The organism is Duganella lactea (genome assembly GCF_009857505.1).
Lineage (GTDB): Bacteria > Pseudomonadota > Gammaproteobacteria > Burkholderiales > Burkholderiaceae_D > Rugamonas > Rugamonas lactea.
Genome location: NZ_WWCP01000009.1, coordinates 1 through 57,287, shown reverse-complemented (window position 1 = coordinate 57,287; position 57,287 = coordinate 1). Strand labels below are relative to the sequence as shown.

Annotated in this window: 54 protein-coding genes (1 of these 54 running past the window's edge); 20 read left to right on the top strand and 34 right to left on the bottom strand. The window is 64.3% G+C overall.

The genetic code is table 11. The features are described from left to right. From GTP44_RS10050 to GTP44_RS10025, 6 genes are all read left to right on the top strand, one after another. Positions 1–484 carry the final stretch of a sensor histidine kinase gene (locus tag GTP44_RS10050; RefSeq protein ID WP_161019317.1) on the top strand. The gene continues 986 nt to the left of window position 1, outside the view, so 484 of the gene's 1,470 nt are visible here — the last part of the coding sequence; its start codon lies beyond the left edge, outside the window; its stop codon occupies positions 482–484. A gap of 82 nt (positions 485–566) precedes the next feature. After that, positions 567–908 carry a ribonuclease E inhibitor RraB gene (locus GTP44_RS10045; protein WP_161019316.1) on the top strand — a complete coding sequence of 114 codons (342 nt, stop codon included), beginning with the start codon at positions 567–569 and terminating at the stop codon, positions 906–908. Positions 909–1,005: 97 nt separating this feature from the next. Beyond that, complete coding sequence (locus GTP44_RS10040) at positions 1,006–2,436, top strand: sensor histidine kinase (protein WP_161019315.1); 1,431 nt, start codon at positions 1,006–1,008, stop codon at positions 2,434–2,436. Beyond that, positions 2,426–2,998 carry a hypothetical protein gene (locus GTP44_RS10035; RefSeq protein ID WP_161019314.1) on the top strand — a complete coding sequence of 191 codons (573 nt, stop codon included), beginning with the start codon at positions 2,426–2,428 and terminating at the stop codon, positions 2,996–2,998. Before GTP44_RS10040 ends, GTP44_RS10035 begins: the two co-directional genes overlap by 11 nt. Next, on the top strand, positions 2,995–4,398 hold the full coding sequence (locus tag GTP44_RS10030; RefSeq protein ID WP_160991589.1) for a sigma 54-interacting transcriptional regulator: 1,404 nt from the start codon (positions 2,995–2,997) through the stop codon (positions 4,396–4,398). The genes GTP44_RS10035 and GTP44_RS10030 overlap by 4 nt, the downstream gene beginning before the upstream one ends. Before the next feature lie 212 nt (positions 4,399–4,610). Beyond that, a complete protein-coding gene (locus tag GTP44_RS10025; protein WP_160991588.1) occupies positions 4,611–4,943 on the top strand; it encodes a BON domain-containing protein in 333 nt (110 codons plus the stop codon). Between the two features lie 227 nt (positions 4,944–5,170). Here GTP44_RS10025 and GTP44_RS10020 read toward each other — a convergent pair whose 3' ends face one another. Then, positions 5,171–6,493: a homoserine dehydrogenase gene (locus GTP44_RS10020; RefSeq protein ID WP_160991587.1), complete on the bottom strand. Its 1,323-nt coding sequence runs from the start codon at positions 6,491–6,493 to the stop codon at positions 5,171–5,173. Between the two features lie 22 nt (positions 6,494–6,515). After that, the gene (locus GTP44_RS10015) at positions 6,516–7,748 is read right to left on the bottom strand and encodes a pyridoxal phosphate-dependent aminotransferase (RefSeq protein ID WP_160991586.1); all 1,233 of its coding nucleotides are present in this window, start codon (positions 7,746–7,748) and stop codon (positions 6,516–6,518) included. 187 nt (positions 7,749–7,935) lie between these two features. On the opposite strand from GTP44_RS10015, the gene GTP44_RS10010 reads away from it, so the two are divergent. The 9 genes from GTP44_RS10010 to GTP44_RS09970 all read left to right on the top strand — a co-directional run bounded on the left by GTP44_RS10010 (position 7,936) and on the right by GTP44_RS09970 (position 17,903). Then, complete coding sequence (locus tag GTP44_RS10010; RefSeq protein ID WP_161019313.1) at positions 7,936–8,319, top strand: Mth938-like domain-containing protein; 384 nt, start codon at positions 7,936–7,938, stop codon at positions 8,317–8,319. Between the two features lie 19 nt (positions 8,320–8,338). Further along, complete coding sequence (locus tag GTP44_RS10005) at positions 8,339–10,000, top strand: glycosyltransferase family 39 protein (protein WP_161019312.1); 1,662 nt, start codon at positions 8,339–8,341, stop codon at positions 9,998–10,000. 266 nt (positions 10,001–10,266) lie between these two features. Then, a complete protein-coding gene (locus tag GTP44_RS10000) occupies positions 10,267–11,406 on the top strand; it encodes a DegT/DnrJ/EryC1/StrS family aminotransferase (protein ID WP_161019311.1) in 1,140 nt (379 codons plus the stop codon). Between the two features lie 11 nt (positions 11,407–11,417). Beyond that, entirely contained in the window at positions 11,418–12,413 is a 996-nt protein-coding gene (locus tag GTP44_RS09995; protein ID WP_161019376.1) for a glycosyltransferase, read from the top strand. Beyond that, the gene (locus GTP44_RS09990) at positions 12,406–13,329 is read left to right on the top strand and encodes a formyltransferase (RefSeq protein WP_161019310.1); all 924 of its coding nucleotides are present in this window, start codon (positions 12,406–12,408) and stop codon (positions 13,327–13,329) included. The genes GTP44_RS09995 and GTP44_RS09990 overlap by 8 nt, the downstream gene beginning before the upstream one ends. Before the next feature lie 19 nt (positions 13,330–13,348). Continuing rightward, positions 13,349–14,389, top strand: a complete 1,041-nt coding sequence (locus GTP44_RS09985; protein ID WP_161019309.1) for a bifunctional UDP-4-keto-pentose/UDP-xylose synthase — start codon at positions 13,349–13,351, stop codon at positions 14,387–14,389. A 22-nt stretch (positions 14,390–14,411) separates the two neighbouring features. Beyond that, complete coding sequence (locus tag GTP44_RS09980; protein WP_160991670.1) at positions 14,412–15,356, top strand: polysaccharide deacetylase family protein; 945 nt, start codon at positions 14,412–14,414, stop codon at positions 15,354–15,356. Positions 15,357–15,377: 21 nt separating this feature from the next. After that, complete coding sequence (locus tag GTP44_RS09975; protein WP_160991580.1) at positions 15,378–15,833, top strand: peroxiredoxin; 456 nt, start codon at positions 15,378–15,380, stop codon at positions 15,831–15,833. A 261-nt stretch (positions 15,834–16,094) separates the two neighbouring features. After that, positions 16,095–17,903, top strand: coding sequence for a PhoH family protein (locus tag GTP44_RS09970; RefSeq protein ID WP_161019308.1), 1,809 nt, complete (start codon positions 16,095–16,097; stop codon positions 17,901–17,903). 56 nt (positions 17,904–17,959) lie between these two features. On the opposite strand, the gene GTP44_RS28195 is transcribed toward GTP44_RS09970, so the two are convergent. Together GTP44_RS28195 and GTP44_RS09960 are read right to left on the bottom strand one after the other, a co-directional pair. Next, positions 17,960–19,945: a S9 family peptidase gene (locus GTP44_RS28195; RefSeq protein WP_161019307.1), complete on the bottom strand. Its 1,986-nt coding sequence runs from the start codon at positions 19,943–19,945 to the stop codon at positions 17,960–17,962. Between the two features lie 81 nt (positions 19,946–20,026). Then, on the bottom strand, positions 20,027–22,804 hold the full coding sequence (locus GTP44_RS09960) for a TonB-dependent receptor (RefSeq protein ID WP_161019306.1): 2,778 nt from the start codon (positions 22,802–22,804) through the stop codon (positions 20,027–20,029). Positions 22,805–23,146: 342 nt separating this feature from the next. Between GTP44_RS09960 and GTP44_RS09955 the strand changes: the two genes are divergently transcribed. Both GTP44_RS09955 and GTP44_RS09950 read left to right on the top strand, forming a co-directional pair. Then, positions 23,147–23,428 carry a type II toxin-antitoxin system HicB family antitoxin gene (locus tag GTP44_RS09955; protein ID WP_161019305.1) on the top strand — a complete coding sequence of 94 codons (282 nt, stop codon included), beginning with the start codon at positions 23,147–23,149 and terminating at the stop codon, positions 23,426–23,428. 72 nt (positions 23,429–23,500) lie between these two features. Further along, the gene (locus tag GTP44_RS09950; RefSeq protein WP_161019304.1) at positions 23,501–23,701 is read left to right on the top strand and encodes a heavy-metal-associated domain-containing protein; all 201 of its coding nucleotides are present in this window, start codon (positions 23,501–23,503) and stop codon (positions 23,699–23,701) included. A gap of 27 nt (positions 23,702–23,728) precedes the next feature. Here the strand turns inward: GTP44_RS09950 and cueR are convergent, their stop codons facing one another. Next, positions 23,729–24,115: a Cu(I)-responsive transcriptional regulator gene (gene cueR / locus GTP44_RS09945; protein ID WP_160991574.1), complete on the bottom strand. Its 387-nt coding sequence runs from the start codon at positions 24,113–24,115 to the stop codon at positions 23,729–23,731. After that, complete coding sequence (locus GTP44_RS09940) at positions 24,112–26,304, bottom strand: heavy metal translocating P-type ATPase (protein WP_308494333.1); 2,193 nt, start codon at positions 26,302–26,304, stop codon at positions 24,112–24,114. The genes cueR and GTP44_RS09940 overlap by 4 nt, the downstream gene beginning before the upstream one ends. Positions 26,305–26,498: 194 nt before the next feature. Between GTP44_RS09940 and GTP44_RS09935 the strand changes: the two genes are divergently transcribed. After that, on the top strand, positions 26,499–27,395 hold the full coding sequence (locus tag GTP44_RS09935) for an MBL fold metallo-hydrolase (protein WP_161019303.1): 897 nt from the start codon (positions 26,499–26,501) through the stop codon (positions 27,393–27,395). Here the strand turns inward: GTP44_RS09935 and GTP44_RS09930 are convergent. The 11 genes from GTP44_RS09930 to rpsF all read right to left on the bottom strand — a co-directional run bounded on the left by GTP44_RS09930 (position 27,392) and on the right by rpsF (position 34,601). Then, complete coding sequence (locus GTP44_RS09930; protein ID WP_160991572.1) at positions 27,392–27,940, bottom strand: hypothetical protein; 549 nt, start codon at positions 27,938–27,940, stop codon at positions 27,392–27,394. The genes GTP44_RS09935 and GTP44_RS09930 overlap by 4 nt on opposite strands. 70 nt (positions 27,941–28,010) lie before the next feature. Next, positions 28,011–28,472, bottom strand: a complete 462-nt coding sequence (locus tag GTP44_RS09925; protein ID WP_161019302.1) for a GNAT family N-acetyltransferase — start codon at positions 28,470–28,472, stop codon at positions 28,011–28,013. Positions 28,473–28,480: 8 nt separating this feature from the next. Continuing rightward, on the bottom strand, positions 28,481–29,332 hold the full coding sequence (locus GTP44_RS09920) for a metallophosphoesterase (RefSeq protein ID WP_161019301.1): 852 nt from the start codon (positions 29,330–29,332) through the stop codon (positions 28,481–28,483). 114 nt (positions 29,333–29,446) lie between these two features. Next, a complete protein-coding gene (locus tag GTP44_RS09915) occupies positions 29,447–29,827 on the bottom strand; it encodes a hypothetical protein (protein ID WP_161019300.1) in 381 nt (126 codons plus the stop codon). A 46-nt stretch (positions 29,828–29,873) separates the two neighbouring features. Next, positions 29,874–30,887, bottom strand: a complete 1,014-nt coding sequence (locus GTP44_RS09910; protein ID WP_160991568.1) for an inorganic phosphate transporter — start codon at positions 30,885–30,887, stop codon at positions 29,874–29,876. 21 nt (positions 30,888–30,908) lie between these two features. Then, on the bottom strand, positions 30,909–31,535 hold the full coding sequence (locus tag GTP44_RS09905; protein ID WP_090176199.1) for a DUF47 domain-containing protein: 627 nt from the start codon (positions 31,533–31,535) through the stop codon (positions 30,909–30,911). Positions 31,536–31,597: 62 nt separating this feature from the next. Beyond that, positions 31,598–32,983, bottom strand: a complete 1,386-nt coding sequence (locus GTP44_RS09900; RefSeq protein WP_160991567.1) for a replicative DNA helicase — start codon at positions 32,981–32,983, stop codon at positions 31,598–31,600. A gap of 120 nt (positions 32,984–33,103) precedes the next feature. Beyond that, positions 33,104–33,556 (bottom strand): 50S ribosomal protein L9, encoded by a 453-nt coding sequence (rplI, locus tag GTP44_RS09895; protein ID WP_160991566.1) that lies wholly within the window; start codon positions 33,554–33,556, stop codon positions 33,104–33,106. A 27-nt stretch (positions 33,557–33,583) separates the two neighbouring features. Further along, positions 33,584–33,874: a 30S ribosomal protein S18 gene (rpsR, locus tag GTP44_RS09890; RefSeq protein ID WP_090176193.1), complete on the bottom strand. Its 291-nt coding sequence runs from the start codon at positions 33,872–33,874 to the stop codon at positions 33,584–33,586. Positions 33,875–33,889: 15 nt separating this feature from the next. Beyond that, on the bottom strand, positions 33,890–34,195 hold the full coding sequence (gene priB / locus GTP44_RS09885) for a primosomal replication protein N (RefSeq protein WP_160991668.1): 306 nt from the start codon (positions 34,193–34,195) through the stop codon (positions 33,890–33,892). A gap of 22 nt (positions 34,196–34,217) precedes the next feature. Next, the gene (gene rpsF, locus GTP44_RS09880; RefSeq protein ID WP_160991565.1) at positions 34,218–34,601 is read right to left on the bottom strand and encodes a 30S ribosomal protein S6; all 384 of its coding nucleotides are present in this window, start codon (positions 34,599–34,601) and stop codon (positions 34,218–34,220) included. 150 nt (positions 34,602–34,751) lie between these two features. On the opposite strand from rpsF, the gene GTP44_RS09875 reads away from it, so the two are divergent. Both GTP44_RS09875 and lexA read left to right on the top strand, forming a co-directional pair. Next, complete coding sequence (locus GTP44_RS09875; protein ID WP_202424041.1) at positions 34,752–37,361, top strand: DUF5695 domain-containing protein; 2,610 nt, start codon at positions 34,752–34,754, stop codon at positions 37,359–37,361. Between the two features lie 91 nt (positions 37,362–37,452). Next, positions 37,453–38,091 (top strand): transcriptional repressor LexA, encoded by a 639-nt coding sequence (gene lexA, locus GTP44_RS09870; protein ID WP_160991564.1) that lies wholly within the window; start codon positions 37,453–37,455, stop codon positions 38,089–38,091. 15 nt (positions 38,092–38,106) lie between these two features. Here lexA and GTP44_RS09865 read toward each other — a convergent pair whose 3' ends face one another. The 17 genes from GTP44_RS09865 to GTP44_RS09785 all read right to left on the bottom strand — a co-directional run. Then, positions 38,107–39,351: a cystathionine gamma-synthase family protein gene (locus tag GTP44_RS09865; RefSeq protein ID WP_161019299.1), complete on the bottom strand. Its 1,245-nt coding sequence runs from the start codon at positions 39,349–39,351 to the stop codon at positions 38,107–38,109. A gap of 2 nt (positions 39,352–39,353) precedes the next feature. Beyond that, positions 39,354–40,880 carry an amidophosphoribosyltransferase gene (gene purF / locus GTP44_RS09860; protein ID WP_160991562.1) on the bottom strand — a complete coding sequence of 509 codons (1,527 nt, stop codon included), beginning with the start codon at positions 40,878–40,880 and terminating at the stop codon, positions 39,354–39,356. Positions 40,881–40,930: 50 nt separating this feature from the next. After that, positions 40,931–41,419: a CvpA family protein gene (locus tag GTP44_RS09855; RefSeq protein ID WP_161019298.1), complete on the bottom strand. Its 489-nt coding sequence runs from the start codon at positions 41,417–41,419 to the stop codon at positions 40,931–40,933. 1 nt (position 41,420) lies between these two features. After that, the gene (locus GTP44_RS09850; protein ID WP_161019297.1) at positions 41,421–42,416 is read right to left on the bottom strand and encodes an SPOR domain-containing protein; all 996 of its coding nucleotides are present in this window, start codon (positions 42,414–42,416) and stop codon (positions 41,421–41,423) included. A gap of 22 nt (positions 42,417–42,438) precedes the next feature. Next, positions 42,439–43,728 (bottom strand): bifunctional tetrahydrofolate synthase/dihydrofolate synthase, encoded by a 1,290-nt coding sequence (gene folC, locus GTP44_RS09845; protein ID WP_161019296.1) that lies wholly within the window; start codon positions 43,726–43,728, stop codon positions 42,439–42,441. 80 nt (positions 43,729–43,808) lie between these two features. Further along, positions 43,809–44,681, bottom strand: coding sequence for an acetyl-CoA carboxylase, carboxyltransferase subunit beta (gene accD / locus GTP44_RS09840; protein ID WP_160991558.1), 873 nt, complete (start codon positions 44,679–44,681; stop codon positions 43,809–43,811). 157 nt (positions 44,682–44,838) lie between these two features. Next, positions 44,839–45,636 (bottom strand): tryptophan synthase subunit alpha, encoded by a 798-nt coding sequence (gene trpA, locus GTP44_RS09835; RefSeq protein ID WP_161019295.1) that lies wholly within the window; start codon positions 45,634–45,636, stop codon positions 44,839–44,841. A gap of 11 nt (positions 45,637–45,647) precedes the next feature. Further along, entirely contained in the window at positions 45,648–46,874 is a 1,227-nt protein-coding gene (gene trpB, locus GTP44_RS09830) for a tryptophan synthase subunit beta (RefSeq protein ID WP_161019294.1), read from the bottom strand. Further along, positions 46,846–47,547: a phosphoribosylanthranilate isomerase gene (locus tag GTP44_RS09825; protein WP_161019293.1), complete on the bottom strand. Its 702-nt coding sequence runs from the start codon at positions 47,545–47,547 to the stop codon at positions 46,846–46,848. The genes trpB and GTP44_RS09825 overlap by 29 nt, the downstream gene beginning before the upstream one ends. Positions 47,548–47,559: 12 nt before the next feature. Continuing rightward, entirely contained in the window at positions 47,560–48,363 is an 804-nt protein-coding gene (gene truA / locus GTP44_RS09820; protein WP_161019292.1) for a tRNA pseudouridine(38-40) synthase TruA, read from the bottom strand. A gap of 52 nt (positions 48,364–48,415) precedes the next feature. Next, the gene (locus GTP44_RS09815) at positions 48,416–50,905 is read right to left on the bottom strand and encodes a motility hub landmark protein FimV (RefSeq protein WP_371867193.1); all 2,490 of its coding nucleotides are present in this window, start codon (positions 50,903–50,905) and stop codon (positions 48,416–48,418) included. Between the two features lie 206 nt (positions 50,906–51,111). Then, entirely contained in the window at positions 51,112–52,239 is a 1,128-nt protein-coding gene (gene asd / locus GTP44_RS09810) for an aspartate-semialdehyde dehydrogenase (RefSeq protein WP_161019290.1), read from the bottom strand. Positions 52,240–52,264: 25 nt separating this feature from the next. After that, the gene (gene leuB, locus GTP44_RS09805; protein WP_160991551.1) at positions 52,265–53,335 is read right to left on the bottom strand and encodes a 3-isopropylmalate dehydrogenase; all 1,071 of its coding nucleotides are present in this window, start codon (positions 53,333–53,335) and stop codon (positions 52,265–52,267) included. 12 nt (positions 53,336–53,347) lie between these two features. Further along, positions 53,348–53,995 (bottom strand): 3-isopropylmalate dehydratase small subunit, encoded by a 648-nt coding sequence (gene leuD, locus GTP44_RS09800; protein ID WP_160991550.1) that lies wholly within the window; start codon positions 53,993–53,995, stop codon positions 53,348–53,350. Positions 53,996–54,048: 53 nt separating this feature from the next. Continuing rightward, positions 54,049–54,171: an entericidin A/B family lipoprotein gene (locus tag GTP44_RS09795; RefSeq protein ID WP_160991549.1), complete on the bottom strand. Its 123-nt coding sequence runs from the start codon at positions 54,169–54,171 to the stop codon at positions 54,049–54,051. Positions 54,172–54,208: 37 nt separating this feature from the next. After that, on the bottom strand, positions 54,209–55,612 hold the full coding sequence (gene leuC / locus GTP44_RS09790) for a 3-isopropylmalate dehydratase large subunit (protein WP_160991667.1): 1,404 nt from the start codon (positions 55,610–55,612) through the stop codon (positions 54,209–54,211). 190 nt (positions 55,613–55,802) lie between these two features. Then, the coding region (locus tag GTP44_RS09785) for a chemotaxis protein CheA (RefSeq protein ID WP_161019289.1) at positions 55,803–57,287 on the bottom strand (1,485 nt) is incomplete at its 5' end.

Below are 57,287 nucleotides of genomic sequence, written 5' to 3'. Positions count from 1 at the left end.
CAGCGCCGACGGCGCCGACCACGCCGCGCCGGTGGCGTTGCGCGACATCGCGCGCCAGGTCGGGCTGGAGCTGGCCATGGCGGCGGTGGCCAGGCAGATCGACCTGTCGCTGGAGGCCGAACAGGAGGGCCGGGTCCACGGCCAGGCCTTCCTGCTGCATGAAATGCTGGCCAACCTGGTGGACAACGCGCTGCGCTACACGCCGGCCGGCGGCGCCGTGGCGCTACGGCTGACGCAGGACGCCGAACATGTGACGCTGGCGGTGGAGGACAATGGACCGGGCATCGCCGCCGCCGAGCGTGAGCGGGTGTTCGCGCCGTTCTACCGCGCCGCCGCCACGCTGGAGCGCAATCCGGGCGGCCACGGCCTCGGCCTGGCCATCGTGCGCGACATCGCCACGTTGCACGGCGCCACCATCACCCTGGACGACGGCGGCGGCGGCCAGGGCCTGCAAGTGCGCATCACCTTCAACGCGGTAAAATAGCGCGGCTTGGAACGACGACCGAATTACTGTCTCACATAGAACGCGCCGGTACACTTTTCTACCGGCGCCACAAGGAAGAATGATGATTAGCAAAGAAGAAATGGTCACGCTGTTTGCCGACATGAAGGCGAACGCACCATGGGATATCAGCAAGCCGCTGTTGTGGGGCTACTTTTTCGCCGACGCCGACAAGGCCAAGCTGGAAACCGCGCAGACCGCGCTGCAGGCCAAGGGTTACCAGATCGTCGGCATCTACGACTCCAAGCCGGACGGCGACAGCCCGGCGCTGTGGTGGCTGCATATCGAAAAGGTCGAAAAGCACACGGTCGATACGCTGCACGCGCGCAACCAGGAGTTCTACCAATTCGCCGAGGAACACCAGCTGGAATCCTACGACGGCATGGACGTCGGCCCCGCTTCCTGATCCCGCCCCCCCCAAAGGGCAGCGCGGGTCAATCGAACAGGCTATCGCAGCTGTTTGGCCATATCATGCAGTCAATATGGCCACCCTCTGACCCACCATGCTCTCGAAACTGTCGTTTCGCCAGCTGTTGTTGGGCGTCTTTTTGCTGATTGCCATGCTGCTGAGCGCCGCCTCGCTGCATGCCCTGTGGACGCTGGACCGCCTGGCCGCCCACAGCCGCGACAGCGGACGCCACGCGCTGGCGCTCACTGAAAACACCCAACAACTGGCCGAACGCAGCGTCGCCATGGCGCGCAGCGCGCGCCAGTACCTGGTGCTGGACGATCCGGCCTTCCGCCGTCGCTACGCCGACGCCTGGCGCGACGCCCGCGCCGCGCTGGACGCGGTGGCGGCCGCCCTGCCGCACACGCCGCCGGCGCTGTTCGAGCGCTGGCGCGAGACCGGCGAGCAGGCGTGGCACATCCTGCAGGCGCCGTCGCGCCCCGGCGCGCTGCGCAGCGCGCGCCAGCAGGCGCTGGAAAAGGCGCTGCTGCCGCTGCCCGGCCTCAACGAACAACTGGCCGCCGAGGTGCAACAGGAGGTCGAGCGCCGCAATGGCGCGCTGCTGGCCGAGCTGGACCGGCGCCGCGCCGTGCTCAAGGCGCAGGTGATGGCCTCGATCCTGATCGCCGCCGCGCTGGCGTCCGGCTTCGGCCTGTGGCTGTCGCGGCCGCTGGCGCAGATCGGCCAGGCCATCGACACACTGGGCGAGAACCGCTACGACCAGGTGATCGCCGTGCGCGGCCCGCGCGACCTGCAGCGCGTCGGCCAGCAGCTGAACTGGCTGCGCCAGCGCCTGGCCGACCTGGAGGCCGACAAGGCGCGCTTCCTGCGCCACATCTCGCACGAACTGAAGACGCCGCTGGCGGCGCTGCGCGAAGGCGTGGCGCTGCTGGAGGATGGCGTGGCGGGCGCGCTGTCGCCCGACCAGCGCGAGATCGCCGGCATCCTCAACCAGAACACGGCGGCGCTGCAGTCGCAGATCGAGGCGCTGCTGCGCTACAACGCCGCCACCTTCGACGCCCAGCACCTGCGGCGCCAGCCGGCCGACCTCGGCGCGCTGCTGGCACAGACCATCGACAGCCAGCGCCTGCAATGGCAGGCGGCGCGGCTGAGCGTGGTCAGCGAGGGCCGCGCCGCGCCGCTGGCGGTCGATGCCGACAAGCTGGTGATCGTCATCGGCAACCTGCTGTCGAACGCGGTGCGCTTCAGTCCGCCAGGTGGCCTGATCAGCTTCCGCCTCGGCGAACTGGACGGCAAGCTCGTGCTCGACTGCGTCGACCAGGGGCCGGGCGTGGCGGCCGAGGACGCGACGCGCATCTTCGAACCGTTTTATCAGGGACAACGCCAGCCGCCCGGCGCCCGGCGCGGCAACGGCATCGGCCTGTCGATCGTGCATGAATACGTGGCCGCGCATGGCGGCCTTCTGAAACTGATGCCCGCGCAGCGCGGCGCCCATTTCCGCATTGAACTACCTTATGAACACTAAGCTCCTTCTCCTGACGGCGTGCCTGGCCCTGTCGGCCTGCACGCTCAATTCACCGATGCCGGCGGCGCCGGCGGGGGGGCCACTTCAACCGCCGTCGCCGGCGCCGGTGGTCGAAGTGCTCACCCCGGCGGCGGCGGCGCCGGACGAGCTGACGCCGCTGCTCGGCTATCACCAGACGCTGCGCCGCATGAGCCAGGGCGAGCTGATGAAGGAACTCAGCGGGCTCGGCCAGCAGCCGCGCGGCCCGCGCGTGGCGGTCCAGATGGGCATGGCGCTGATGCTGACGCGCGGCAGCGGCGATCTGGCGCGCGCGCAGGCGCTGCTCGACAGCGTGGCCACCTCGGCCGACGTCGAGGCGGCGCCGTTCCGGCCGCTGGCGCAACTGCTGTCGAGCAACTGCGCCGAGACGCGCCGGCTGTCCGAGCACGCCGACAAACTGGCCGCGCAGCAAAAGGACAACCAGCGCCGCATCGAGCAATTGACCGACATGGTGGAGGGCCTGAAGGCCATCGAACGGACGTTGCCGGCGCGCCCGGCGCCAGCCTCGCAGGTGACCAAATGACGGCGCCGCTGCACGGCCAGGGCGCCCACCTGCTGCTGGTGGACGATGACGACGATCTGCTGCGCCTGCTGTCGATGCGGCTGACCGCCAACGGCTACCGCGTCACCGCGGTCGGCAGCGCCGAGGAGGCGCTGACGCGGCTGTCGATGGAGCTACCTCGTCTGGTAATCAGCGACATCCGTCTGCCGGAGCGCGACGGCATGTGGTTGTTCCAGCAGATCCGCCGCAGCTACCCGGCGCTGCCGGTGATCCTGCTGACCGCGCACGGCACCATTCCGGACGCGGTGGAGGCGACCACGCTGGGCGCCTACGCGTACTTGACCAAGCCGTTCGACGCCAAGGCGCTGCTGGAGCGCGTCGGCCAGGCGTTGAGCCTGGCCGCGCCGGTGGCCCGCGCCGACGAGGGCGACCAGGCATGGCGCGCCGACATCATCAGCCGCAGCCAGTGCATGGACGAGCTGCTGGCCGAGGCGCGCCTGGTGGCCGCGTCCGACGCCAGCATCCTGATCCGCGGCGAAAGCGGCACCGGCAAGGAAATGCTGGCGCAGGCGATCCACCGCGCCAGCCGGCGCGCCACGGCGCCGTTCATCGCCATCAATTGCGGCGCGATCCCGGAGGCGCTGCTGGAATCGGAACTATTCGGCCACGTCAAGGGCGCCTACACCGGCGCGGTGGGCGCGCGCGAAGGCCTGGTGCAGGCGGCCGACGGCGGCACGCTGTTCCTCGACGAGATCGGCGACATGCCGCTGCTGCTGCAGGTCAAGCTGCTGCGGGTGCTGCAGGAGCGCGTGGTGCGCCAGCTGGGCTCGGATGTGGCCCGGCCGGTCGACGTGCGCATCCTGTCGGCCACCCACCGCGACCTGGACGCCGCCATGCAGGAGGGCCAGTTCCGCGAGGACTTGTATTACCGGCTCAACGTCATCACGCTGACCTTGCCGCCGCTGGCGCAGCGGCGCGAGGACATCGTGCCCATGGCCAATCAGTTCCTGCAAATGCTGGCGGCCAAGTACGGCAAGACGGTGCGCGGCTTCGCGCCCGACGCGCTGGCGGCGCTGACCACCGCCGCCTGGCCGGGCAATGTGCGCCAGCTGTACAACGTGATCGAGCACGTGTGTGCATTGGCGACCGCACCGCTGATCCCGCTGTCGCTGGTGCAGCGCGCCTTGCGCGTGCCGTCGCTGGAGGTGCTGAGCTACACCGCGGCGCGCCAGCGCTTCGAGCACAACTATCTGGTCCAGCTGCTCAAACTCACGGATGGCAACGTCGCCGACGCCGCCCGCCTGGCCGAACGCAACCGCACCGAGTTTTATCGTCTGCTGCAAAAGCACAACCTGGACGCGAGCTTGTTCCGTGGCGATGTCGCCATTGAGCGACACGATGAAAACCTTAAAAATCAATGAGTTATAGAACACACTCCGGTGAACGTCGCCATTTCCCGACAAAATCACGGCAATCTGGACGAAAAATTCACGATGCTGCGATTTCCCATTAGAAATTTGGCCGCAAGCCATTGAAAATAAAGGGGAAATCAAAGCTGGCACAGGGTTTGCAAAGGAGTGGGTAACGTCACCGACGTTTTATCCTCAAACTCGATAAGTAAAGGAAGCAAATCATGATGACCAACAAACTGATCGCCCGCCTGATGGTAGCCGCCACCCTGACCGCCGCTGCCGCCACCGGAACCGCATTCGCCGCTGGCCAGCAAGATGCAGCCCTGGCGGGCGCCGCCAAAGCCGGCACCGCCACCAACGACGAGGCTATCACCAGCAAAATCAAGGCTTCCCTGGCCGATCAAAAACAGATCGGCGTGACCACCGCTGAAGGCGTCGTAACGCTGAGCGGCAGCGTCGCCAGCACCGACGAAGGCACCAAGGCCATTCAGGTGGCGTCGGCGGTACCCGGTGTGAAAGAAGTCAAAAGCGAACTGACCGTCGCCTCGAAGTAAACCGTCACGGCAAGCCCGCGATAGTAACGCTAGTAACAGCACCCTTTCCGGGACAGCGTGCGTAGACGCTGTCCCGGCTTTTTTTATTTTTCGCGCCGCTTGTCGGCCAGCATGGTGTCGGGCGGCGCGCCCAGTCGCGCAAGCGGGGCGGCGTCTGGCATCCGCCCAGCCTACGGCCGGATCGAACCCGGCCGTATTGAGGCAGTACGTATTGAGGCAGTACCAACCTAGCTGAGGTTTTCCAGGCGGATCTTGGTGACGCTGCCACCCACCGTCGACAGACTTTCCATCTTGGCGATGGCGGCGATGACGTTTTTCTCCTGCGTCTGGTGCGTCAGGAAGATGATGTCGGTCCGGGTTTCGCCCTCGGCCGGCTCCTTCTGCAGCATGGCGTCGATCGAGATGCCGGCGTCGGCCAGAATGCGCGTCAGGTCGGCCAGCACGCCCGGCTCGTCGCTGACGTTCATGCGCAGGTAGTAGCTGGTGGTCACTTCCGACATCGGCAGGATTTCGATGTTGGTCATCGCGTTCGGCTGGAACGCCAGGTGCGGCACGCGGTGCTCCGGATCGGCGGTGGCCAGGCGGGTGATGTCGACCAGGTCGGCGATCACGGCCGAGGCGGTCGGCTCCGCGCCGGCGCCCTTGCCGTAGTACAGCGTGGCGCCGACCGCGTCGCCCTGCACCAGCACCGCGTTCATCGCGCCTTCGACGTTGGCGATCAGGCGCCTCGATGGAATCAGGGTCGGGTGCACGCGCAGTTCCACGCCTTCCTTGCCGTTGACCTTGGCGCGCTTGGCGATGCCCAGCAGCTTGATGCGGTAGCCCAGTTGTTCGGCGTAGCGGATATCCACCGCGTTCAGCCTGGAGATGCCCTCCACGTGCGCCTTGTCGAACTGCACCGGAATGCCGAAGGCGATCGCCGACATGATGGTGGCCTTGTGCGCCGCGTCCACGCCTTCGATGTCGAAGGTCGGATCGGCCTCGGCGTAGCCCAGTGCCTGCGCCTGCTTCAGCACGGTGGCGAAGTCCAGGCCCTTGTCGCGCATTTCGGACAGGATGAAGTTGGTGGTGCCGTTGATGATGCCGGCGAACCAGTCGATGCGGTTGGCGGTCAGGCCCTCGCGCAGCGCCTTGATGATCGGGATGCCGCCGGCCACCGCCGCCTCGAACGCGACCATGACGCCCCGGTCCTGCGCGGCCTTGAAGATCTCGTTGCCATGCACCGCCAGCAGCGCCTTGTTGGCGGTGACCACGTGCTTGCCGTTGGCGATGGCCTGCAGCACCAGCGTGCGCGCCTCGTCATAGCCACCGATCAGCTCGACGACGATGTCGATTTCCGGATCGTTGACGATGTCGGCCGGGCTGGCCACCACCTTGACCTTGTCGCCGGTACGCGCCTTGGCGCGCTCCAGATTACGGGCCGAAACCGCCACGATTTCAATGCCGCGGCCGGCGCGGCGGCGGATTTCTTCCTGATTGCGCTCCAGCACATCGAACGTTCCACCGCCGACGTTGCCGACGCCTAACAAGCCTACTTTGATTGGTTTCATAATGTATTTCCAGAAATCTGACTTAAAAGCTGGCGCCGTGGCGCTTGCGGTAGCTTTCCATGAACTTGGCCATGCGGCCGAACGCTTCCACCATATCGTCCGAGTTCGGCAGGAACACGACGCGGAAGTGATCCGGCGCGATCCAGTTGAAGCCGCTGCCCTGGACGATCAGTACTTTGGTTTCGGCCAGCAGCTCGTAGGCGAACTGTTGGTCATCCGTGATCGGATAGATCTTCGGATCGAGCCGCGGGAACATGTACAGCGCCGCTTTCGGCTTGACACAAGTGACGCCCGGAATCTCGGTCAGCAGCTTGTAGGCCAGATCGCGTTGCTTCAACAGGCGCCCGCCCGGGCCCACCAGATCGTCGATCGACTGGTAGCCGCCGAGCGCAGTCTGGATCGCAAACTGTCCCGGCGCGTTGGCGCACAAGCGCATCGAGGCCAGCATGTTGAGGCCCTCGATATAATCTTTCGCGTGCGACTTCTCGCCCGACACCACCATCCAGCCGGAACGGTAGCCGCACGCGCGGTAATTCTTCGACAGGCCGTTGAAGGTCACGCACAGGATGTCATCGCACAGCGAGGCGATCGACACGTGCTGGGCGCCGTCGTACAGCACCTTGTCGTAGATTTCGTCGGCATAGATGATCAGGTCGTGCTGGCGCGCCAGCTCGATGATCTGCAGCAGCAGCTCGACCGGGTACAGCGCGCCGGTCGGATTGTTCGGGTTGATCACGACGATGGCGCGCGTGTTGGGCGTGATCTTGCGGCGCATGTCGTCGATGTCCGGATACCACTCCTGCTGCTCGTCGCACACATAGTGCACCGGCGTGCCGCCCGACAGCGACACCGCCGCCGTCCACAGCGGATAGTCCGGCGCCGGCACCAGCACCTCGTCGCCGTTGTTGAGCAGCGCGTTCATCGACATGACGATCAGCTCCGAGGCGCCGTTGCCGAGATAGATATCGTCGATCGCCACGCCGCGAATATTCTTGCCCTGGGTGTAATGCATCACCGCCTTGCGCGGCGCGAACATGCCCTTGGAATCGGTGTAGCCGGCGGCGTTGGACAGGTTGATCTTCATGTCCTGGACGATCTCGTCCGGCGGATCAAAGCCGAACACGGCCAAGTTGCCGATATTCAACTTCGTGATCTTGTGGCCTTCCTCCTCCATTTGCCGGGCTTTTTCCGGCACCGGGCCGCGGATCTCGTAGCAGACTTCCGCCAGTTTGTTCGATTTTTGAATCGGTCGCAAAATAAAATCCTGTGTATGTGAGGCAAACTTCTCTGACCTGCCAAACCGCCGGCGCCGGCCCGTGCTGCAATGCGAAAAGAACCATTCTGCCGAAAGCCTCCGATTTAATCAACCTTTCGGGCCGGGCCCACCCTGAAAACGCTACAATGGCGCTCCTTTTTGCCGTTTTTTACCTCCGCGTCCCGCCATGAAGCTCCATCAAAGCGATACCCAAAAATACCAGACCGTCACCGGCTACGACGCCAGCGGCGTCGAAATCAACGCCGAGCGCTACAACTACAGCCTGATCGTGCTGCCGGAAACCCCGCCGCGCCCGCTGGACGCGCCGACCTTCGAAGACCTGAGCGCCGCGCACTTCGACCTGATCGGCCAGGACAACCCGGACGTGGTGATCCTCGGCACCGGCGAGCGCCAGCGCTTCATCCATCCACGCCTGACCGCCGCGCTGACGCTGCGCCGCATCGGCGTCGAATGCATGGACAGCCAGGCCGCCTGCCGCACTTACAACATCCTGATGGGCGAGGGCCGCAAGGTGACGCTGGCCCTGATCATCCCGCCGGCCACCGCCTGACCCGATCGCGAAGCGCCCGATGAACGACCTGTATAACTCGAAGAAAGTGGTCTGGTCCCTGGTGGCCGTGTTTGCCCTGGTGTGGCTGTATGTACTGGGCATCCGCTCGCTGGTGCCGCCGGACGAGGGCCGTTACGCCGAAATGGCGCGCGAAATGTGGGCCAGCGGCGACTGGATCACCACCCGCCTGAACGGCATCAAGTATTTTGAAAAGCCGCCGCTGCAGACCTGGATGAACGCCCTCACCTTCAGCCTGTTCGGCCTGGGCGAATGGCAGGCGCGGCTGTGGACCGGCCTGTGCGGCCTGGGCGGCGTGCTGTTCACCGCCTACACGGCCAAGCGCGTGTTCGGCGCGCGCGCCGGCTTCTACGCCGGCCTGGTGCTGGGCTCCAGCCTGTTCTGGGTGGCCAGCGGCCAGATCAACTCGCTGGACATGGGCCTGAGCGGCATGATGACCATCGCCCTCGGCGCGCTGCTGATCGCCCAGCGCGACGACGCCACGCCCGCCGAGCGGCGCAACTGGATGCTGCTGTGCTGGGCCGGCATGGCGCTGGCGGTGCTGGCCAAGGGCCTGATCGGCCTGGTGCTGCCGGGCGCGGTGCTGGTACTTTACACCGCGCTGTCGCGCGACCTGGCCATCTGGCAGCGCCTGCACCTCGGCAAAGGCCTGCTGCTGTTTTGCGCCATCGCCGCGCCGTGGTTTGTGCTGGTGGCGCTGCGCAACCCGGAGCAGCCGCACTTCTTCTTCATCCACGAACACTGGGAACGCTTTTTACTCAAGACCCACCACCGCGAAGGTCCGTGGTACTACTTCCTGCTGCTGCTGATCCCCGGCGTGATGCCATGGCTGGGCCTGCTGCCGCAGGCACTGTGGCACGGCGCCCGGCGCGACCCGGGCGGCACGTTCCAGCCGCGCCTGCTGTTGCTGGTGTGGGCGGTGTTCATCACCTTCTTCTTCAGCGCCTCCAGCTCCAAGCTGCCGGGCTACATCCTGCCGGTGTATCCGGCGCTGGCGCTGCTGCTGGCGAGCTATCTGGAAGGCGCCGCGCGGCGGAGCCGCGTGACCGCCGCCGGCCTGGTGCTGCTGGCCGGCGTGGTGGGCATGGCCCTGCTGCCCTACATGGTCCAGAGCGGCGAGCGCCACCCGGACGAACGCCTGCTGCTGCAACTGTACCAGCCGTGGGTGCTGGCGGCCGCCATCGTGGCCGCCGCCGGCGGCGCGCTGGCGCTGCTGCATGCGCGCCAGCTGCGCCGCGACATGACCGTGCTGACCTTGGCGGTGGCCGGCTTTATTTCGGTGCAACTGCTGCTGGCCGGCTTCGAACACTATGGCCAGCTGCGCTCCGGCAAGGCGCTGGCGCTGGCGATGCGGGCCGAACTGCGGCCGGACATGCCGGTCTACTCGGTGCTGACCTACGAGCAGTCGATGACCTTCTACCTGGACCGCCCGGTCACGCTGGTGGAGTATTGGGACGAGTTCACCTTCGGCCTGCAGCAGCAGCCGGAACTGTCGATACCGACGCTGGACCAGTTCTACCAGCGCTGGCGCGCGCATACGGCCAACGGCAAGAAAGCCATGGCCATCGTCGGCCTCAACACGCTGCGTGTGATGCAAGGCCACGGTTTGCCGCTGCGCGTCGTCGCCCAGGACAGCCGGCGGGCCGTCATTACCAATCTGTAATGAATAAACCCATCAGTTGAGTTTTGCTCATTTTGGCGGCGGCGCGGCGCCCGCCGCCGCCGCCCCATCATGGCCGCGAGCCTGCGCGCGCGCTGCCCTGACTAGTCCAATGCTATTCTCGGCCGGGCCGGCGCGCACCGTGCTTCCCCGTTGTTCACACAACGAATCGGCGACGTAGTGATCCACGTAGGGGTTGCTTAACTGGCGCAGAGCTGCCGAACAATTTAGAATTGTAACCAGATCACCTATCAACCAGATTAATACCCATGAGCGCTGCGCTGCCCTTCCTGCCCTTTTCCCGGCCAACCATCGACGAGGCCACCATCACCGCCGTCGGCGAGGTACTGCGTTCGGGGTGGATCACTAGCGGACCGAAAGTGGCGGCGTTTGAAGCGCGGATGTCGGAATACTTCGGCGGCCGTCCGGTGCGCACCTTCAACTCCGGCACCTGCACCATGGAGATCGCGCTGCGCATCGCAGGCATCGGCCCCGGCGACGAGGTCATCACCACGCCGATCTCGTGGGTGGCCACCGCCAACGTCATCATCGAAGTCGGCGCCACGCCGGTGTTCGCCGACATCGACCCGCTGACCCGCAATATCGACCTCGACCAGGTGGAAGCGGCGATCACGCCACGCACCAAGGCCATCATTCCGGTCTACCTGTCCGGCCTGCCGGTGGACATGGACCGCCTGTACGCGATCGCCAACCAGCACGGGCTGCGCGTGGTGGAAGACGCGGCGCAGGCCTTCGGCGCGGAATGGCGCGGCCAGCGCATCGGCGCCTTCGGCGACTTCGTCTCGTTCAGCTTCCAGGCCAACAAGAACCTCACCACCGGCGAAGGCGGCGCGCTGGTGCTGAACAACCTGGAAGAGGCCAAACTGGCGGAAAAATACCGCCTGCAAGGCGTCACCCGCAGCGGCGTCGACGGCATCGATGTCGATGTCCTCGGCGGCAAATACAATATGAGCGACATCATGGCCGCCATCGGCCTGGGCCAGTTCGCCAACGTCGAGGCCATCACCGCCCACCGCCGCGCGCTGGCGCGCCGCTACTACGAGGCCTTCGGCCCGGCGTTCGAGGCGCAGAGCGGCGCCCAGCTGCCGCTGCAGGCGTTTGATTCGAGCAACTACCACCTGTTCCAGATCATCCTGCCGGACCGCGGTCCGACCACCCGCGCCGACTTCATGCGCGCCATGCAGGAGCGCTTCAACGTCGGCACCGGCTACCACTACGCGCCGATCCACCTGTTCTCCCTGTACCGCGCGCGCGGCTTCAAGGAAGGCATGTTCCCGGTCGCCGAAAAAGTCGGCCGCCTGACCGTGACGCTGCCGATGTTCTACGCCATGACCACCGCCGATGTCGACCGCGCCGTCGCCGCCGTGAAAGCGATCCTGATCCCATGAACGCACCGCTGATCAAACCCGAAATCTCCGTCGTCATCCCGGTCTACAACGAACAGGCCGGCTTGCCGACGCTGTTCGCGCGCCTGTATCCGGCGCTCGACAAGCTCGGCGCCCCCTACGAAATCGTGTTCGTCAACGACGGCAGCCGCGACAACTCGGTGTCGATCCTGGCCGAGCAGTTCCGCGTGCGCCCGGACGTCACCCGCGTGGTGCTGTTCAACGGCAACTACGGCCAGCACATGGCCATCCTGGCCGGCTTTGAGGCGGCGCGCGGCGAGATCATGGTCACGCTCGACGCCGATCTGCAAAATCCGCCGGAGGAAATCGGCAACCTGGTGGCCAAGATGCGCGAGGGCTACGATTACGTCGGCTCGATCCGCCGCAAGCGCCAGGACTCGGCCTGGCGCACCTACGCCTCCAAGGCGATGAACCGGCTGCGCGAGCGCATCACCAACATCAAGATCACCGACCAGGGCAATATGCTGCGCGCCTACGGCCGCAACGTGGTGGACCTGATGAACCAGTGCTGCGAAGTGAACACCTTCGTGCCGGCGCTGGCCTACCGCTTCGCCCGCAATCCGACGGAAATCGTGGTCGAGCACGAGGAACGGGCGGCCGGCGAATCGAAGTACTCGCTGTACAGCCTGATCCGCCTGAATTTCGACCTGGTCACCGGCTTCTCGCTGATCCCGCTGCAGTTCTACTCGATGCTGGGCATGGCGATGTCGTTCTTCTCGGCCATCATGGTGGTGCTGCTGCTGACGCGCCGCCTGTTCGTCGGTGTCGAGGCGGACGGCGTGTTCACGCTGTTCGCCATCGCCTTCTTCTTCATGGGCGTGATTCTGTTCGGCATCGGCTTGCTGGGCGAGTATGTCGGCCGCATCTTCCAGCAGGTGCGCGCGCGGCCGCGCTACGTGGTGCAGACCATCCTGCAGCAAGCGCAGGGCGAGCTGGCGCCGCGACCGGTCAGCCTTGAGAAACGCACGGTGGCGCGCCATCATGACTGAATTTGAAACGCCCAAGCGCGCCGTTGTCTTCGCCTACCACAACGTCGGCGTGCGCTGCCTCAAGGTGCTGCTGGCCGGCGGCGTCGACGTCGCGCTGGTGGTGACCCATGAAGACAGCGCCGGCGAAAACATCTGGTTCGAATCGGTGATCTCGCTGTGCCAGGCCGAGGGCATTCCCTACATCACGCCGGCCGACGCCAAGTCGCCGCAACTGCTGGCGCAAGTGCGGGCGGCCAAGCCGGACCTGATGTTCAGCTTCTACTACCGCCACATGCTGCCGGCGGCGCTGCTGGACGTGGCGCCCGCCTTCAATATGCACGGCTCGCTGCTGCCGGAATTCCGCGGCCGCGCGCCGGTCAACTGGGCGGTGCTGCATGGCGCCACCGTCACCGGCGCCAGTCTGCATGAGATGACCGTCAAGCCGGACGCCGGCGCCATCGTCGCGCAAATGGACGTGCCGATCCTGCCGGACGACACCGCCCACGAAGTCTTCGGCAAGGTGCAGGTGGCGGCCGAGCAGGCGCTGTGGCGCGTGCTGCCGTCGCTGCTGGCCGGCACGGCGCCGCGCCTGCGCAACGATCTGAGCAAGGGCGGCTATTTCGGCGGCCGCACCCCGGAAGACGGCCGCATCGACTGGCGCCAGCCAGCGCAGCAGGTCTACAATCTGCACCGGGCCGTGGCGCCGCCCTACCCCGGCGCCTTCACCGAACTGGACGGCGTGCGCTATGTGATTCAGCGCGCGCGCCTGGCCGGCAATGTCGTCGGCCTGAGTCTGCCGGCCGGCCTGGCCGTGGTCGACAATCGCATCTTCGGCGTGTGCGGCGATGGCCGCATGCTGACGATTTCCTCGCTGACCGCCGATGGCGTCGCCATCAGCGCAGCACAGTTGCAGTCGCGTTTGACTGCGGCGGCCTAATCATCACTGAGAATTCATCATGAAAAAAGTCCTCATCCTTGGCGTCAACGGCTTTATCGGCCACCACCTGTCGAAACGCATTCTGGCAACCACCGACTGGCATGTCTACGGCATGGACATGAACAGCGACCGCATTCCGGACCTGCTGGCGCACCCGCGCATGCACTTCTTCGAGGGCGACATCACCATCAACAAGGAATGGGTGGAATACCACGTCAAGAAGTGCGACGTGATTCTGCCGCTGGTGGCCATCGCCACGCCGTCGACCTACGTCAAGGCGCCGCTGCGCGTGTTTGAACTGGACTTCGAGGCCAATCTGCCGATCGTGCGCTCGGCCGCCAAGTACGGCAAGCACCTGGTGTTCCCATCGACGTCGGAAGTGTACGGCATGTGCCACGACGAGGAGTTCGATCCGGAGAACTCGGAGCTGATCTGCGGCCCGATCAACAAGCCGCGCTGGATCTACTCCAACGCCAAGCAGCTGATGGACCGCGTGATCTGGGGCTATGGCATGGAAGGCCTGAACTTCACGCTGTTCCGTCCATTCAACTGGATCGGCGCCGGCCTCGATTCGATCCACACGCCGAAGGAAGGCTCGTCGCGCGTGGTGACGCAGTTCTTCGGCCACATCGTGCGCGGCGAGAACATCTCGCTGGTCGACGGCGGCCACCAGAAGCGCGCCTTCACCGACATCGACGACGGCATCGACGCGCTGATGAAGATTATCGAGAACAAGAACGGCGCCGCCACCGGCAAGATCTACAACATCGGCAATCCGGTCAACAATTACTCGATCCGCGAACTGGCCGCCATGATGATGGAACTGGCCAAGCAGTATCCCGAATACGCCACCGGCGCCGCCAAGGTCAGGATCGTCGAAACCACCTCGGGCGCCTACTACGGCGCCGGCTACCAGGACGTGCAGAACCGCGTGCCGAAAATCACCAACACCTGCGAGGAACTGGACTGGAAGCCAAGCACCACCATGGCCGAGGCGCTGAAGAAAATCTTCGACGCCTACCGCAGCCAGGTCGCCGCCGCCCACGCGCTGATGGACTGACAGCTTGAGCGCCAAACCCCTGATGGTGTTGAAGATCGACGTCGACACCTACCGCGGCACCCGTGAAGGCGTTCCCCATCTGGTGCGCATGCTCAAAGCGCGCCAGGCCGGCGCCACCTTTTTGTTCTCGCTCGGCCCGGACCACACCGGCTGGGCGCTGCGCCGCGCGCTGCGGCCGGGTTTCTTCAGCAAAGTGTCGCGCACCTCGGTGGTCGAGCATTACGGCTTCAAGACGCTGATGTACGGTGTGCTGCTGCCCGGCCCGGACATCGGCAAGGACTGTGCGGCCGAGATGCGCGCGGTGCAGGACGCCGGCTTCGAATGCGGCATCCACACCTGGGACCACGTGCTGTGGCAGGACAACGTCGCTAAACGCGACGCCGCCTGGTCGACCGGCATGATGCGCAAGGCCGCCGCCCGCTTCACGCAAATCTTCGGCGTGGCACCACGCACCCACGGCGCCGCCGGCTGGCAGATGAACAATGGCGCCTTCCACGAACACGACGATGCCGGCTACGCCTACGCCTCCGACGGCCGCTGCGTGCTGAACCCCGACGGCACGCTGGCCAACCCGGCCGACGGCCCGCACCGCCTGGCCGACGGCGGGCGGGTGCTCAAGCACCTGCAGATGCCCACCACGCTGCCCACGCTGGACGAGCTGCTGGGTTGTGAAATCAACGGCGCCGTCATCACCACCGGCAATATCGCCGCGTTCCTGCTCCAATTGACCGAGGGCGCCACGCGCGACCACGTTTATACTTTGCATGCAGAGCTTGAAGGACAGAAACTCGCCCCCATATTTGAGCAGCTATTGGCAGGGTGGCAAGCGCAGGGATACCAATTGGCGTCCATGGCTGACTACTATCAGAAGATACGAACCCTGCCGATGCCGGTTTGCCCCATCACCTGGGGCGAACTGCCCGGACGCTCGGGCCAGCTGATCATTCAAGGCGCTGCCCAAGCTTAGTAACCCTCTCAGGAGACGCCTGTGGCTGATGTAGTAACCGATTTCTCCGCGCCGATGACCAGCGGCCAGACCTTCCAGTTGTCCGGCCGGCCGGCGCGTTATACCGTGCTGTTCTTCTACCCCAAGGACAACACCCCAGGCTGCACCACGGAAAACATGGCCTTCCGCGACCTGTATGAACAATTCCAGGCGGCCGGCACCGAAATCTACGGCATCAGCCGCGATTCGCTGCGCTCGCATGAGAACTTCCGCGCCAAACTGGGCCTGCCGTTCGAGCTGATTTCCGATCCGGAAGAGAAAGTCTGCGAGCAGTTCGGTGTCATGAAGATGAAGCAAATGTACGGTAAGACGGTGCGCGGCGTCGAGCGCAGTACGTTTGTGATTGACGCTAACGGCCAATTGGTGAAAGAATGGAGAGGCGTGAAGGTGGCGGGTCACGTCGATGAAGTGCTGGAATTTGTAGCGCATCAGGCTTGAGTTGTGCGGATGCGCGCTTCCAGTGTGCTTAAACCGTAGCGAGCGACACCACATTTTGAGTCAACACTGTAACTTTCCACCCTCCTCGGTGGCCAGCCGGCCACCTTGCGGTACCCATCGGGCAAGACCAATGCCCATCGGCAGTCTTTCACCGTTTTTCCCTAACGCATCCACCCCATCCGGTTTTACCGCTGCCGTCCGCCCGGCAGCACGCTGCATTGATGGGCGGATTCCTCCAGATATCTTTCGATTGAGATCCTGATGCCACTGCCAAAAATACCAAGTAAGCCAGCGACTATACTGTTGGCAAAAGATTACCCGAAGGCCACCGGCCGCGTGACGCCTGCCCTCGCGGCAGTCGCGGACATCGCCCCCGAGCCCGCACCAGCGCCGAAGAAAGCGGCGACCGTTAAAGCTGTTCCCGCGGCAAAGAAACCGGCCGTGGCCAAAACCCCGGCCGGCGGCAAATCCAAAGCCGTGGCCGCCGTGCTGAAGGCCGCGCCGGCGGTGCTGCAAGCCGCCGCCGACGCCGCCGAGGCCAAGGGCAAGCCTTCGCCGCGCGGCAAGGTCACGCCGATCGTGGCGGAGGCGCCGCATCCGGCCAAGCACAAGAGCAACGAGGTCGCGCTCAAGTCGTCCACCAGCCGCAACGCCGACCAGACCGGCACCACCAAGATGTTTGTGCTGGACACCAACGTGCTGATGCACGATCCTTCGTCGCTGTTCCGCTTTGAGGAGCACGACGTCTACCTGCCGATGATGACGCTGGAAGAACTGGACAACCACAAGAAAGGCATGACCGAAGTGGCGCGCAACGCGCGCCAGGTGTCGCGCACGCTGGACGCGCTGGTTTCCAACACCGACGACGACGCCATCGAGAACGGCATCCCGCTGTCCAAGCTGGGCAACAAGGACGCCAAGGGCCGCCTGTACTTCCAGACGCGCCTGCAAACGGCGGAACTGCCGGTCGGCCTGCCATCGGGCAAGGCGGACAACCAGATCCTGTCGGTGGTGCGCTCGCTGGAAGCGGAGCAGGCCGGCCGCGCCATCGTGCTGGTGTCGAAAGACATCAACATGCGCATCAAGGCGCGCGCGCTGGGCCTGCCGGCGGAAGACTACTTCAACGACCACGTGCTGGAAGACACCGACCTGCTGTACTCGGGCATCGTCCAGCTGCCGGACGATTTCTGGAACAAGCACGGCAAGGACCTGGAATCCTGGCAGGAAAACAAAAACGGCCAGAGCGCGACGTTCTACCGCGTCACCGGTCCGTTCGTGCCGTCGATGCTGGTCAACCAGTTCGTGTTCCTGGAGCCGAAGAATGGCGAAGCGCCGTTCTACGGCCAGGTCAAGCAGATCAACGGCAAGACCGCCGTGCTGCAAACCCTGCGCGACTTCAGCCACAACAAGAACAACGTCTGGGGCGTGACCGCGCGCAACCGCGAGCAGAACTTCGCGCTCAACCTGCTGATGAATCCGGAATGCGATTTCGTCACGCTGCTCGGCCAGGCCGGCACCGGTAAAACCCTGCTGGCACTGGCGGCCGGCCTGGCGCAAGTGCTGGAGACCAAGCTCTACAACGAAATCATCGTCACCCGCGTGACGGTGCCGGTCGGTGAAGACATCGGTTTCCTGCCGGGCACCGAGGAAGAAAAGATGTCGCCATGGATGGGCGCGTTCGACGACAATCTGGAAGTGCTCAACAAGTCCGATTCGGACGGCGGCGAGTGGGGCCGCGCGGCGACGCAGGACCTGATCCGTTCGCGCATCAAGATCAAGTCGCTGAACTTCATGCGGGGTCGCACCTTCGTCAACAAGTTCCTGATCATCGACGAGGCGCAGAATCTGACGCCGAAACAAGTGAAAACGCTGGTCACGCGCGCCGGCCCGGGCACCAAGATCATCTGCCTGGGCAATATCGCACAGATCGACACGCCGTACCTGACCGAGGGTTCGAGCGGCCTGACCTATGTGGTGGATCGCTTCAAGGGTTGGTCGCACAGCGGTCACGTGACGCTGGCGCGCGGCGAACGCTCGCGCCTGGCCGACCACGCCAGCGAAGTGCTGTAAGCTTCACGCGCTTCAAGGCAAAAGCCCCGCCGGCAGCAATGCCGGCGGGGCTTTTTTTACTTCTGGACGTTACCGATGTAGCGGTTGATGAAGCGGTACACCGTCTCGCCCCACAGGATGCTGTTGCTTTCCTTGGTCCAGCCATGGCCCTCGCCGGTCATCACCATCCACTCCACCGGCGTGCCCTGCTTGCGCAGCACGTCGCGCATCTTCTCGCCGTGGATCAGCGGCACGCGGCGGTCCTCGCTGCCGTAAGCCATCAGCACCGGCGCCTTGATCTTGTCGGCATTGCCGATCGCCGACACCTTGGTGAAGTAGGCCTCGTCGGTCTTCGGATCGCCATGCATCTTGGCGCCGAGATCGTCCATCACCGGGCCCGACATGTCGGACCAGTTGACGGTGAACAGCATCTTGACGTCGGTCACGCCCACCCAGTTGACGCCGCATTTGTACAGGTCCGGATTCTTCACCAGGCCGTACATGGTGGCATAGCCGCCGTAGCTGGCGCCGATGATGCACACGCGGTTGCGGTCGACGATGCCCTGCTTGACCAGCTCCTCGACGCCATCGGTGATGTCGTCCTGCATCGCCAGGCCCCATTGCTTCCAGCCGGCCGTGTGGTGCTTCCAGCCAAAGCCGGTCGACATGCGGAACTGCGGCTGGAACACCGCGAAGCCACGCGAGGCCAGCATCTGCGTCATCGGATCGAAGCCATAGACGTCACGCGCGTGCGGGCCGCCGTGGATGTAGGCCACCAGCGGCAAGGCTTTCGGCGCCTGCCCTTCCGGCAAGGTCAGGTAGGCGGGGATGGTCAGGCCGTCGCGCGCCTTGTAGTGGATCACGGTCTGCTCGGACAGCTTCTTGCCGTCCAGTTCAGGCTTGACGCTGTACAGCGGCTCCAGCGACTTCTTCACCGTGTCGAAGTAGTACAGCTTGCCGACATTGTTGACCCCGACGGTGGTGACGATCGCATGGTTGCCGCGCCACTGGAAATACACCTGCTGGCCGGGGAAGCTGGCGTCCAGCGACGCCTGCAGGCGCGCATAGTCTTCATCAAAATAATACCGCTCCGGCTTCATGCCGTTGACCGTCACACCCACCACTTTCTTGCGCGCTTCGTCGAACGCCAGGCCGTCGGGAATGTCGACCTCAGCATGCTCTGCGATCAGCTCGCCGGGGGCGTTCTTGGCCATATCCCAGATGTGCACGCCGGCCTTGTCGCGGCCGTTAAAGCGGCCGGCGACGAACAGCGTCTGGTTGTCGAAGTCGAAGCCGAGCGGATTCATCTCCTTGCCGTCGCTGAGATAGGCCTTGTAGATCGGCGTCCACGGCGACTTCTCGTCGGCGCGCAGGTACACGGTCTGCTGGATGCGCTGGGTCTTTTCCTCCATCTTCATCGACGAGGCCACGCGGATAACGTTGTTGTGGTCCAGCACCCATTGGCTGACCGCGCCCGGGTTGTTGTAGGTCAGCAGCGTCATGCGGCCGTTGGTGGTGTCCAGGCGGAACACGTCGCTGGCGCCGAGGTCGGCGTCGCGGCCGCGCTCATTGTTGACGACGATCAGGTCGTTGCTGTTGTCGCCCACGCGCTGCAACACCGACACCGGCTTGTACGGCAAGCCATTGCCACTGGCCTCCTTCATGCTGATGACCAGCTTGCGGAAGCCGCTGCCGTCGCTGTTGACCGCGAACAGACCGCCGCCGGTCTGCTTCTCCAGCACTTCGTCGGTCCCCTTGTTGATGCTGAACACCAGACGGCGATTGTTGACCCACTGCGGGTTGGCCACATTCCAATCGGGATCGGAGGCCACCACGGTCGAGGCGCGGGTTTCCAGATTGATCACCGCCAGCACAAAGCGGCCGTTGCGCGGCGTCAGCACCGCCATATTCTGGCCGTCCGGCGACAGCACCGGGCGGCCGCTGAATTCGGCTTTCCTGAAGAAGTCGGCAATGGGAATGGATGCGTCGGCCTGTGCGGTGCCGTGGACGCCCACGCCCAGCAAGAGGGTGCTGAGCACCAACGGAATAATACGTAATTTCACGACAGTCTCCTCGATTATATCGATGAAAAAAGCGCCGTCGCCTCGCGGCCACGGCGCCCTATTCCTATTACTCACACAGGATTACTTGAAGCGGTATTCCGCGGTGACCTGGAAGTAACGGCCCATGGCGTCATGCAGATCCGCGAAGTAGTTATTCGAGTCGTTCGGGTGGAACGGCGGTTTGCGGTCAAAGGCGTTCTGGATCGAGAACTTCAGCTTGGTGTTCTTGAAGCCGGTGTAGCTACCGCCCAGGTTGACCACGGTGAACGATGGGATACCGGTGCACAGCGCCGGGAATCCTTCGGTCCCCAGCGAGCATTCCAGGGTACGGTCCGGCACCGAGGCCATCTTGCCGATGAATATGGTGTCCGCCGACAGCTCATAGGCCGCCTTCTTCCATGCCAGACCGAGAGTGCCCTGCACCGACGGCGTGCCGCGGGTGCCGGCGTACTCGATCAGCGCATCGTTCGGCGACGGCGCGTTCTTGAACGATTGCGTATGGCTCAGGTTCAAGGTCGGCGTCAGCACGCCGTACTCGCCCATGTTGATGCGGCCGGTCAGCTTGAGGTCGGCGCCGCGAATCTGGGTCACCGCCACGTTGGTCAGCAGCATACGGATGTTGGTGACTTCACCGGCGGTGGCGCCGGCGGCGCGGTCGGCGTCGGTCAGCGGATCGCGGGTGATGCCCACCGCCGGGTCGCCAGCGTAGCGCGCCGGGTCGGCCAGCACCTTGTCCAGGTTATAGGTGCTGATTTCGTCGACACGCTTGATCTGCCACAGGTCCAGCGTCGCCAGGAACGACGAGTTGGGTTCCCATGCCAGACCGATGGTGTAGCTCTTCGCGGTTTCCGGCTTCAGCGCCGGGTTGGCGCCGCTCTGATAAGCACTGGAAGCACTGCAGCCCAGCGTGTAGCGGGCATTGCAGCGTGCCGGATCGCGGAACTGCAGGAAGGCATTGCGGACATCGGTCGAGTTCTCGACCAGCGTCGGCGCACGGAAGCCTTCGGCATAGGTGCCGCGCACCATCAGCGTCGGCGTGGCGGTCCATTTCAGGCCGACTTTCGGCGTGGTCGAATTGCCGTAATCCGAATAGTGGTCGTGACGCACAGCCAGTTGCGCCTCCAGCGATTTCAGCAGCGGCACGGTTGACTCGACGTAGACCGAGGCGATACGGCGGCTGTTGGAGAAGCCCGGCGGCAATTGGGCCTGATGGTACAGCTCGCCCTCGACGGCCAGCGGATCGGGATCGGTACTCAGCGACTCCTTGCGGAACTCGGTGCCGACCGCCAGGCCAACCGCGCCGGCTGGCAGGTTGAACAGTTCACCGGAGACCTTGCCGTCGAGCTGAGTCAGCGACGACTTGAAGCGGTTGACCGGGCTGGCGGTAATCGAGTCGTACAGCGTCTGGTTGGCAGCGCCGCCGCCAAAGATGAACTTGCCGCTGGTGTAAGCATCGATAAACGGCGTGGCCAGAATCGCGCTGGTGTTGCGTGAGGTGACCTTGCTGTCGGTGCGCAGCAGCGCGGTTTCCCAGTCCCAATTCTGGACCACGCCCTTGACACCGACCAGATAGCGGCCGAAGTCGGTGGTATTGTCCTGGCCCTGACCGGGGAAGTCGCGCAGCGAGGCGCGCACGCGGACGGTGCCATTGCCGCCGGCCAGCGTCTTGCCGTCCGGACCGATCAGATCTTTCGGGTATTGTGGGTGGGTGATCGGCAACGCCGGCGTGCTCTGGCCGTTCTGGCCGGCGACCCAATGCAGCAGCCCGGTCACACGCGCCTTTTGGCGGTTGAACATCAGTTCGCTGAACACGGTGGTCGTGGCGTCCGGCTGCCAGGTCAGGCGGCTGGTGATGCCCAGACGATCAGTCTTGCCGGCGGCGTTGACCGAGCTGTCCTTGAAGTCGTCGAACACGCAAGCGGTGCCGGTCGAGCCGGCCGATAGCACACTCGACGCCGGCACCAGGCGGTCGGCCGGGCAGTTCTTGTCCAGCGAGCGCGAGGTCAGCTGGCCGGTGGCCTTGTCGGTCCAGTAGATGTTACCAGGATAGGTGTACAGCGTGCGGCGATCCTTGTAGCCCCAGGCGCGCAGGTCTTGCGTGCTGAGGTAGTCGTCGCGTTTGTACAGGAACATCGGGTCGCGCTGGCGCAGGTCGACGGTGACGTAACCATTGTAGTGGTCTTCGACCAGGCTGCCGGCGCCGAAGCTGAGGGTGGCGCGTTTCTGTTCGCCGTCGTTGTGGCTGGATTTGCCATACGAACCGCCCAGCTCCAGGCCATTGAAGCTGTCGCGCAGGATGATGTTGACCACACCGGCCATCGCTTCCGAGCCGTAAATCGCCGACGCGCCATCCTTGAGGATTTCGACGCGCTCCACCGCGGCGATCGGAATCGAGTTCAGGTCGACGAAGGTGGTCTGGAATTCCGGCTGCGCATACGGCGCAAGGCGGCGACCATTGATCAGGACCAGCGTGGCCTGGCTGCCGAAGCCGCGCAGGTTCAGGCCGGCCGCGCCGGCCGAGAAGCCATTGGTGCGGGTATCACTGATGCCGCCAACGTTGGCGGAAATCGTGCGCAGCACCTCGTTGAGCGAGGTGGCGCCGCCGCGTGTCAGCTCATCCTTGGTGATGATCTGCACCGGCGAGGCGGTTTCCAGCGTCAGGCGGCGCAGGTTGGAGCCGGTCACATACACTTTGTGCTGGACCGATTGATCCTCCTTCCCGGCGGCCTGGGCTTGCGGCTCGGCCTGCGTTATCAGATTGGCTTCCTGCGCATAGGCGGACGGCCCCATCAAAGCGACGCCGGCCAACGCGCCGAGCGCCATCCGAACCACGGTAACACTGGTTTTCACTTTTAACATCGCTCTTCCCTTGGTGTAGTTGATTAATTATTATTTTATCAAGCTGCAATAATTACTAAACAGCAAGCCAAAATATTATGCACGGGAATAGTTTCAATTTGTTACAAATGTGAATCTACGTTGTAAAAACACAACCGCACAATATAATCCACAAAATCCACCTTTATTGCAGAATTAAATTTTTGCAAATTGCGAATTATTGGAATTTTGCACATAGTGCATTGCCGAGACACGAAGTGAAAATGGCTCAGAGAAAATGCTTGTAACCAGCGCCAAGCTGTATGACACTAGACACCCAAGTTATTGATTTGCCCGCGTTTCGTTACAGCCGAGGTAGACGTCATGGACATCCCCATCCTGATCCAGCGGACCAGCGGTGCCGAGAAATACGGCGTCACGGTGCCGGACATTCCAGGCTGCGTCACCACCGGCGAGACGGTGGACAAAGCCATGAGCAACGCCACCAAGGCCATCTACGGCCACGTCGGCAAACTGGTCGAACAGGGACGCTCGTTCGAAATCAAACCCTCCGACGTGGAAGCGCTGTTGCAGGAGCCCGGTTATGTCGGCGGCATCTGGGCGCTGGTCAGCCTCGACCTGGCGCGGCTGGACGATCCGCCTTAACCCGCTGGTGCTTGACCTTCCCATGGCAGGAAGGGGTAAAGTAAGGGATCGAAACTGTTTCAGGAGTACCCGATGTACCAACTTCACGTAGAAAACATGAGCTGCGGCCACTGCGTCGGCGCCGTAACCAAGGCCGTGCAAGCGGTGGACGCCGCCGCCAAGGTGGAAATCGACCTGACCACCAAGTCGGTCAGGATCGACAGCGCCACGCCGCTGGCGCCGCTGCAATCGGCCATCGCCGACGCCGGCTTCCCGGTCACTGGCGCGGCCTGAGCACGGACGAACGCCGGGGCAGCCGCGTCAATCGGCCAGGCTTTGCAGGATCGGGCAATCGGGACGCTGGTCGCCGTGGCAGCAGCCGGCCAGCGTTTGCAGTGTGTCGCGCATCTCGGTGAGTTCGGCGATGCGCTGGTTCAGTTCCGCCACATGGCCGGTGGCGATGGTTTTGACGTCGGCGCTGGCGCGCTCCTTGTTCTGCCACAGTGACAGCAACTCGCGGATCTGCTCCAGCGAGAAGCCCAGCAGGCGCGCGCGCCTGACGAAGCGCAGCGTGTGCAGGTCGTTGTCGGCGTAAATGCGGTAGCCGGCGTCGCTGCGCCGTCCCGGCGGAATCAGCGCGATGCTTTCGTAATAGCGGATCATCTTGGCCGAGACGCCGGACGCCTTGGCCGCTTGGCCGATATTCATTGTCCCGCCGGTTTCCAGCGCCGCAACAGCAGCGCGTTGCTGATGACGCTGACCGAACTCAGCGCCATCGCCCCGCCCGCCACGATCGGATTCAGCATGCCGAACGCCGCCAGCGGTATGCCAATCAAGTTGTAGATGAAGGCCCAGAACAGGTTCTGCCGGATCTTGCGGTAGCTGCGGCGCGAGATCGAGATCGCCGCCGCCACCAGCGCCGGATCGCCACGCATCAACGTGATGCCGGCGGCGTGCATGGCGACATCGGTGCCGCTGGACATGGCGATGCCGACATCGGCCGCCGCCAGCGCCGGCGCGTCATTGATGCCGTCGCCCACCATGGCGACGGTGGCGCCCGCTTCTTTCAGCGCGGCGACCGTGTTCGCCTTGTCGGCCGGCAGCATATTGGCGATCACGCGCCGCACGCCCAACTGCCGGCCGACGGCATCGGCGCTGCCTTGGTTGTCGCCGGTCAGCAGAAGCGTCTGGATGCCTAGCGCGTGCAGCGCGGCGATGGCCGCTTGCGCCTGCGGCTTGATGCGGTCGCCGAAGGCCAGCAGGCCCAGCAGTTGATGCGCGTCGGCGTCGGCCAGCCAGGAAATGGTGTGGCCGGCGCGCTCCAGTTCGGCGGCGCGCGCGGACAAGGCCTGCACCGACACGCCCTGCTCCCGCATCAGTCGCGTACTGCCCAGCAACAGACGCGTGCCCGCCACTGTGGCGGCGATGCCGCGTCCCGGCAAGGCGCTGCTGCCGGCGGCCGCCTCCAGCGCCACCAGGACGCGCGCCTCGGCGGCCTGGCGCACGGCGCACGCCAGCGCATGCTCGCTGCCGTGCTGAACAGCGGCGGCCAGTTGCAGCAGCCGCGTTTCGTCGACGCCGGGCGCCGCCGCCAACGCCGCCAGCGATGGCTGCCCTTCGGTCAGCGTGCCGGTTTTATCGAACGCCACCATGGTGATGCGGTGCGCCAGCTCCAGCGCTTCGGCGTCCTTGATCAGGATGCCGTAACGGGCGGCGACGCCGGTGCCGGCCATGATGGCGGCCGGCGTCGCCAAGCCCAGCGCGCAGGGACAGGCAATCACCAGCACCGCCACCGCGTTGATGATGGCCCGCTCGGCGTCGCCGCCCTCCCACCACCAGCCGCCGAACGTCAGCAGCGCCAGCACCAGCACCACCGGCACGAACACCGCGCTGACGCGGTCCACCAGATGCTGGACCGGCGCCTTGGCCGCCTGCGCATCCTCCACCAGGCGGATGATGCGCGACAACGTGCTTTCGGTGCCGATCGCCGTCACGCGCACCAGCAGCAAGCCTTCGCCGTTGATGGCGCCGCCGGTGACGCGCTCACCCGCATGACGCGCCACCGGCAGGCTTTCGCCGGTGATCAGCGCTTCGTCCACATGGCTGGCGCCCTCGGCGATCACGCCATCGGCGGCGATGCGCTCGCCGGGACGCACGACGATGAGGTCATCCAGGCGCACCTCGGCGATGGCCACCTCAACCTCCCGCGCGCCGCGCCGCACCCGCGCCGATTCCGGCCGCAGCGTTTGCAGCGCGCGGATGGCGGCGGCGGTCTGCCGCTTGGCGCGCGCCTCCAGCCACTTGCCCAGCAGGACCAGCGTGATAACCACCGACGACGCCTCAAAATACAAGTGCGGCATAGCGCCGCCAGCCAGCAGCAGATAGACGCTGAGGCCATAGGCGGCGCTGGTGCCGAGCGCCACCAGCAAGTCCATATTGCCGCTGCGGGCGCGCGCGGCCAGCCAGCCGGCGCGGTAGAAGCGCGCGCCCAGCCAGAATTGCACCGGCGTGGCCAGCAGCCATTGCAGCCGGCCGTCGAGCATCCAATGCACGCCCGCCAGGTCGAGCAGCATCGGCAGCAGCAGCGAGAACAAGGCGGCCAGCGCGACCGCCAGGCCACCGGCCGGCTGCCAAGTCGGCGCGCCTGCTGTGGCGGCGGATGGCGCCGGCGCGCTCCCTGGCGTCGGTGCCGGCAACGAAGCCTGAAAGCCCGCCTTGTCGATCGCCTGCGCCAGCATGGCAAACTCGACCGGCTGGGCGGACTCCACCCGCGCCATCTCGGTGGCCAGGTTGACACTGACCTTGTCGACGCCCGGCACGGCCGCCAATACCCGTTCCACCCTGCCGACACAGGAGGCGCAACTCATGCCTTCAATTTTGATCGCTTGCTGATTCATGGCACACCCAATGCTGTTTCTATCCATCGACAGCATCAAGTATCCCATGATTGGAAGGTCAAGGCTGTTTACGGGTCGAATGCGATGTTTTTGTGCGGGCTCGACCCTGGGCCGGTCAAAAAAAGCTATTATCGGTCGCAGGTAATGCGGCGACACAACAAACTAATAATAAAAACACATCAGGGGTTCTTCGTATGAAATTCAAATTCTGGGGAGTCCGCGGCTCCATTCCCTCCCCCGGTCCGCGAACCGCGCGCTACGGCGGCAACACCACCTGCATTGAAGTCCGCACCGATAACGACACCCTGATCATCCTCGACGGCGGCACCGGCCTGTTTGCGCTGGCGCAGTCGCTGATACAGAACAAGAACGGACCGATCCACGCCAACATTTTCATCACCCACAGCCACTGGGACCATATCCACGGCCTGCCGTTCTTCTCGCCGCTGTTCATACGCGACAGCCGCGTGCGCCTGCATGGCGTGACCGATCCGGCCACCGGCAATGGCATCGAGCACGTGATGGGCGTGCAGTTACAAAACAGTTATTTCCCGGTCAGCGAAACGCAGATGGACGCCACCATCGAGTATCAGACGCTGAATGTGGACCAGCCGATCATGGTGGGCGACGCCACCGTCAGCAATGTGGTGATGAACCATCCGGTGATCGACCTTGGCTACCGGGTCGAGTGCAACGGCCGCGCGCTGTTCTTCACCGGCGACCACGAGCCGCACTACAACATTCACCCGGCCGACCATCCGGAACACGCGGCCTATGAGGCCTGGATCGCCGCGCGCAGCGCCGCCATCGACGCCACCGCGCGCGGCGTCGACGCGCTGATCGTCGATTGCTCGTACACACGGGAAGAATATCCGGCCAAGCGTGGCTGGGGACATGGCACCTTCGACGCGGCGTTCGCGCTGGCGCTGCGCACCGGCGCCAAAACGCTGTATTGCACCCACCACGAACCGACGCGCGGGGACGATGAGCTGGAAGCGGTGTTTGCCGATGTGCTGGCGCGCCACGCGCCGCTGCTGGGCGAGCTGAAGGTGGTGCTCGCCTACGAGGGCATGGAAGTCCAGCTGGATTAACGCAGCGCCAGGCCGGCCGGCGACGGCAGCTTGCGCGGCATGACCGCCATCAGGATGGTGCGGGCGGTTTGCATCAGCGAGCCACGCGGCTGGCGACGGCGGTCGGCCAGCGCGCGCAGGCGCGCCAGACCGGCCTTGACGTTGAACGAGCGTCCGGCCAGCATGGCGCCCACCAGTTGCGTGGCCATTTTCAGCGCCGGCGCGACGGCGCCCTCGGCGTTGTACGGCAGCACCAGGCGATAACGTCGCTGCATGCGCGGCACCACGCCGACGAAGCCGACGGTCACTTCATTGAGCGCCAGCCGGCGCAATTCCATGGCGGTTTGCTGCACCAGCTCGACCAGCGGCGGCACCGCGTCGGCATCGGCGCGCTTGCCGATCAGGCCGCGCAGGCGGGCCAGGCCGGGCAAGGCGGCGTACAGGCGCTCCTGCGCCTGGGCGACACGTTCGGGTTCGACAGGGTCCAGCTCCAGAATGCTGAGCAGGCAAGGTTGGGTGGAATAACGATTGTCGCTATCCAGATAGCGTTGGTCTACGATTTTCATGGACATCATTGTGCCCGCCGGCGGTCCGGCACGGTAGCGGCGCTTGCCGCACCGGCTTGTAAGACCATGCTTACAGCTGTTTCTCGAAACAAACCGCGAGCGGATTGCCGATGTACTTGCCGTAGTTGGCGATGCGCGCATAACCGCGCGCCGTGTAAAAATCGACGGCGCGGCGGTTGACCAACCGGGTTTCCAGCCACACCGCCTGATAGCCCAGCGCGGCCGCCTCCGCCTCCAGAAAACGCAGCACGGCGCTGCCGACGCCGTTGGCGCCATGGCGCGCATACATGCGCTTGATCTCGGCCACGCCCGGCTGCAAGGGCCGGAACGCCCCGCAGCCGAGCGGGTTGCCGTGGTCGTCGCGCGCCACCACAAAGCAGGCGGCCGGGCCAACCACATCGGCGGCGTCAAACGAGGCCATGCCGCTGTCGCCGGTGATCGCTTGCAGCGCGCTCGACAGCTCGTCCATCAGTTGCACCGAATCGGCCGCAGTCGGATCTTCTTGGCGCAGTTGTAGCGTTAAATTTTTCATAACGCTCATTATTGCACAGTGCAAATCACCAGTTCCGGATCGGCGTTGATGCGCACCGGAATGCCGCCACAGCCGACGCCGCGCGTGACGATCAGGTCGCCGTTGCCGCGCACCGGGAAGCGGCCGTAATAATAGGGGCGCGACAACGGCCCCTGCGGCATGACAATGGGCGTGCCGTCCGGCAGCGCGATCTGGCCGCCATGCGTGTGGCCGGCGAAGCCGATGTCATAGCGCTGTCCCTTCAAACTCAGCAAGCCGTCCGGCGCGTGCATCAGCAGTACCCGTACCGGACGGGCGCCGGCGAAGGTGCCGGCGGCGCTTGGCGCGCCGGTCCACGGATCGTCCATGCCGCACACCGAGACCGTGTCGAACGGCGGCGCCAGCATGACCGCGCGGTTGACCAGCATCCGCACGCCGGCTTGTTTGAACCGCCGCGCGATCAGCTTGTGGTCGGTGGCGCGGTCGTGGTTGCCGAACACGGCGAACTTGCCCAGCGGCGGGCGGCAGTCGATCAGCCGCTCGCACAGCACCGCGACATGGCGGGCCGGGCCGGTGATGTAATCCCCGCCCAGCAGCAGCACATCGGGCTGTTCGCTGGCGATGCGCGCGAACAAGTCGTCGAAGATGGCGGGATGGGTGCTGCGGCCGGCGTGAAAGTCCGACGCGAACGCAATCTTCAGCGGCCGCGCCAGACGGCGTTCCGGCGGCAACGCCAGCGTGTGGCGAGTGACGCCCAGCTTGCCATGCAAGCCGATGCGATAGCTCAGCGCCGACAGCCGGCCGCCGAGCGTGGCCGCCCCGAGCAAGGTGTCGATGAAATGCAGGCAGCGGGAAAAACGCTGTTGACGCGGGGATGGCATGAAGGGCTGAGGCGCTATACAAAGCCCGCCATGATAACCGAACTGGCCGCCCCGGTGCTCAGCCGTCAGGCGAAATCGTCCGGATACCTGCGCCACCCACCGGCTGGACGATGATTACAGCCGCGCGTCCACCAGCAGTTGCGGGCGCAGCGCGCGGATGCGGAACTCGCTGAAGTAGCCACCGCCCTCGGTATAGCGCAGGTAGTGGCGGCCGCACTTGACGCAGCGCGCCAGCTGGCAACGGTTATAGGGATAGTAGCGCAGGGCGATCGGCGCGTCCGCGCTCTCGTAACGGGTGCCGGCCGGGTGGTATTCGGCGAACGTCGGCTCGTCGTAAGGATCGTCGACCAGCGAGCCGACCTGCTCGAACTGATCCAGCTCCAGCGTCGGCGGCAGTGGCTGCCACGCCAGCAGCGCCGCGTCATCGCACGGGCACGACGCCGTCACGGCGGCCGAGGCTTCCGCCATGTTTTTCAACTGCGCAAAATCGGTCATGTTTAGCTAGCCGTATTAGAAAAAAAGGGAGCCTGAGCTCCCTTGCTTACATGATGTGCTGGCCGATCCACCAGGCGATCGCGGCGACGAAGGCCGAGGCCGGAATGGTGAAGATCCAGGCCCAGACGATGTTGCCGGCCACACCCCAGCGCACCGCCGACATCTTCTGCGCCGAACCGACGCCGACGATGGCGCCGGTGATGGTGTGCGTGGTCGACACCGGCACGCCCAGCGCGGTGGCGGTAAACAGCGTGATGGCGCCGCCGGTCTCGGCGCAAAAGCCGCCCACCGGTTTGAGCTTGGTGATCTTCTGGCCCATGGTCTTGACGATGCGCCAGCCGCCGAACAGCGTGCCGAACGAGATCGCGGTGTAGCACGAGACGATCACCCACAGCGGCGGCTCGGCCGAGCCGGCGCTCGAATAGCCGGCGGCGATCAGCAGCATCCAGATGATGCCGATGGTCTTCTGCGCGTCATTGCCGCCGTGGCCCAGGCTGTACGAGGCGGCCGACAACAGTTGCAGGCGGCGGAACCATTTGTCGACCCGGCGCGGCGTCGAGCGCACGAAGATCCACGACACCAGCAGCATCATGATCGAACCGAAGATGAAGCCCAGCAGCGGCGACAGCACGATGAACAGCACGGTCTTGATCAGACCGGCCGAGATCAGCGCGCCGGTGCCGCTCTTGGCCACGGCGGCGCCGACCAGGCCACCGATCAGCGCGTGCGACGACGACGACGGAATGCCGTAGTACCAGGTAAAGATGTTCCACACGATGGCGCCCACCAGCGCGCCGAAGATGACGTACTGGTCGACCACACCGGGGTCGATGGTGCCCTTGCCCACTGTGGCGGCCACGGTCAGCTGGTGGAACACGAAAATCGCGACGAAGTTGAACATCGCCGCCATGGCGACGGCGGTTTGCGGCTTCAGCACGCCGGTCGACACCACGGTGGCGATCGCGTTGGCGGCATCATGGAAGCCGTTCATGAAGTCAAATATCAGGGCCAGGGCAATCAGCATTGCCAGCACATAGATACTGATTTGGAGGGTTTGCATGGGAGATCGGTCTTCTTGTAATCAGGCGTTTTCGACGATGATGCCTTCGATGATGTTGGCCACGTCTTCGCAACGGTCGGTCACCGTTTCCAGGATTTCGTAGATGGCTTTCATCTTGATCAGGTTGCGCACGTCCGGCTCGTCGCGGAACAGCTTGGACATGGCGGCGCGCATCACATGGTCGGCGTCCGATTCCAGGCGGTCGATCTCCTCGCAGACGGCGACGATCTGGCGCGAATTGTCCATATTGTGCAGCATGCCGACGGCTTCCTTGACCTTCTCGGCGCAAGCCAGCACCAGCTCGGCCAGACGCTTGGCTTCCGGCGTCACCGAGTGCAGATCGTACAGCGAGACGGTCTGGGCGGCGTCCTCCAGCAGGTCGAGGATGTCGTCCTGGCGGGTGATCAGCTTGTGGATGTCGTCGCGGTCGATCGGCGTGATGAAGGTCTTATGCAGCAGATCGACGGTCTGGTAGGTGATCTTGTCGGCCTGCTTCTCGATGCTCTCGATCGCGTGCACGCGGTTTTCCAGGTCATCGAAATTCGACATCAGGCCCACCATCTCTTTTGCGCCTTTGACGCACAGCTCGGCGTGCTGATTGAACAGGTCAAAGAATTTGCCCTCGGTGGGCATCAAGCGTCCAAACATATTTTTCTCCGTTTATTACTACTGCAGATCGCCGGGCCGCGCGTGCCGGCCCGGCGCAAAGGTTAGTCGCCCTGATAGACAGACAGGTTACCGACGTAATTGCCAAACTTGGTATAGGCGCCGATCCAGGTCAGGCGCACCGCGCCGATCGGACCGTTACGCTGCTTGCCGATAATGATTTCAGCGGTTCCCTTATCGGGCGAGTCGGCGTTGTAGACCTCGTCGCGATACAGGAAGATGATGACGTCCGCGTCCTGCTCGATCGCGCCCGATTCGCGCAGGTCGGACATGACGGGACGTTTATTGGGGCGTTGCTCCAGCGAGCGGTTCAGCTGCGACAGCGCGATCACCGGGCAGCCCAGCTCCTTGGCCAGCCCCTTGAGCGAGCGCGAGATTTCCGAGATCTCGGAGGCCCGGTTGTCGCCGGCCTTGGAACCCTGCATCAGCTGCAGGTAGTCGACGATGATCAGGCCCAGCTTGCCGCACTGGCGCGCCAGCCGGCGCGCGCGGGCGCGCATCTCGATCGGGTTCAGCGCCGGCGTTTCATCGATGAACACCTGGGCGTCGTTCATCTTCTGGATCGCGTGTGTCAGCCGCGGCCAGTCCTCGTCGTTCAGGCGGCCGGTGCGCAGGCGGTGCTGGTCGAGCTGTCCGACCGAGCCCAGCATACGCATCGCCAGCTGCGTGCCGCCCATCTCCATCGAGAAGATCGCCACCGGCAGGCCGGCCTCGATGGCAACGTTTTCGCCGATGTTGACCGAAAATGCGGTTTTACCCATCGACGGGCGGCCGGCCACGATGACCAGGTCGCCCGGCTGCAGGCCCGAGGTCATGCGGTCGAGGTCGATGAAGCCGGTCGGCACGCCGGTGATCTCGGACTGGTTGTCGCGCGAATACAGCTCGTCGATGCGCTCGACCACCTGGGTCAGCAGCGGCTGCACCGCCAGCCAGCCGGCGGCGCCGCGCGCGCCCTGCTCGGCGATGGCGAAGATGCGCGATTCGGCCTCGTCGAGGATTTCCTTGGTTTCCTTGCCTTGCGGGCTGAAGGCCTGGCCGGAGATGTCGTCGGCCACGGTGATCAGCTGGCGCAGCACCGAGCGGTCGCGGACGATCTCGGCGTAGCGGCGGATGTTGGCGGCCGACGGCGTGTTCTGCGCCATCGCGTTCAGATAGGTCAGGCCGCCGACATCGTCGGCCTTGCCCAGCTGGGTCAGGTTCTCGAAGACGGTGATGACGTCGGCCGGCTTGGACGCGTTAATCATCCGCACGATCTGTTCAAAGATGATGCGGTGATCGTAGCGGTAGAAATCTTCCGGCTGCATCATGTCGGCAATGCGGTCGAACGCCGAGTTATCGCGCAGCAGGCCGCCGATGACGGACTGTTCTGCTTCGATGGAATGCGGCGGGACGCGGAGCGACTCGATTTGCGGATCGGAGGGGGCGTTCATGGCGACGAATTATACCTGCTTGAGGCGTGTTACAAAATTATGACCAGAAAAAAAGCCGGGGCTAAGCCCGGCTTTTCAAGGGTGTTGCAAACCAGACAGGCGTTGCCGCCCGATCCAGTCTTAGGCGGCTTCGCCCACGACGGCAACGGTCACTTCCACCACCACGTCGGTGTGCAGCGCGACGCTGACCGGGAATTCGCCGGTGGTTTTCAGCGGGCCGGTTGGCATGCGCACGGCCGCTTTTTCAACCGCGAAACCGGCTTTGCTCAGGGCTTCGGCGATGTCGAAGTTGGTAACCGAACCGAACAGACGGCCATCAACGCCGGCTTTCTGCGACACGGTGACGGTCATGCCGTTCAGTTTCTCGCCTTGAGCTTGGGCAGCGGCCAGTTTGGCGGCAGCGGCTTTTTCCAGTTCAGCGCGTTTGACTTCGAATTCCTCGATGGCGGCGGCGGTGGCGCGGCGAGCCATTTTTTGCGGGATCAGGAAGTTACGTGCGTAGCCGTCTTTAACTTTAACGACTTCACCCAGGTTGCCCAGGTTGACAACTTTTTCCAACAGAATGATTTGCATAGTTCTTCTCCAGAGGTTCTGCCGCGATTAAGCGTTGTGCAGATCGGTGTACGGCAGCAGGGCCAGATAACGGGCGCGTTTGATCGCGGTGTCAACTTGACGCTGGTAGTGCGCTTTGGTGCCGGTCAGACGTGCTGGCATGATCTTGCCATTTTCCTGGACGAAGTCCTTCAGGGTGTCTACGTCTTTGTAGTCCACTTGTTCCACGCCAGCGGCGGTGAAGCGGCAGAACTTCTTGCGCTTGAACAGTGGGTTTTGTTGCTTACGCTTTTCTTTCAGCTTGAGCTTGTTTTTGTCGAACTTTTTACCGAATGCCATTTGAGGCTCCTGTATTTAAATTGAGCTGTCTGGGACAGCACTAAAATCAATGATGTGAAACACCAGGCTTTTGCTATTGCGGCTTTTTTTGCTGAGGAAACCGGAGAACTGGTACAGGCCTGCCAGCGGCGTCTGGCTGAACCGGGTTGAAAGCTCGCCCGCAGCGACTGCGGACACTTCAAACTCGGTCAACCGGGCGATGCCCGCCTCCATCTGCTGCGACCGGTGCTGGAGTACAGCATTGACGATCGGCATGCCGGCCGGGGTGTAACGGATTGCATCCCGCTCGGCGATGAGGGCGATGAACTGGAGCTGGTTCAGCGCGGTTCCTTCTCAGAACAAATCAAGCGGCGGCTGGAGCGGCTGCTGGGGCTTCGGCGCGATGCGATTTCGCTGCATCTTCGCGTTGTACCGACTTCATCATCGGCGAAGGAGCGGTTTCCGCTTTCTTCATCTTGACGGTCAGGTGACGCAGAACGGCATCATTGAATTTGAATGCGGTTTCCAGCTCGACCAGGGTTTCGTTGTCGGCTTCGATGTTCAGGCAGATGTAGTGCGCTTTAGCCAGTTTCTGGATTGGGTAAGCCATTTGACGGCGGCCCCAGTCTTCAACACGGTGAACGTTGCCGCCGCGGGTCGTTACGGTGGTTTTGTAACGTTCGATCATCGCGGGCACTTGCTCGCTCTGGTCCGGGTGGACGATAAATACGATTTCGTAGTGACGCATGTATAACTCCCTTAAGGACTTGATAAATAGCCCACCCTGGCGTCAAGACAGGTGTGGGAAGAGGTAAGCCCGCGACTATATCACTTTTTTAACCACGGCGCCAGCAAAAAAACCGGGGTTACAATGGTTGCACTTCCAACAGGATTGCTCATGAAACTATTCGCTGCCGCGGTCGCCGCTCTGCTTGCCCTCCCCGCCCTTGCCGCCGACCGCGCCTATAGCACGCCGCAATGGCTGTTCGCGCTGCGCGCGGAGTCGCAAACGCTGGCCCGGCTGACGCCGGTCGGCGATCCGGCCTTCGATTTTGTGCCTGGCGCCCGGGCGGCGGAGCGCAGCGGCGATGGGTTTGCCCATGTCGGTGACCTGAACTTGCGGCTGCGCGTTGGCGACGGCGCTTGGCGGGCTTTTTCGTCGTCACCGGCCCGCCGGCCGGTGCGTGTGCTGCCGGCTGCCGGCGCGTTGGCGGCGGCCGACATCAGCGCCTCGCTGGGCGCCGATCTGCCGCTGACGGTGGAGCGCCGCTGGCTCAGCGACAAGGGCGCGCTGGTGCTGCGCTTTACGCTGATTAACCGCGCGGCGCAGAGCGTCGAGATCGGCGGCCTCGGCATGCCAATGGTGTTCGACAATATCATCACCGACCGCTCGCTGGAACAGGCGCACGCCAGCGCCAGCTTTGCCGATCCCTACATCGGCCGCGACGCCGGCTATGTGCAGGTCACGCGTCTGAACGGCCAAGGCCCCGCCCTGCTGGTGCTGCCCGATGGCCGCACGCCGCTGGAGGCCTGGCGCCCGATCGACGATGGCAGCCGGCGCGCACAGACCGCCGAGGGCTTCTACGATTGGACCGTTGCCAGCAAGGCCTATGCCGAAACCGACTGGAAGCAGGCCGGCGAACAGTGGAACCAGCCGACCAGCCTGACGCTGGCGCCCGGCGAGCGGCGCGAGATCGGCGTGCGCCTGGTCACCGCGCCGTCGATCCGCGCCATCGAGCAGACGCTGATTCAACGGCAGCGCCCGGTCGCGGTCGGCGTTCCGGGCTACGTCGTACCAACCGATCTGGAGGCCACGCTGTTCCTGCATGCGTCGCAGAAAGTCAGCGCCATCGCCAGCGAACCGGCCGGCGCGCTGCGCGTCACGCCGGTGGCGGCGCCGGCCAGCGCCGCCGCGAGAGGCTGGCAGCGCTATGCGGTGCAGGCCCAGGGATGGGGCCCGGCGCGGCTCAGCATTACGTATGCCGACAGCAGTGTGCAAACCATCAGCTACTTCATCACCAAGCCGCTGGAGCAGGCGGTGGGCGACCTTGGCCGCTTCGCCACCACGCGGCAGTGGTTCGACGACAACAACGATCCGTTCAAGCGCGCGCCCGCCATCCTCACCTACGACAACGACGCCCAACGCATCGTCACCGACGACACCCGCGTGTGGATCTCCGGCATGAGCGATGAGGGCGGCGCCGGCAGCTGGGTCGCCGCCATCATGAAGCAGCTCGACAATCCCGACGCCGCCGAAGTGGCCAAGCTGGAACGCCTGATCAACGAGACCGTGGTCGGCAAACTGCAGGTGGCCGATGGCCCGCACGCCGGCGCCGTCCGCAAAAGCCTGTTCTATTACGATCCGCAAGCCTTCCCCGGGTACTACGATCCGCAGCAGGACTGGAAGACCTGGACTTCGTGGAAGAAGAAGGATGCGGACGACCTCGGCCGCGCCTACAACTATCCGCACGTCGCCATCGGCCACTGGGTCCTCTACCGTCTGGCACGCAACCACACCGGCCTGGTCACCACGCACGACTGGCGCTGGTATCTGCAGCGCGCTTACCAGACCACGGTGGCGATGATGCGCGACGCGCCCGAATACGCGCAGTTTGGCCTGATGGAAGGCGACGTCTTTGTCGATATCCTCAAGGACCTGCAACGCGAAGGCCTGCAAGCCGAAGCCGCCAACATGGAAACGCTGATGAAGCGGCGCGCCGACCACTGGCGCACGCTGACCTATCCATTCGGCAGCGAGATGGCCTGGGACTCCACCGGCCAGGCCGAGGTCTACGCGTGGATGCGCCACTTCGGTTATCAGAAGCAGGCCGACATCACCCGCGAAGTCATCCTCGGCTACGACCCGACCATGCCCAGTTGGGGCTACAACGGCAACGCCCGCCGCTACTGGGACTTCCTGTATGGCGGCAAGACCAAACGCATCGAGCGCCAGATCCATCACTACGGCTCGACGCTGAACGCGGTGCCGCTGTTCTCGGCCTTCCGCGCCAACCCCTCCGATCTGCACCTGCTGCGCATCGCGTATGGCGGGCTGCTGGGCGGCATCACCAACATCGATCAGCAGGGCTTTGCCTCGGCCGCCTTCCACGCCTGGCCGGACATGATGCGCTGGGACGCCTACAGCGGCGACTACGGCATGGGCTTCTACGGCCACGCCTACGCCAGCGCCACCTACGTGGTCAACGACCCGACCTTCGGCTGGCTGGCCTTCGGCGCCAACCTGCGCGACGACAACGGCAAGCTGCACATCACGCCCAAGGACAGCGCCCGCACGCGCCTGTTCTACGCGCCGAACCAAACCTGGATCACGCTGGAGGCGGGCAAAATCGCCGGCGCCGACATCGACCAGCGCAGCGGCGCCATCACGCTGCGGCTCGCGCCGCGCACACCCAACACGCCGAGCGCGCGCGTGATCGTTGAGCGCGACGGCGCGCGCAGCGAGCACTCGGTCACGCTGGGCGACACGCCAACCACTTGGACAAGATGAAATTATTTCGCCCGATGCAACAAATACCCTTGCATTTCAGCGCGTACTGTACAAAAATACAGACTGTCTATATCCACAGGCTACCGAACACATGCTTAAGCTCACCGCACGCCAGGAACAAATCCTGAATCTGATCAAGGACGCCATCGAAAACACCGGCTTCCCGCCGACCCGCGCCGAGATCGCCGCCGAACTGGGCTTCAAGTCCGCCAACGCCGCCGAGGAACATTTGCAGGCGCTGGCGCGCAAGGGCGCGATCGAAATCGCCGCCGGCACCTCGCGCGGCATCCGCCTGCTGGGCGTGCACGCCGAACCGGCCACGCCGAAGATGCCGGGCGCGCTGATGATGTCACTGCCGCTGATCGGCCGCGTGGCCGCCGGCTCGCCGATGCTGGCGCAGGAAAATCTGGAAACCAGCTACAGCGTCGATCCGGCGATGTTCGCCGCCAAACCGGACTATCTGCTGAAAGTGCGCGGCGAGTCGATGCGCGACGCCGGCATCATGGACGGCGACTTGCTGGCGGTAAAAAAGGTCGATAGCGCCAAGAACGGCCAGATCGTCGTCGCCCGCATCGGCAGCGAAGTGACGGTCAAGCGCTACCGCAAGACCGGCGCCACCATCGAGCTGCTGCCGGAGAATCCGGACTTCAAGATCATCAAGGTCGATCCGGAAGCGGAAGAGTTTGCGCTGGAAGGCCTGGCGGTCGGCTTGATGCGCACCTGGCATTAAACCGACCGTCGTGACTTAGCAGCCTTCGAGGGCGGTGCAAAAGTCGTCCAGCAGATCGTCGGTGTCTTCGATGCCGACCGAGACGCGGATCAGCGACTCGGCAATGCCCATCGACGCGCGCCGTTCCGCGCCCATCTCGTAGAAGATGGTGTGCGCGACGGGAATGATCAGGGTGCGGTTGTCACCCAGGTTCGAGGCCGGAATCGCCAGCTTCAGGCGGTTCAGGAAGTCGAAGCAGTCCAGACCATCCTTCAGCTCAAAACTCAGCAGCGAACCATGGGCGCGGAACAGTTCCGCGCTGATGCCGTGCTGCGCGTGCGACTTCAGACCCGGGTAGTGGACCGCGGCCACACGCTCATCTTTTTCCAGCATCTCGGCCAGCGCCAGCGCGTTGGTGGTGGTGCGCTGCATGCGCAGCGCCAGCGTTTCGGCGCCGACCGCGATGTGGTGCGCGGCGTCCGGCGCCAGCGAGGAACCGAAATCGCGCAGCGCCTTGGCGCGGATCTGCGCCAGTCCCCACTGCAACGGCGCGGCCTTCTTGTAGTTCTCGTAGATGTTCGGGAAACGGGTCCAGTCGTAGGCCCCGGTGTCGGTGAGGCTGCCGCCGAGCGCGTTACCGTGGCCGCCGATCGACTTGGTCAGCGCATTGACCACCAGGCCGGCGTGCACCGTTTTCGGCTGGAACAGATAGGGCGTGGTCATGGTGTTGTCGACCACGTACAAGATGCCGCGCGCCTTGCACAGTTCGCCGATACGCTTCAGGTCCGCCACTTGCGTGCGCGGATTGGCGATGGTTTCGACGAACACCACGCGGGTGTTGTCGGTGATCGCCGCCTCGACGTTGGCGACGTCGGTGGCGTCGACGAAGGACACGCCGATGCCCTGGCTCATGGCGGTCTGCCACAGGCTGTTGGTGTTGCCGAACAGGAAGGACGACGACACCACATGGTCGCCGGTGCGCAGCAACGCCTGCACCACGGCGCCGATCGCGCCCATGCCGGTGGCGAAGCAGATGGTGCCGACGCCCTGCTCCATCTGGTTGACCTTTTCCTCCAGCGCCGAGATGGTCGGGTTGCCCTGGCGGCCGTAGCGGAAGCCCGGCTCCTTGCCCTGGAATACCGACGCCAGCTGGCGCGCATCGGCGTAGCCGAAGGCGACCGAGGTGTGGATCGGCTTGTGCAGCGAGCCGTGCTCGATGCCCTTCTGGCGGTCGCTGTGCAGAATGGTGGTGGTGAAACCGTAGTGCTTCTTTTCGTTCATGGTTACGCTTCGCTGGCGGCCAGGTTCAGGTTCAGCTGCGAGCGTCCGGCGTCTTCCGGCGCGGCCGCCTTGGTCGGATGATGACGCTCGTATTCCAGTTTATCCAGATACTCGCGGGTCACGTCGCCGGTCACGTACACGCCGTCGAAGCACGACGCCTCGAAACTGGTCAGCGCCGGATTGACGTCCGAGATGGCGCGCTTGAGCGCGTCGATGTCCTGATACACCAGCGCGTCGGCGGTGATCTCGCGGCACACCTCTTCCACGGTGCGGCCGTGGGCGATCAGTTCGTCGCGGGTCGGCATGTCGATGCCATACACGTTCGGGTAGATCACCGGTGGCGCCGCCGAGGCGAAGATCACCTTGGTCGCGCCCGAGTCGCGCGCCATCTGCACGATCTCGCGGCTGGTGGTGCCACGCACGATCGAGTCGTCCACCAGCAGCACCACCTTGCCCTTGAATTCGTCCGGAATCGCGTTCAGCTTCTGGCGCACGGATTTTTTACGCGCGGCCTGGCCCGGCATGATGAAGGTCCGGCCGATGTAGCGGTTCTTGATGAAGCCTTCGCGGTATTCCACGTTCAGCGCCAGCGCCAGCTGGATCGCCGCCGGCCGCGACGAATCCGGAATCGGCATGACGACATCGATCTTCATCCCTTTCAGTTCGCGCTTGATCTTCTCGGCCAGGTACTCGCCCATTTTCAGGCGGGTGGCGTACACCGAGGCGCCGTCGATCACCGAATCCGGACGGGCCAGATACACGTATTCGAACACGCATGGATTCAGCGAAGGATGGTCGGCGCACTGGCGCGCATGCAGCTGCTTGTTGGCGTCGATGAACACCGCTTCGCCCGGCGCGATGTCGCGCACGAAGCGGAAGCCCATGCCTTCCAGCGCCACCGATTCCGAGGCAATCAGGTATTCGGTGCCTTCCGGGCTCTCGTTGATGCCCAGGCACAGCGGACGGATGCCGAACGGGTCGCGGAACGCCAGCAGACCAACGCCGGCGATCTGCGCCACGGCGGCGTAACCGCCACGCACCCGGCGGTGCAGCACGGCCACGGCGTTGAAAATGGTGTCGGCGTCGATCGAGATGCCCACCGTGGCCTTCTCGATTTCATGCGCCAGCACGTTCAGCAGCACTTCCGAATCGGAGTCGGTATTGATGTGGCGGCGGTCATTCTCGAACATCTCTTTCTTGAGCTGTTCCCAGTTGGTCAGGTTGCCGTTATGCGCCAGCGTGATGCCGAACGGCGCGTTGACGTAGAACGGCTGCGCTTCTTCCTCGCTCGACGAGCCGGCGGTCGGGTAACGGCAGTGGCCGATACCGGAATTGCCTTGCAGCGTGCGCATGTTACGGGTGCGGAACACGTCGCGCACCAGACCGTTGGCCTTGTGCATGGCGAACATGCTGCTGTGATTGGTCGCGATACCCGCCGCATCCTGGCCGCGATGTTGCAACAGCAACAAGGCGTCATACAGCATTTGGTTGACAGGTTGATGGGAAACGACGCCGACAATGCCACACATGATGGTGCTCCTGGACTGGACTACAGATTAAAAACGCAGATTTAAAGAACTCAAAAATTCACATGCTGCGACACCGCAGCGGGAAGAAACGGCTTGACCATGCGCACGCCTTGCTCGGCGTAGGGGCTGGTGGCCGCGTGCTTCCAGAAATCCTGTCGCGGCAGCGAGGTCATCCCACTCAAGATGACGGCTGCCAACACAATTACAAGCCCGCGCGCGACACCGAACACGGCGCCCAGCGCGCGGTCGATGAAGCTCAGGCCGCCCGCGTCCAGCAAGGCGTCCAGCGCCAGCGACAACAGGCCCATTAAAATCCGCGCGCCGATAAACAGCGCGATAAAGGCGACGATCAGCCGCAGCACCTCGCCCGGCACCGCCGCCGGCAGCATGTGCGCCAGTTGCGCGGCGTAGGCGTTGGCCACCACGAAGGCGATGATCCAGCTCAGCACCGACAGCACTTCCTTCACCAGTCCGCGCACCAGGCCGATGATGACCGAGGTGACCATGACGAACATCACCAGGTAGTCGAAGAGCGTCACGTCAGACGGTTTCCAGGCGGCCTTCCAGGCCCATGCCGCTCAGCTTGGCCTTGACCTTCTCGGCCTCTTCCTTGCTGCTGAACGGTCCCACGCGCACCCGGGTGATGCCCGACGCGGTTTTCTGCGTGAACGAGCTGATGCCACCGGCTTTCAGCTTGGCGCGCAGTTCCTCGACCTTGGCCTGGTCGCTCAGCGCGGCCACCTGCAGCACGAATTTCTCCGCCGTCGCCGCCGGCTTGCCTTCGAGGATGGCCAGCGCGCGCGCGTCTTCATTCTTGGCCGCCGGCTTGGTGTCGGCCGGCTTGTCGGCGGCCTTGGCCTTGGCGTCGGCCAGCTTGCGCTCGGCTTCCTGTTTTTCGGCTTTCAGTCGGGCCTCGGCTTTGGCCTCGGCCTGCTTGCGCTCCTGTTCCTGCTTGTGTTCGGCGTCGAGGCGGGCCTTCTGCTCGCGTTCGGCCTTGGCGTCCGCCAGCGCTTTCGCCTGCGCCTCGGCTTTGGCGTCCGCCTTGGCTTTGGCGTCGGCGTCGGCCTTGGTGTTGTCCACGGCGGCCACGACCGGCGCGGCGGCGGCGGGCGACGGCGCCGGCTTGGCGGCCGGCTTGACGTCCTCGACGATTTCTTCCTTGCTGTCCAGCGCGGCGGTGGCGGGCACCGGCGCGGCCGGCGCGGCTTGCGTCAGCGGCTTGTCCTTGGCGGGGATTTTGATGTCGATGTCGGACGACAATTGCTTCGGCTCGGAGTCGAGCAGCATCGGCAGGCCGACGGCGACACCCAGCGCCAGCATGATGGCGCCCACCAGGCGGCGGCGCGCGCGTTTCTTTTCAGGCAACACCGGATCGTCGTCCTCGCGGTCGCGCGTGCGGCGGCGCGGAGCGTCGCCCGACGAGGCGCGTTTGGCGCGGGCGCGCTCCGACAACGCCTGGTCATCCGCGCTGGTGTAGTAACCGCTGTCTTGACCAGCGTCTTGCTTGTTTTTGCCAGATTTCGAGAACAAGCCCATGCGTGATTTCAGTCCTGTGCGTTCAGTGGAGTGAGGATTTTCGCGCCGCCATGACACCGGCGACGGTCAGGAAAGATCCAAAGACCACAATTCTATCATCCTCACCGGCCCGGCTGATGGCATTTGCGTACGCGGCGGCGGGATCGTCGAACACGGTGATGGTGCGTTCATCGCGCTCCGGCTGCACCAGTTGCACCTTGGCGGCCAGTTCCGCGGCGCTGGCCGAGCGCGGCGACGGCAGCGTCGCCAGGCACCAGTGATCGACGTGCTCGGACATGGCGGCGATCACGCCGTCGATATCCTTGTCGTGCATGGAGCCGAACACGGCGTAGGTGTAGCGGTGGAAGCCCATGTTGCCGAGATTCTGGTTCAGCGCGGCGGCGGCGTGCGGATTGTGGGCGACATCGAGGATGATGGTCGGACGGCCCGGCAGCACCTGGAAGCGGCCCGGCAGTTCAACCGTGACCAGGCCGGTACGCACTTCCTGCGCGCCGACCGGCAGATCCAGTTTCAGCGCTTCCAGCGCGGCCAACGCGGCGCAGGCGTTGAGGATCTGGTTGGCGCCGCGCAGGCTCGGATACGCCAGCGAATTGCGGCGCTGGTTGCGGCCGCCGTAGCTCCACTGCTGCTTGTCGCCGGCGTAGTTGAAGTCGCGGCCCATCAGCCACAGGTCGGCGCCGATGGCTTCGGCATGGTCGATCAGCGCCTGTGGCGGCACCGGGTCGGAGCAGATCGCGGTTTTGCCGGCGCGGAAGATACCGGCTTTCTCGAAGCCGATCTTCTCGCGCGTGTCGCCCAGATAGTCGGTGTGGTCGATGTCGACACTGGTGACGATCGACACGTCGGCATCGACGATGTTGACCGCGTCCAGGCGGCCGCCCAGGCCCACCTCCAGGATCACCACATCCATGCCGGCTTCCGACAGCAGCTTCATGATGGCCAGCGTGGTGAACTCGAAGTACGTCAGCGACGTATCGCCGCGCGCCGCCTCGACCGCGTTGAAGGCAGCCACCAGTGTTGCGTCGCTGGCCAGGTCGCCATTGACGCGGGCGCGTTCGTTGAAGTCGAGGAAGTGCGGCTTGATGTACAGGCCGACCTTGTAGCCGGCGCGCATCAACACCGATTCCAGCATGGCGCAGGTCGAACCCTTGCCGTTGGTGCCGGCCACCATGATGACCGGGCAGTTGAAGCTCAGCTGCAACCGTTCCTTGACGGCGAGAACGCGGTCCAGGCCCATGTTGATGACGGTTTCGGCATGGCGCGATTCAAGCAGCGCAAGCCAGGCGGGCAAAGTGGTGGGGAGGTTCGACATGATGTGACTTCTGAAATGAAAACGGCGCGCAGGCCGGATGATATCCGATTGCGCGCCGTCGCGTGAGAGCGTGGCCGCTTTTAGGCCAGCACTTCCACCGGCTGATTTTGCAACAGGGCCAGCAGACGGGCGATTTCTTCGCGCATCTTGCGACGGTCGACGATCATGTCCACCGCGCCTTTGGTCACCAGGAACTCGGCGCGCTGGAAACCTTCCGGCAGTTTCTCGCGCACGGTGTTCTCGATCACGCGCGGACCGGCGAAGCCGATCAGCGCTTTCGGCTCGGCGATCACCACGTCGCCCATGAAGGCGAACGAGGCCGACACGCCGCCCATGGTCGGATCGGTCAGCACGCTGATGAACGGCAGTTTCTTTTCCGACAATTTGGTCAGCATGGCGGTGGTCTTCGCCATCTGCATCAGCGACAACAAGCCCTCCTGCATGCGGGCGCCGCCGGTGGCGGTGATGCAAATAAACGGCACCTTCTGCTCCAGCGCCACTTGCGCGCCGCGCACGAAGCGCTCGCCGACCACGGAGCCCATCGAGCCGCCCATGAATTCGAACTCGAAGCACGCCACCACGGCCGGCAGGCTCATGATCGAGCCTCCCATGACGATCAGCGCGTCGGTCTCGCCGGTGGCTTCCATCGCCTGTTTCAGGCGGTCCGGGTATTTCTTGCTATCTTTGAACTTCAGCGTATCGACCGGCAGGGTATCCATGCCGATTTCATAACGGCCGCCGGCGTCGAACAGGCTGTCGAGGCGTTCGCGCGCGCGGATGCGCATGTGGTGGTCGCATTTCGGGCAGACGTGCAGGTTCGACTCCAGGTCGGTGCGGTACAGCACGGCCTCGCACGACGGACATTTGACCCACAGGCCTTCCGGCATGGTCTTGCGGGCGCCGGCGTCGGAGCGCTGGATACGTGGGGGCAGCAGTTTTTCCAACCAACTCATAAATTCTCCTTGCAGCTTACTTGTGGCCCGAAGTGTAGCCGTTTCTCGCCCCCCTGTCGAACTTTAGAGGAATTCCACTACTGAATAGACATTGTTTCAACATAGTCAAATTTGTGGAAATTTCAAGGGCGCTGCGATAGCGCCCCTGGCGGACGTGTCAGGCGTCGAGGGCGGTGCGGATGGCGGTGGTGAAGGCTTGTACGGCGGCGACGGCGCCGTCCTTGCCGGCGGTTTCGATTTCCTGAATGATGCGGCTGCCGATCACCACGGCGTCCGCCACCTCGGCCACGGCGCGCGCGGTGGCGCCGTCACGGATGCCAAAGCCCACGCCCACCGGCAATTTCACGTGCTTGCGTATGCCTTGCAGGCGATTGGCAACATCGGCCACGTCGATATTGCCGGCACCGGTCACGCCTTTCAGCGACACGTAGTAGCTGAAGCCGCCGCCGACCTTGGCCACCTGCTCGATGCGCTGCTCGGTCGAGGTCGGCGCCAGCAGGAAGATCAGGTCGAGCCCGGCCGCGCGCATGGCGGCGGCGAACTCTTCGCACTCTTCCGGCGGATAATCGACCACGATCGCACCATCCGCGCCCACCGCCACCGACTGGGCGATGAACTCGGCGGCGCCGATGCGCTCGATCGGGTTGGCGTAGCCCATCAACACCACCGGCGTGGTCTGGTTGGTCTTGCGGAACTCGGCCACGTAGCCGAACACGTCCTTGATGCCGACGCCGTTCGCCAGCGCGCGTTCACAGGCACGCTGGATCACCGGGCCTTCGGCCATCGGGTCGGAAAACGGCACGCCCAGTTCGATGATGTCGGCGCCGCCGGCCACCAGGGCGTGCATCAGCGGCACGGTCGATTCACGCCCCGGATCGCCGGCGGTGATGAAGGTGACGAGCGCGGTTTTATTGTGCGCTTTCAAAGCGCTGAAGGTTGCTGCGATGTTGGACATTGTCGGTTTCCTTAGTTGAAGTTCAGACCCATACGTTCCGCCACCGTATGCATGTCCTTGTCACCACGGCCCGACAGGTTGGCCAAAATAATCTTATCTTTCGGCAGCGTGGCGGCCAGCTTCACCGCATACGCCAGCGCGTGCGACGACTCCAGCGCCGGAATGATGCCTTCGATATGACAACAATCGTGGAAGGCCTTCAACGCCTCGTCATCGGTGATCGATACGTACTCGGCGCGGCCGCTATCCTTCAGGTAAGCGTGCTCCGGCCCGACGCCCGGATAGTCCAGGCCGGCCGACACCGAATGCGTCTCGATGATCTGACCGTTCGCGTCCTGCAGCAGATAGGTGCGGTTGCCGTGCAACACGCCCGGATAGCCCTTGGTCAGCGAGGCCGCGTGCTTGTCGCCCTCCAGCCCCTCGCCCGCCGCTTCCACGCCCACCAGTTTCACCGTCTTCTGATCGATGTACGGGTAGAAAATGCCCATCGCGTTCGAGCCGCCGCCGATGCAGGCCAGCACATAGTCCGGCTGGCGACCGGTCATTTCCGGCATCTGCACCAGGCATTCCTCGCCGATCACCGACTGGAAGTCGCGCACCAGCATCGGGTACGGATGCGGGCCGGCCACGGTGCCGATGATGTAGAAGGTGTTCTCGATGTTGGTCACCCAGTCGCGCATGGCTTCGTTGAGCGCGTCCTTCAGCGTCTTCGAGCCGGACTCCACCGGCACAACCGTCGCACCCAGCAGCTTCATGCGGTAGACGTTCTGCGCCTGGCGCTTGACATCCTCGCTGCCCATGTACACCACGCACTCCAGGCCGAAGCGCGCGCAGATGGTCGCGGTGGCCACGCCGTGCTGTCCGGCGCCGGTTTCGGCGATGATGCGCGGCTTGCCCATGCGCTTGGCCAGCAGCGCCTGGCCGATGACGTTGTTGATCTTGTGCGCGCCGGTATGGTTCAGGTCTTCGCGCTTCAGGTAAATCTGCGCGCCGCCGGCCAGTTCGGACCAGCGCTTGGCGTGATAAATCGGCGACGGTCGGCCGACGAAGTGCTTCAGCTCATAGCGGAATTCTTCGAGGAATGCCGGATCCTGGCTGTACTTGGCATAAGCCTCGTTCAGCTCGGCCAGCGCGTAGGTCAGGGTTTCGGCGACAAAGCTGCCGCCGTAGGGGCCAAAGTGACCTTTGGCGTCAGGTAAGGGGTAATCGTTAGCGTGGAACAGCGGTTTCGCGTTCATGATGGGTTTCGCTTTCTAAAATGGCATCTCCGGCCCGCACCGCCGCGACAAAGTCGGCGATCTTGCGGGCATCCTTGATCCCCCTGGACGCTTCGACACCAGAACTGATGTCCACAGCGTAGGGGCGTACACCGGCCACCGCGTCAGTCGCGTTGTGTACGCTCAAGCCACCACTTAAAACGACCCGAGGCGCGAGATCTTTTGGAATGAGAGACCAATCAAAACCCTTTCCTGCGCCACCGTAGGCGTCCACATAGGTGTCCAGCAACAGGCTGGTGAACAAGGGACTGGCGGCGCGGTTTGCCTGTTCATATTCTAGCAGTTCATCCGGGGCCGTGTCAGGTTTGACGCGGAACACCTTCATGAACTGGCGCCCGGCGGCCGCCGCGATGGCCGCCGCCTCGGCCACGGTTTCGTCGCCGTGCAGCTGGATCAACGACAGCGGCGCCACGCGCACCGTCCGCGCCACCTCGTCGGGCGCGGCGTTGACGAACAGGCCGACCGTGGTGATGAACGGCGGCACGATACGGATCAACTCGGCGGCGCGTTGCGGCGTCACGTAACGCGGGCTTTTCGGATAGAACACGAAACCGATCGCATCCGCGCCGGCCGCCACTGCGGCGTGCACGTCTTCCTCGCGGGTCAGGCCGCAGATTTTGATACGGGTGCGCATTGCTCTATCCTTTTAAAACCACGGCAGCTGGCTGTTGGCTTCCTGCGGCAGCGCCCATTTTTCATCGTAGTCGATTTTCGCCAGATACAGGCCGTCCGGCATGAAGGTCGGCGCGGCCAATTGGCGGTTTTTGGCCGCCAGCAGCTCGCCCATCCAGCTCACCTCCTCGCGGCCCTGGCCGATGTAGACCAGCGAACCGACCAGGTTGCGCACCATGTGGTGCAGGAAGGCGCTGGCCTTCAGCGTGAAAATGATCAGGTCGCCCTGGCGGCGGATCTGGATGTCGTGCATCAGCTTGACGGGCGACTTGGCCTGGCAATGCGCGGCGCGGAAGGTGGTGAAGTCATGCTCGCCGATCAGCGCCTGGGCCGCCGCCTGCATGCGCGCCACGTCCAGCGGATGATGGTAGAAACCGGCGCGGCCTTGCAGCAGCGGCGAGCGCGTCGGATGGTTGTACAGCACGTAGTGATAGGTGCGCGCCCGGGCGCTGAAGCGCGCATGGAAGAAGTTGTCGCCCGTCGGATCGCCGTCCAGCTCCTTGGCCCAGCGCACGCCGATCGACGGCGGCAGGAAGGCGTTGATGCCGCGCACCCAGGCGTGCGGCAAGCGGTTCAGATCGGTATCAAAATGCACCACCTGCTCGGCGGCATGGACGCCGGCGTCGGTGCGGCCGGCGCAGGTGGTGGCCAGCGGCACGGTGGCAAAGGCCAGGATGGCCTGCTCCAGCTTGTCCTGCACGGTCAGGCCGTGGTCCTGCTTCTGGTAGCCGTGCCAGGCCTGGCCGTCGTACTGGAGCCCGATTGCAATCCGTTTCACTACTGCCCTGTTCATATAATGTCTGAGTCAGCCATTATATAACGGCGGGGCTTTATCCCAACTGGGCCTTCATGGCGTTGGCCTTGGCGACCTGCTCGTCACTACCGCCGCGCAGCACCTCGTCCAGCAGCTCGCGCGCGCCTTCCTTGTCGCCGATTTCCTGATAGGCCACCGCCAGGTCCAGCTTGGTGTCCATTTCCATGTGCAGCGCCGACAGCGGCTCGCCGCCGGACGCTGGGGTCGGCACGGCGCCATCGGCCATGTTGGGCAGGTCGAGGTCGATGCCGGACAGGTCGAACTCCTGGCTGGCCGGCGCTGGCGTGGCGGTGTCGGCCTGGTCGATGCTGGTGTCGAAGTCCAGCGGTTCGGCCGGCGCCTGTGGCGGCTCGGTGAAGGCCGGCACTTCCGGAATGTCGAAGCCGGCCAGGTCCAGATCCAGCGCATCGGTGCTGGCGGCTGGCGCGGCCTGGCCGAAGTCCATGCGCATGTCGTCGGCCGGCGCAGGAGCTTCGGTTGGCGTTGGCGCGAGGTTCAGGCCGTCCATGTCGAAGTCCATCAGCTGGTCGTCATCGGCAGCGGCGGTTGTCGGCGCGGCTGGCGCATCGGCGGTTTGCGGCAGCGCGGTTTCCAGATCGGCGGGGTCGAACTCGGCGGCTGGCGCGACTTCCTGACGCAACTCAAGATCGAGTGGCGTCAACGCCGGCACGGATTCCGGCTGGGCGGCGATGGTATCGGCATAATCGCTGCCGAAGTCGGGCGCCGCCGCTGCCGCCGCGACGGCGGCTGGCGCGGCGGCGGCGGCAAAGCTGTCGCTCGGCGCGGCGCTGTACAGCGGATTGCCCGGCTCCAGCGTCCGGCCCATGGCGGCGGCGTGCTCCCATTCGTCACCCTGGCCGCGCGTCAGTGCGTACAGTTCCGAGGCCTGGGTTTCAAACGAGCGCGCATCGTTGCGCGCCACGTAGATTTCCAGCAGCTTCAAGCGCACCGGATGGCGCTCAGGATGAACGCGCAGCGCTTCTTTCAGGATTTCTTCGGCCTGGGCGTCACGGCCGTAGGCGATGTAGACATCGGCTTCCGCCACCGGGTCCACCTCATTGGTATCGAGCTGACTGGCCGAGGGCGCGAAGGTGGAAGTGAAGACGCTGTTGTCGGTGTCGGCGTTCTGGCCGGCAGGCTCGGCGATCATCGGCTGCGGCGCCGGAATGGCGGCGTCGGCAGGAACCGAAGGCTCTTCCTTCGACTCGCCCAGTTGCTTGCGACGGCGCGAGGAGACGATCCCCAATGCGCCCGCCAGCAGCGCCGCCGCAGCGAGGCCAATGTAGGTCAGGTTGTCCGCCAGCGTGTCGAACAGGCTCGGCTCGGCGATGCGTTTTGGCGGCAGCGTCATTTTCTTTGGCTGCTGCGCTTCCGGCGCTGCCGCCGGCGACGACGCGGCTGCCGAAGCCGAAGCAGAGGCAGAGGCAGAGGCAGACGCAGCGGATGGTTTGGCCTCGGCCGCCGTCTTGTGCTTCATCACCATCAACTTCTCAAGGTCGTTGACGTTCTTTTCCAGTTCCTTGACGCGGGCGGAAGCTTCTTCCGCCTGCTTCTGCCGGGCGATCTTGTCCTCGGCCACCGCAGCGGTTTTGCCGGCTTGCGGCTTGTCGGTGGTGGCTTTGGACAGCGTCAGCTTGTCCTGGGCGGTGTTGGCGGCGCTCGGCTTCTCCTCCACCTTGGCGGTGATCTTGCCGGAGGCTTTTTGCGCCGGTTCGGTTTCCTTGGCCGCCGTGCTGGCGGCAACCTGGCCGGCCAGCTTGGCGCGGTAGGCGTTGAAATCGATGGCGTGCGCGACCACCACGCTGCGCGCTTCGCCCTCGCCACCGACGGCGGTGATCTGTTCGGCGTTCGGCACCGACAGGATTTCGCCCGATTTCAGGCGGTTCATGTTCTTGCCGCTGAACGCTTCCGGGTTGGCGCGGTACAGGGCGACCAGCATGGTATCGAGCGAAACGTTGGCCGGCTTGACCTGGTTGGCGATGCGGGTCAGGTTATCGCCGCGCTTGACGGTGTATTCGCTGGCGTCGACCTTGGCGCGCGCCGGCACAGCGGCGGCAGATGGCTGCGCGGACGCCGGACGGCTGCCCACCTCCACCGGCGCCGTCACTTGCGGCGCCTGCGCGGCGCGCACCTCTGGCGGATCGAGCAGGAAGGTGTATTCGCGCACCATGCGCCCGCCGGTCCAGTTCAGTTCCAGCAGCAGGGCGACGAACGGCTCGTTGATACTCTGGCTGGACGTGACCTTGACCACCTGGCGGCCATTGCGCTGCTCGACATCGAAGTGCAACGACAGCAGCGCCGGGTTGAAGTCGATATTCGCGCCGCGGTAGGCGTCCTGCGGCGCCAGCTTGGCCACCAGCCCACTCGCCTCCTCCGGCGTGACGGCGGTCAGTTCGATTTCCGCGCGCAGCGGTTGCCCCAGTGCCGACAGCACCGTCAACTTCCCGAGCCCGGCCGCATGAGCGGTAGCGGCCATCAGCACCGCGCTGGCGACTGCGCTGGTCACCGTTTTCAACGCGAACGAAACAAGGCGGGGGCGATTTTGTACGGGCATAGTTGGGGCGTTGTTTTATGGTTGTCAGTTGGAAAATGTTACTTTCCTAGATATATCAACATAACATCATGCTTTTGACTGTGCAAGTTTAAACGACAAAAAGGGGTTTCTCCTATGAGAACACATAGGAAAAACCCCTTCTCTTGTCGCGTTAAAGCTTACTTGTCGAGCACGATGCGCAGCATGCGGCGCAGCGGTTCGGCGGCGCCCCACAACAGCTGGTCGCCAACGGTGAAGGCGGACAGGTAATCCGGGCCCATTTCCAGCTTGCGCAGACGGCCGACCGGAATCGTCAGGCCACCGGTCACGGCGGCTGGCGACAGGTCCTTCATCGATGCCTCGCGGGTATTCGGCACAACCTTAGCCCACTGGTTGGCCGAAGCGATGATGTCGGTGATCTCGTCCAGCGGCACATCCTTGTTCAGCTTGATGGTCAGCGCCTGCGAGTGGCAACGCATGGCGCCGATACGCACGCACAGGCCGTCCACTGGAATCGCTTTGGAACCGAAGTCGGCGCCCAGGCCGAGGATCTTGTTGGTCTCGGCGCCGGCTTTCCACTCTTCCTTCGACTGGCCGTTACCCAGGTCCTTGTCGATCCAAGGGATCAGGTTGCCGGCCAGCGGCACGCCGAACTGTTTGGTTTCGTCGGCCGACAGCCCGTGCTGGGTGGCCAGCACCTGGCGGTCGATTTCCAGAATGGCCGAGGCCGGGTCGTCCAGCAGCGGCTTGACGGCGCCGTTGATGGTGCCGAACTGGGTCAGCAGTTCGCGCATGTGCTGCGCGCCGCCACCCGAGGCCGCCTGGTAAGTCATCGAGGTCATCCACTCGACCAGGCCCTGCTGGAACAGACCGCCCAGACCAATCAGCATGCACGACACGGTGCAGTTACCGCCGATGAAGTTCTTCACGCCCTTGCTCAGCGCGTCCTTGATGACGTGCATGTTGACCGGGTCCAGCACGATGACCGCGTCCTTTTCCATGCGCAGCGTCGACGCGGCGTCGATCCAATAGCCGTTCCAGCCGGCCGCGCGCAGTTTCGGAAAGACTTCGGTGGTGTAGTCGCCGCCCTGGCACGAGATGATGATCTCGCACTTTTTCAGTTCATCGATATCGGTGGCGCTTTTCAGCTTGGTTTCGTTCCTGGCCATCGCCGGCGCGTTGCCGCCGGGGTTCGAGGTGGTGAAAAACACCGGCTCGATGTGGGCGAAATCGCCTTCTTCCTGCATGCGTTGCATCAGCACTGAACCCACCATGCCACGCCAACCTACCAGACCTACGAGTTTCATTTTGCTCTTCCTTGTCGATTAATTTTTATGCGAGTGCCTTGACCACCGCGTTGCCCATCTCTTCGGTGCCCACCTTGGTGGTGCCCGCTTCGTAGATGTCGACGGTACGCAGGCCTTGTGCCAGCACTTTCTTGACAGCGGCTTCGATACGGTCGGCCTGCTCCACCTTGTTCAGCGAGAAGCGCAGCATCATGGCGGCCGACAGGATGGTCGCCAGCGGATTGGCGATGCCCTTGCCGGCGATGTCCGGCGCCGATCCGTGCGACGGCTCGTACAGGCCCTTGTTGTTGGCGTCCAGCGACGCCGATGGCAGCATGCCGATCGAACCGGTCAGCATCGCGGCGGCGTCCGACAGGATGTCGCCGAACATATTGCCGGTGACGATGACGTCGAACTTCTTCGGCGCGCGCACCAGTTGCATGGCGGCGTTATCGACGTACATGTGGTCCAGCGCCACGTCCGGATATTCCTGGTGCACGTCGGTGACGATGTCCTTCCAGAACTGGAAAGTCTCCAGCACATTGGCCTTGTCCACCGAGGTCAGGCGCTTGCCGCGCTTTTGCGCCGCCTGGAACGCCACGTGGGCGATGCGGCGGATTTCGCCTTCGGCATAGCGCATGGTGTCGAAGCCTTCGCGCTGACCCTTGAACGGACCGTCCGGACACTCGCGCACGCCGCGCGGCTGGCCGAAGTAAATGTCGCCGGTCAGTTCACGCACGATCAGAATGTCCAGGCCCGAAACGATTTCCGGCTTCAAGGTCGAGGCGTTGGCCAGTTCCGGGTACAGGATCGCCGGACGCAGATTACCGAACAGGCCGAGGTGCTTGCGCAGGCCCAGAATCGCCTGCTCCGGCCGCAGTGGGCGGTCCAGCGTGTCGTACTTCCAGTCGCCGACGGCGCCGAACAGCACCGCGTCCGCGTCTTGGGCCAGCTTCAGCGTGGCTTCCGGCAGCGGGTGGCCGCTGGCTTCGTAGCCGGCGCCACCGACCGGCGCCGTTTCCATCTCAAATTGCTCGTCCAGCGCGTTCAGCACCTTGACCGCTTGGGTGACGATTTCCGGGCCGATGCCATCGCCCGGGAGGATTGCGATTTTCATTGTTTTCGATCTTTAGATGACGTTAGCCAACCAGGGTTGGTTTGCCAGATGGCGCTCTTCGAAGCCACGGATGGTGTCGGCGTGGCGCAGCGTCAGGCCGATATCGTCGAGCCCGTTCATCAGGCAGTATTTGCGGAAGGCGTCGATCTCGAATGGGTAGGAGACGCTGCCATTGCGGGTGGAAATGCGCTGCTGCTCAAGGTCAACCACCAGTTTGTATCCGGGGAAGGCCTTGACTTCGTTGAACAGATGATCAATCTGCGCTTCGCTCAAAACGATCGGCAGCAAGCCGCTCTTGAAACAGTTGTTGAAGAAGATGTCGGCGAACGAGGACGCGACGACGGCGCGGAAGCCGTACTGGTCCAGCGCCCACGGCGCGTGCTCGCGCGAAGAGCCGCAGCCGAAGTTCTTGCGGGTCAGCAGGATCGAGGCGCCCTGATAGCGCGGCTCGTTGAGCACGAAGTCCGGGTTCAGCGGACGCTGGCTGTTGTCCATGCCGGGTTCGCCGTGGTCGAGATAGCGCCACTCGTCGAACAGATTGGGACCGAAGCCGGTGCGGTGAATCGACTTCAGGAACTGCTTCGGGATGATGGCGTCGGTGTCGACATTGGCGCGATCCAGCGGCGCGACCAGTCCTTCATAAATCGTAAATTTTTCCATGGTGTTCTTCATTGGACGCCGCCCCGCGGGCGTGCGCGGGGCGCGTCGGTTCGTCAATGCCCGGCGGCGCCCTGCACCGCCTGGCCGGCTTTCTGCACATCCTTGCCCATGCCGGCGATGGTGTTGCAGCCGGTGATAGCGATAGCGAGGAGGGTCAGAGCGATCAGTTTTTTCATGATAATTCCCGGTGGGTAGTGGGTATCGGTAAAAAGATTAGCGCAGTGCGCGCACGTCAACAAAATGGCCGGTGATACCGGCTGCCGCGGCCATGGCGGGAGACACCAGATGGGTGCGTCCGCCCTGGCCCTGACGGCCTTCAAAGTTGCGGTTGGAAGTCGAGGCGCAGCGCTCGCCCGGTTCCAGGCGGTCGGCGTTCATCGCCAGGCACATCGAGCAGCCCGGTTCGCGCCATTCGAAACCGGCGTCCTTGAAGATGCGGTCCAAGCCTTCACGCTCGGCCTGTTCTTTCACCAGGCCCGAGCCCGGCACGACCAGCGCCAGCTTGACGTTGGAGGCGCGCTGCTTGCCGCGCACCACGGCGGCGGCGGCGCGCAAGTCCTCGATGCGCGAGTTGGTGCAGGAGCCGATGAACACCTTGTCGATGCGGATATCCTCAATCGCGGTGTTCGGCTTCAGGTTCATGTAGACCAGCGCCTTTTCCATCGCGCTGCGCTTGACGCTGTCTTTTTCCTGATCCGGGTCCGGCACGCGGCCGTCGACCGGCACCACCATCTCGGGCGAGGTGCCCCAGGTGACCTGCGGCTTGATGTCGGCGGCGTTCAGCGTCACCACCAGGTCGAACCTGGCGCCCGGATCGGTGTGCAGCGTGCGCCAGTAGGCCACGGCCTGGTCCCAATGCGGACCGGCCGGCGAGAACGGCCGGCCCTTGACATAATTGATGGTGGTGTCGTCGACGCCGATGATGCCGGCGCGCGCGCCGGCCTCGATCGCCATATTGCAGACGGTCATGCGGCCTTCCATCGACAGCGCGCGGATGGTCGAGCCGCCGAACTCGATACAGTAGCCATTGCCGCCGGCGGTGCCGATCTTGCCGATGATGGCCAGCACGATATCCTTGGCGGTGACGCCGGCCGGCAGCGCGCCGTTGACTTCCACCAGCATCGCCTTGGATTTTTTCTGCAGCAGCGTCTGGGTGGCCAGCACGTGCTCCACTTCCGAGGTGCCGATGCCGTGCGCCAGCGCGCCGAAGGCGCCGTGGGTCGAGGTGTGCGAGTCGCCGCAGACCACCGTCATGCCCGGCAACGTGGCGCCCTGCTCGGGGCCGATCACGTGCACGATGCCCTGGCGCTTGTCGTTCATGTTGAAGTAGGTCAGGCCGTAGGCCTTGGCGTTGTTGTCCAGCGTTTCGACCTGCAGCCGCGAGACCGGATCGGCGATGCCCTCGGCGCGCGAGGTGGTCGGTACGTTGTGGTCGGCCACGGCCAGATTGGCCGACAGGCGCCATGGCTGGCGGTTGGCGGCGCGCAGGCCGTCAAATGCTTGCGGGCTGGTCACTTCGTGGACCAGGTGGCGGTCAATATAGAGGATGGTGGTGCCGTCTTCCTCGGTGTTGACGACGTGGGATTCCCAGAGTTTGTCGTAAAGCGTCTTCATAATGTCTTTTTGATACCACTACTATTATCCAACTTGATTATGCCATATTGTGCAATGCAATAGCAGCCACCGCGGTCCAGCCTCTTGAGCCCGACGCCTTCTGCCTACCGCTCCACGTGGTATGACCCCAAAAACAAAAAAGCCTGCGTGTGGACGCAGGCTTTTGGTCTTGCTGGCCGGAGTCTGCTGAGACTCAGGCCGCCATGCGTACACTACCTCGACAACCGTCCATTAGGAACGATAGGCCCACCACCAGCACCAGCTCGCCCTCGGCGGAGCGCGCCGTGCCGGTAATGCCCTCGACGGTGATCGCGGTCATCGGCTTGATCACCAGATCGGCCGTGCCGTCGACCGCTTCCACCGCCAGGATGTAGGGCTGTGGTGCGGCGACAACAATGCCGACCTTCTCGCGGCAGCTGTCGTAGCCCAGCGAATCGGCCAGCGAGCGCACCGGCAGCGGACGGCCCTGGTCTTTCAGCACCGGCGCGCCGCCCACTTCCATGAACACTTCCGGCAGCTCGACCACGCGCTGCACCACCGCCATCGGCAGCGCCAGCGCGGCGCCCGAGGTCGACACCAGCATGGTCGGCACGATCGACAGCTCGATCGGCAGACGGATCGAGAACTTGGTGCCCTTGCCCAGCTCGGACTCGATCTGGATCGCGCCGCGGTTTTTCTCCACGGCGGTCTTCACCACGTCCATGCCGACACCGCGCCCGGACACGCTCGATGCCACTTCCTTGGTCGAGAAACCCGGTAAGAATACCAGTTGCAGGCAATCGTCGGTAGATAACTGCGCCGATTCCGAGATCAGGCCCTTCTGCAAGGCCTTGGCGCGCAGCTTGACCGGGTCCATGCCCTTGCCGTCATCCTGCAGCACGATCATGACGCTATTGGCTTCCTGCCACGCCTTGAGCTGGATGAAGGACTTGACCGGCTTGCCGGCGGCGATGCGTTCCTCCGGCGTTTCCACGCCGTGGTCCAGCGAGTTGCGCAGCATGTGCACCAGCGGATCGTACAGCGAATCGACCACCACGCGGTCGACCTCGGTCTCCGCGCCTTCGATGTTCAGGTCGACTTCCTTGCCCAGATCCTTGGCCAGCTCGCGCACCAGGCGCGGGAATTTCTGGAACAGGCGGCCGACCGGCTGCATGCGGGTGGCCAGCGTGGCGCGCTGCAGTTCGGTCGAATAGCGCGAGGCGCGTTCCAGCGTTTCGGACAGCGTCGCCATCAGCGTCTGGGCCTGGCCTTCGAACTTGAATTGCAGCAGGCGTTCCAGCAGCACGGCGGCCTGGTTGGCGGCCTGCACCGATTCGCCGGCCACTTCCAGCAGCGCGTCGAGCTTGACGGCGTCGATCCGGATCGATTCTTCCTTGGCCGGGGCGGCGTGCTGACGCTCGTCCTTCTTCTCGGCGGCTTCGCGCCGGCCGGCGGCCGGCGCGGCCTTGATTTCTGCGGCGACGGCGGCGATTTCGGCGGCGCTCGGCGGCGTGGCGGCGGCAGGCGCCGCAACTGCCACTGCGGCGACCGGCACCAAGACCGGCGCTGGCGCGGAACGGGTGTAGGAGCCCGGCGGCATCACCGCCTCATACATGCCTTCCCAGTCGAGACCGTCGGCGGAGGCCGTGCCGACCGGCGCGGCGGCGACGGCCACCGGGGCCGGGGCCGGGGCCGGGGC

Excerpts from the sequence above, each read along its gene's own strand:
- GTP44_RS10045 (WP_161019316.1), top strand. The coding sequence starts at position 567 with ATGATTAGCAAAGAAGAAATGGTCACGCTGTTTGCCGACATGAAGGCG.
- GTP44_RS10040 (WP_161019315.1), top strand. The coding sequence starts at position 1,006 with ATGCTCTCGAAACTGTCGTTTCGCCAGCTGTTGTTGGGCGTCTTTTTG.
- GTP44_RS10035 (WP_161019314.1), top strand. The coding sequence starts at position 2,426 with ATGAACACTAAGCTCCTTCTCCTGACGGCGTGCCTGGCCCTGTCGGCC.
- GTP44_RS10030 (WP_160991589.1), top strand. The coding sequence starts at position 2,995 with ATGACGGCGCCGCTGCACGGCCAGGGCGCCCACCTGCTGCTGGTGGAC.
- GTP44_RS10025 (WP_160991588.1), top strand. The coding sequence starts at position 4,611 with ATGATGACCAACAAACTGATCGCCCGCCTGATGGTAGCCGCCACCCTG.
- GTP44_RS10020 (WP_160991587.1), bottom strand. The coding sequence starts at position 6,493 with ATGAAACCAATCAAAGTAGGCTTGTTAGGCGTCGGCAACGTCGGCGGT.
- GTP44_RS10010 (WP_161019313.1), top strand. The coding sequence starts at position 7,936 with ATGAAGCTCCATCAAAGCGATACCCAAAAATACCAGACCGTCACCGGC.
- GTP44_RS10005 (WP_161019312.1), top strand. The coding sequence starts at position 8,339 with ATGAACGACCTGTATAACTCGAAGAAAGTGGTCTGGTCCCTGGTGGCC.
- GTP44_RS10000 (WP_161019311.1), top strand. The coding sequence starts at position 10,267 with ATGAGCGCTGCGCTGCCCTTCCTGCCCTTTTCCCGGCCAACCATCGAC.
- GTP44_RS09990 (WP_161019310.1), top strand. The coding sequence starts at position 12,406 with ATGACTGAATTTGAAACGCCCAAGCGCGCCGTTGTCTTCGCCTACCAC.
- GTP44_RS09985 (WP_161019309.1), top strand. The coding sequence starts at position 13,349 with ATGAAAAAAGTCCTCATCCTTGGCGTCAACGGCTTTATCGGCCACCAC.
- GTP44_RS09980 (WP_160991670.1), top strand. The coding sequence starts at position 14,412 with ATGGTGTTGAAGATCGACGTCGACACCTACCGCGGCACCCGTGAAGGC.
- GTP44_RS09970 (WP_161019308.1), top strand. The coding sequence starts at position 16,095 with ATGCCACTGCCAAAAATACCAAGTAAGCCAGCGACTATACTGTTGGCA.
- GTP44_RS09960 (WP_161019306.1), bottom strand. The coding sequence starts at position 22,804 with ATGTTAAAAGTGAAAACCAGTGTTACCGTGGTTCGGATGGCGCTCGGC.
- GTP44_RS09955 (WP_161019305.1), top strand. The coding sequence starts at position 23,147 with ATGGACATCCCCATCCTGATCCAGCGGACCAGCGGTGCCGAGAAATAC.
- GTP44_RS09950 (WP_161019304.1), top strand. The coding sequence starts at position 23,501 with ATGTACCAACTTCACGTAGAAAACATGAGCTGCGGCCACTGCGTCGGC.
- cueR (WP_160991574.1), bottom strand. The coding sequence starts at position 24,115 with ATGAATATCGGCCAAGCGGCCAAGGCGTCCGGCGTCTCGGCCAAGATG.
- GTP44_RS09940 (WP_308494333.1), bottom strand. The coding sequence starts at position 26,304 with ATGAATCAGCAAGCGATCAAAATTGAAGGCATGAGTTGCGCCTCCTGT.
- GTP44_RS09935 (WP_161019303.1), top strand. The coding sequence starts at position 26,499 with ATGAAATTCAAATTCTGGGGAGTCCGCGGCTCCATTCCCTCCCCCGGT.
- GTP44_RS09930 (WP_160991572.1), bottom strand. The coding sequence starts at position 27,940 with ATGAAAATCGTAGACCAACGCTATCTGGATAGCGACAATCGTTATTCC.
- GTP44_RS09925 (WP_161019302.1), bottom strand. The coding sequence starts at position 28,472 with ATGAAAAATTTAACGCTACAACTGCGCCAAGAAGATCCGACTGCGGCC.
- GTP44_RS09920 (WP_161019301.1), bottom strand. The coding sequence starts at position 29,332 with ATGCCATCCCCGCGTCAACAGCGTTTTTCCCGCTGCCTGCATTTCATC.
- GTP44_RS09915 (WP_161019300.1), bottom strand. The coding sequence starts at position 29,827 with ATGACCGATTTTGCGCAGTTGAAAAACATGGCGGAAGCCTCGGCCGCC.
- GTP44_RS09910 (WP_160991568.1), bottom strand. The coding sequence starts at position 30,887 with ATGCAAACCCTCCAAATCAGTATCTATGTGCTGGCAATGCTGATTGCC.
- GTP44_RS09905 (WP_090176199.1), bottom strand. The coding sequence starts at position 31,535 with ATGTTTGGACGCTTGATGCCCACCGAGGGCAAATTCTTTGACCTGTTC.
- GTP44_RS09900 (WP_160991567.1), bottom strand. The coding sequence starts at position 32,983 with ATGAACGCCCCCTCCGATCCGCAAATCGAGTCGCTCCGCGTCCCGCCG.
- rplI (WP_160991566.1), bottom strand. The coding sequence starts at position 33,556 with ATGCAAATCATTCTGTTGGAAAAAGTTGTCAACCTGGGCAACCTGGGT.
- rpsR (WP_090176193.1), bottom strand. The coding sequence starts at position 33,874 with ATGGCATTCGGTAAAAAGTTCGACAAAAACAAGCTCAAGCTGAAAGAA.
- rpsF (WP_160991565.1), bottom strand. The coding sequence starts at position 34,601 with ATGCGTCACTACGAAATCGTATTTATCGTCCACCCGGACCAGAGCGAG.
- GTP44_RS09875 (WP_202424041.1), top strand. The coding sequence starts at position 34,752 with ATGAAACTATTCGCTGCCGCGGTCGCCGCTCTGCTTGCCCTCCCCGCC.
- lexA (WP_160991564.1), top strand. The coding sequence starts at position 37,453 with ATGCTTAAGCTCACCGCACGCCAGGAACAAATCCTGAATCTGATCAAG.
- GTP44_RS09865 (WP_161019299.1), bottom strand. The coding sequence starts at position 39,351 with ATGAACGAAAAGAAGCACTACGGTTTCACCACCACCATTCTGCACAGC.
- purF (WP_160991562.1), bottom strand. The coding sequence starts at position 40,880 with ATGTGTGGCATTGTCGGCGTCGTTTCCCATCAACCTGTCAACCAAATG.
- GTP44_RS09850 (WP_161019297.1), bottom strand. The coding sequence starts at position 42,416 with ATGGGCTTGTTCTCGAAATCTGGCAAAAACAAGCAAGACGCTGGTCAA.
- folC (WP_161019296.1), bottom strand. The coding sequence starts at position 43,728 with ATGTCGAACCTCCCCACCACTTTGCCCGCCTGGCTTGCGCTGCTTGAA.
- accD (WP_160991558.1), bottom strand. The coding sequence starts at position 44,681 with ATGAGTTGGTTGGAAAAACTGCTGCCCCCACGTATCCAGCGCTCCGAC.
- trpA (WP_161019295.1), bottom strand. The coding sequence starts at position 45,636 with ATGTCCAACATCGCAGCAACCTTCAGCGCTTTGAAAGCGCACAATAAA.
- trpB (WP_161019294.1), bottom strand. The coding sequence starts at position 46,874 with ATGAACGCGAAACCGCTGTTCCACGCTAACGATTACCCCTTACCTGAC.
- GTP44_RS09825 (WP_161019293.1), bottom strand. The coding sequence starts at position 47,547 with ATGCGCACCCGTATCAAAATCTGCGGCCTGACCCGCGAGGAAGACGTG.
- asd (WP_161019290.1), bottom strand. The coding sequence starts at position 52,239 with ATGAAACTCGTAGGTCTGGTAGGTTGGCGTGGCATGGTGGGTTCAGTG.
- leuB (WP_160991551.1), bottom strand. The coding sequence starts at position 53,335 with ATGAAAATCGCAATCCTCCCGGGCGATGGCATCGGCCCGGAAATCGTC.
- leuD (WP_160991550.1), bottom strand. The coding sequence starts at position 53,995 with ATGGAAAAATTTACGATTTATGAAGGACTGGTCGCGCCGCTGGATCGC.
- GTP44_RS09795 (WP_160991549.1), bottom strand. The coding sequence starts at position 54,171 with ATGAAAAAACTGATCGCTCTGACCCTCCTCGCTATCGCTATCACCGGC.